At 41.2% G+C, this 57,671-nt stretch carries 55 protein-coding genes and 1 tRNA gene (1 of these 56 running past the window's edge); 32 read left to right on the top strand and 24 right to left on the bottom strand.

Translation table 11 applies throughout. The features are described from left to right. A protein-coding gene (locus G3T18_RS11715) for a cation:proton antiporter domain-containing protein (RefSeq protein WP_263480378.1) crosses the window boundary here: on the top strand, window positions 1-826 show its 3' end. 1,112 nt of this gene lie to the left of the window's left edge; 826 of the gene's 1,938 nt are visible here — the last part of the coding sequence; the start codon falls outside the window, past its left edge; it ends in the stop codon at window positions 824-826. A 21-nt stretch (window positions 827-847) separates the two neighbouring features. Here the strand turns inward: G3T18_RS11715 and G3T18_RS11710 are convergent, their stop codons facing one another. The 7 genes from G3T18_RS11710 to G3T18_RS11680 form a co-directional block, all read right to left on the bottom strand. Beyond that, window positions 848-1,621, bottom strand: a complete 774-nt coding sequence (locus G3T18_RS11710; protein WP_224410736.1) for a hypothetical protein — start codon at window positions 1,619-1,621, stop codon at window positions 848-850. A gap of 3 nt (window positions 1,622-1,624) precedes the next feature. Then, a complete protein-coding gene (locus G3T18_RS11705) occupies window positions 1,625-1,975 on the bottom strand; it encodes a hypothetical protein (protein ID WP_224410735.1) in 351 nt (116 codons plus the stop codon). Window positions 1,976-1,994: 19 nt separating this feature from the next. Beyond that, window positions 1,995-5,120 (bottom strand): ATP-binding protein, encoded by a 3,126-nt coding sequence (locus tag G3T18_RS11700; RefSeq protein WP_224410734.1) that lies wholly within the window; start codon window positions 5,118-5,120, stop codon window positions 1,995-1,997. A 31-nt stretch (window positions 5,121-5,151) separates the two neighbouring features. Beyond that, window positions 5,152-6,465: a type IV pilin-like G/H family protein gene (locus tag G3T18_RS11695; protein WP_224410733.1), complete on the bottom strand. Its 1,314-nt coding sequence runs from the start codon at window positions 6,463-6,465 to the stop codon at window positions 5,152-5,154. Window positions 6,466-6,470: 5 nt separating this feature from the next. Next, complete coding sequence (locus G3T18_RS11690; protein WP_224410732.1) at window positions 6,471-6,899, bottom strand: tetratricopeptide repeat protein; 429 nt, start codon at window positions 6,897-6,899, stop codon at window positions 6,471-6,473. Window positions 6,900-6,957: 58 nt separating this feature from the next. Continuing rightward, a complete protein-coding gene (locus tag G3T18_RS11685) occupies window positions 6,958-7,221 on the bottom strand; it encodes a hypothetical protein (RefSeq protein WP_224410731.1) in 264 nt (87 codons plus the stop codon). A gap of 138 nt (window positions 7,222-7,359) precedes the next feature. Next, window positions 7,360-8,622, bottom strand: a complete 1,263-nt coding sequence (locus G3T18_RS11680) for an FHA domain-containing protein (RefSeq protein WP_224410730.1) — start codon at window positions 8,620-8,622, stop codon at window positions 7,360-7,362. Between the two features lie 537 nt (window positions 8,623-9,159). Between G3T18_RS11680 and G3T18_RS11675 the strand changes: the two genes are divergently transcribed. From G3T18_RS11675 to G3T18_RS11665, 3 genes are all read left to right on the top strand, one after another. Beyond that, on the top strand, window positions 9,160-11,631 hold the full coding sequence (locus G3T18_RS11675; protein WP_224410729.1) for a PhoD-like phosphatase: 2,472 nt from the start codon (window positions 9,160-9,162) through the stop codon (window positions 11,629-11,631). 6 nt (window positions 11,632-11,637) lie between these two features. Then, complete coding sequence (locus G3T18_RS11670; RefSeq protein ID WP_224410728.1) at window positions 11,638-12,336, top strand: response regulator transcription factor; 699 nt, start codon at window positions 11,638-11,640, stop codon at window positions 12,334-12,336. Window positions 12,337-12,519: 183 nt separating this feature from the next. Continuing rightward, window positions 12,520-13,152 (top strand): fasciclin domain-containing protein, encoded by a 633-nt coding sequence (locus G3T18_RS11665; protein WP_224410727.1) that lies wholly within the window; start codon window positions 12,520-12,522, stop codon window positions 13,150-13,152. Window positions 13,153-13,185: 33 nt separating this feature from the next. On the opposite strand, the gene rnc is transcribed toward G3T18_RS11665, so the two are convergent. Further along, the gene (rnc, locus tag G3T18_RS11660) at window positions 13,186-13,875 is read right to left on the bottom strand and encodes a ribonuclease III (RefSeq protein WP_224410726.1); all 690 of its coding nucleotides are present in this window, start codon (window positions 13,873-13,875) and stop codon (window positions 13,186-13,188) included. 342 nt (window positions 13,876-14,217) lie between these two features. Between rnc and G3T18_RS11655 the strand changes: the two genes are divergently transcribed. Then, entirely contained in the window at window positions 14,218-14,616 is a 399-nt protein-coding gene (locus G3T18_RS11655; RefSeq protein WP_224410725.1) for a KGK domain-containing protein, read from the top strand. Window positions 14,617-14,657: 41 nt separating this feature from the next. Here the strand turns inward: G3T18_RS11655 and G3T18_RS11650 are convergent. After that, window positions 14,658-14,728: transfer RNA gene (locus G3T18_RS11650), tRNA-Gly, on the bottom strand. Window positions 14,729-14,830: 102 nt separating this feature from the next. Continuing rightward, on the bottom strand, window positions 14,831-15,334 hold the full coding sequence (locus G3T18_RS11645; protein WP_224410724.1) for a hypothetical protein: 504 nt from the start codon (window positions 15,332-15,334) through the stop codon (window positions 14,831-14,833). Between the two features lie 330 nt (window positions 15,335-15,664). Here G3T18_RS11645 and G3T18_RS11640 point away from each other — a divergent pair, with 330 nt between their 5' ends. The 8 genes from G3T18_RS11640 (at window position 15,665) to G3T18_RS11605 (ending at window position 22,846) form a co-directional block, all read left to right on the top strand. Beyond that, entirely contained in the window at window positions 15,665-15,823 is a 159-nt protein-coding gene (locus G3T18_RS11640; protein ID WP_224410723.1) for a YqaE/Pmp3 family membrane protein, read from the top strand. A gap of 194 nt (window positions 15,824-16,017) precedes the next feature. Next, the gene (ftsZ, locus tag G3T18_RS11635) at window positions 16,018-17,673 is read left to right on the top strand and encodes a cell division protein FtsZ (protein WP_224410722.1); all 1,656 of its coding nucleotides are present in this window, start codon (window positions 16,018-16,020) and stop codon (window positions 17,671-17,673) included. A gap of 47 nt (window positions 17,674-17,720) precedes the next feature. Further along, window positions 17,721-19,046 (top strand): cytochrome P450, encoded by a 1,326-nt coding sequence (locus G3T18_RS11630; RefSeq protein WP_224410721.1) that lies wholly within the window; start codon window positions 17,721-17,723, stop codon window positions 19,044-19,046. A gap of 161 nt (window positions 19,047-19,207) precedes the next feature. Beyond that, the gene (locus G3T18_RS11625) at window positions 19,208-20,083 is read left to right on the top strand and encodes an Npun_R2479 family HD domain-containing metalloprotein (RefSeq protein WP_224410720.1); all 876 of its coding nucleotides are present in this window, start codon (window positions 19,208-19,210) and stop codon (window positions 20,081-20,083) included. A 202-nt stretch (window positions 20,084-20,285) separates the two neighbouring features. After that, window positions 20,286-21,401, top strand: coding sequence for an ABC transporter permease (locus G3T18_RS11620; RefSeq protein WP_224410719.1), 1,116 nt, complete (start codon window positions 20,286-20,288; stop codon window positions 21,399-21,401). A gap of 37 nt (window positions 21,402-21,438) precedes the next feature. Next, complete coding sequence (locus G3T18_RS11615; protein ID WP_224410718.1) at window positions 21,439-21,747, top strand: BMC domain-containing protein; 309 nt, start codon at window positions 21,439-21,441, stop codon at window positions 21,745-21,747. A gap of 112 nt (window positions 21,748-21,859) precedes the next feature. Then, window positions 21,860-22,213 carry a carbon dioxide-concentrating mechanism protein CcmK gene (locus G3T18_RS11610; RefSeq protein ID WP_224410717.1) on the top strand — a complete coding sequence of 118 codons (354 nt, stop codon included), beginning with the start codon at window positions 21,860-21,862 and terminating at the stop codon, window positions 22,211-22,213. Between the two features lie 363 nt (window positions 22,214-22,576). Next, window positions 22,577-22,846, top strand: coding sequence for a hypothetical protein (locus tag G3T18_RS11605; RefSeq protein ID WP_224410716.1), 270 nt, complete (start codon window positions 22,577-22,579; stop codon window positions 22,844-22,846). 13 nt (window positions 22,847-22,859) lie between these two features. On the opposite strand, the gene G3T18_RS11600 is transcribed toward G3T18_RS11605, so the two are convergent. After that, a complete protein-coding gene (locus G3T18_RS11600) occupies window positions 22,860-23,675 on the bottom strand; it encodes a BMC domain-containing protein (protein WP_224410715.1) in 816 nt (271 codons plus the stop codon). Window positions 23,676-23,917: 242 nt separating this feature from the next. Here G3T18_RS11600 and G3T18_RS11595 point away from each other — a divergent pair, with 242 nt between their 5' ends. From G3T18_RS11595 to G3T18_RS11575, 4 genes are all read left to right on the top strand, one after another. Then, window positions 23,918-24,091, top strand: a complete 174-nt coding sequence (locus G3T18_RS11595; RefSeq protein WP_224410714.1) for a hypothetical protein — start codon at window positions 23,918-23,920, stop codon at window positions 24,089-24,091. Window positions 24,092-24,163: 72 nt separating this feature from the next. Next, window positions 24,164-25,246 (top strand): RuBisCO accumulation factor 1, encoded by a 1,083-nt coding sequence (locus G3T18_RS11590; protein ID WP_224410713.1) that lies wholly within the window; start codon window positions 24,164-24,166, stop codon window positions 25,244-25,246. 404 nt (window positions 25,247-25,650) lie between these two features. Then, the gene (locus G3T18_RS11585; RefSeq protein ID WP_318013957.1) at window positions 25,651-26,736 is read left to right on the top strand and encodes a YqaE/Pmp3 family membrane protein; all 1,086 of its coding nucleotides are present in this window, start codon (window positions 25,651-25,653) and stop codon (window positions 26,734-26,736) included. Between the two features lie 110 nt (window positions 26,737-26,846). Next, complete coding sequence (locus G3T18_RS11575; RefSeq protein ID WP_224410712.1) at window positions 26,847-28,025, top strand: substrate-binding domain-containing protein; 1,179 nt, start codon at window positions 26,847-26,849, stop codon at window positions 28,023-28,025. Window positions 28,026-28,112: 87 nt separating this feature from the next. On the opposite strand, the gene G3T18_RS11570 is transcribed toward G3T18_RS11575, so the two are convergent. After that, window positions 28,113-30,242 (bottom strand): cache domain-containing protein, encoded by a 2,130-nt coding sequence (locus tag G3T18_RS11570; RefSeq protein ID WP_224410711.1) that lies wholly within the window; start codon window positions 30,240-30,242, stop codon window positions 28,113-28,115. 674 nt (window positions 30,243-30,916) lie between these two features. Between G3T18_RS11570 and G3T18_RS11565 the strand changes: the two genes are divergently transcribed. Next, a complete protein-coding gene (locus G3T18_RS11565) occupies window positions 30,917-32,275 on the top strand; it encodes a serine/threonine protein kinase (RefSeq protein WP_224410710.1) in 1,359 nt (452 codons plus the stop codon). A 69-nt stretch (window positions 32,276-32,344) separates the two neighbouring features. Continuing rightward, complete coding sequence (gene ccmS / locus G3T18_RS11560; RefSeq protein WP_224410709.1) at window positions 32,345-32,776, top strand: beta-carboxysome assembly chaperone CcmS; 432 nt, start codon at window positions 32,345-32,347, stop codon at window positions 32,774-32,776. 76 nt (window positions 32,777-32,852) lie between these two features. Here the strand turns inward: ccmS and G3T18_RS11555 are convergent, their stop codons facing one another. From G3T18_RS11555 to G3T18_RS11520, 8 genes are all read right to left on the bottom strand, one after another. Beyond that, window positions 32,853-33,188 carry a ribulose bisphosphate carboxylase small subunit gene (locus tag G3T18_RS11555; RefSeq protein ID WP_224410708.1) on the bottom strand — a complete coding sequence of 112 codons (336 nt, stop codon included), beginning with the start codon at window positions 33,186-33,188 and terminating at the stop codon, window positions 32,853-32,855. Window positions 33,189-33,225: 37 nt separating this feature from the next. Beyond that, window positions 33,226-33,612: a RuBisCO chaperone RbcX gene (rcbX, locus tag G3T18_RS11550; RefSeq protein ID WP_224410707.1), complete on the bottom strand. Its 387-nt coding sequence runs from the start codon at window positions 33,610-33,612 to the stop codon at window positions 33,226-33,228. A gap of 69 nt (window positions 33,613-33,681) precedes the next feature. After that, window positions 33,682-35,100, bottom strand: a complete 1,419-nt coding sequence (locus tag G3T18_RS11545; RefSeq protein ID WP_224410706.1) for a form I ribulose bisphosphate carboxylase large subunit — start codon at window positions 35,098-35,100, stop codon at window positions 33,682-33,684. Window positions 35,101-35,690: 590 nt separating this feature from the next. Continuing rightward, window positions 35,691-36,302: an LbetaH domain-containing protein gene (locus tag G3T18_RS11540; protein WP_224410705.1), complete on the bottom strand. Its 612-nt coding sequence runs from the start codon at window positions 36,300-36,302 to the stop codon at window positions 35,691-35,693. 120 nt (window positions 36,303-36,422) lie between these two features. Continuing rightward, a complete protein-coding gene (locus G3T18_RS11535; protein ID WP_224410704.1) occupies window positions 36,423-38,444 on the bottom strand; it encodes a ribulose bisphosphate carboxylase small subunit in 2,022 nt (673 codons plus the stop codon). A gap of 74 nt (window positions 38,445-38,518) precedes the next feature. After that, entirely contained in the window at window positions 38,519-38,821 is a 303-nt protein-coding gene (locus G3T18_RS11530; RefSeq protein ID WP_224410703.1) for a EutN/CcmL family microcompartment protein, read from the bottom strand. Between the two features lie 5 nt (window positions 38,822-38,826). Further along, window positions 38,827-39,165 (bottom strand): carbon dioxide-concentrating mechanism protein CcmK, encoded by a 339-nt coding sequence (locus tag G3T18_RS11525; RefSeq protein WP_224410702.1) that lies wholly within the window; start codon window positions 39,163-39,165, stop codon window positions 38,827-38,829. A gap of 78 nt (window positions 39,166-39,243) precedes the next feature. After that, entirely contained in the window at window positions 39,244-39,552 is a 309-nt protein-coding gene (locus tag G3T18_RS11520) for a carbon dioxide-concentrating mechanism protein CcmK (protein WP_224410701.1), read from the bottom strand. A 1,116-nt stretch (window positions 39,553-40,668) separates the two neighbouring features. Here G3T18_RS11520 and G3T18_RS11515 point away from each other — a divergent pair. From G3T18_RS11515 to G3T18_RS11505, 3 genes are all read left to right on the top strand, one after another. Beyond that, the gene (locus G3T18_RS11515; RefSeq protein ID WP_224410700.1) at window positions 40,669-42,537 is read left to right on the top strand and encodes an NAD(P)H-quinone oxidoreductase subunit F; all 1,869 of its coding nucleotides are present in this window, start codon (window positions 40,669-40,671) and stop codon (window positions 42,535-42,537) included. A gap of 104 nt (window positions 42,538-42,641) precedes the next feature. Then, the gene (locus tag G3T18_RS11510; protein ID WP_224410699.1) at window positions 42,642-44,159 is read left to right on the top strand and encodes an NADH-quinone oxidoreductase subunit M; all 1,518 of its coding nucleotides are present in this window, start codon (window positions 42,642-42,644) and stop codon (window positions 44,157-44,159) included. 176 nt (window positions 44,160-44,335) lie between these two features. Continuing rightward, complete coding sequence (locus G3T18_RS11505) at window positions 44,336-45,469, top strand: CO2 hydration protein (RefSeq protein WP_224410698.1); 1,134 nt, start codon at window positions 44,336-44,338, stop codon at window positions 45,467-45,469. 69 nt (window positions 45,470-45,538) lie between these two features. Here G3T18_RS11505 and G3T18_RS25935 read toward each other — a convergent pair whose 3' ends face one another. From G3T18_RS25935 to ctpA, 3 genes are all read right to left on the bottom strand, one after another. Further along, the gene (locus tag G3T18_RS25935; RefSeq protein ID WP_263480367.1) at window positions 45,539-45,718 is read right to left on the bottom strand and encodes a hypothetical protein; all 180 of its coding nucleotides are present in this window, start codon (window positions 45,716-45,718) and stop codon (window positions 45,539-45,541) included. A 265-nt stretch (window positions 45,719-45,983) separates the two neighbouring features. After that, complete coding sequence (locus G3T18_RS25535; RefSeq protein ID WP_263480366.1) at window positions 45,984-46,112, bottom strand: hypothetical protein; 129 nt, start codon at window positions 46,110-46,112, stop codon at window positions 45,984-45,986. A gap of 299 nt (window positions 46,113-46,411) precedes the next feature. Beyond that, window positions 46,412-47,650: a carboxyl-terminal processing protease CtpA gene (gene ctpA / locus G3T18_RS11495; protein ID WP_224410697.1), complete on the bottom strand. Its 1,239-nt coding sequence runs from the start codon at window positions 47,648-47,650 to the stop codon at window positions 46,412-46,414. Window positions 47,651-47,745: 95 nt separating this feature from the next. Between ctpA and G3T18_RS11490 the strand changes: the two genes are divergently transcribed. From G3T18_RS11490 to G3T18_RS11460, 7 genes are all read left to right on the top strand, one after another. Next, window positions 47,746-47,982, top strand: a complete 237-nt coding sequence (locus G3T18_RS11490) for a hypothetical protein (protein ID WP_224410696.1) — start codon at window positions 47,746-47,748, stop codon at window positions 47,980-47,982. A gap of 332 nt (window positions 47,983-48,314) precedes the next feature. Then, a complete protein-coding gene (locus G3T18_RS11485) occupies window positions 48,315-48,812 on the top strand; it encodes a site-specific integrase (RefSeq protein WP_224410695.1) in 498 nt (165 codons plus the stop codon). Window positions 48,813-49,144: 332 nt separating this feature from the next. Next, on the top strand, window positions 49,145-49,813 hold the full coding sequence (petB, locus tag G3T18_RS11480; protein ID WP_224410694.1) for a cytochrome b6: 669 nt from the start codon (window positions 49,145-49,147) through the stop codon (window positions 49,811-49,813). Window positions 49,814-49,862: 49 nt separating this feature from the next. After that, a complete protein-coding gene (gene petD / locus G3T18_RS11475) occupies window positions 49,863-50,345 on the top strand; it encodes a cytochrome b6-f complex subunit IV (protein WP_224410693.1) in 483 nt (160 codons plus the stop codon). A gap of 154 nt (window positions 50,346-50,499) precedes the next feature. Then, window positions 50,500-51,471 carry a GDP-mannose 4,6-dehydratase gene (locus G3T18_RS11470; protein WP_224410692.1) on the top strand — a complete coding sequence of 324 codons (972 nt, stop codon included), beginning with the start codon at window positions 50,500-50,502 and terminating at the stop codon, window positions 51,469-51,471. A 33-nt stretch (window positions 51,472-51,504) separates the two neighbouring features. Continuing rightward, window positions 51,505-52,659 carry a glycosyltransferase family 4 protein gene (locus tag G3T18_RS11465; RefSeq protein WP_224410691.1) on the top strand — a complete coding sequence of 385 codons (1,155 nt, stop codon included), beginning with the start codon at window positions 51,505-51,507 and terminating at the stop codon, window positions 52,657-52,659. A 96-nt stretch (window positions 52,660-52,755) separates the two neighbouring features. Continuing rightward, window positions 52,756-53,136, top strand: a complete 381-nt coding sequence (locus G3T18_RS11460; protein WP_224410690.1) for a hypothetical protein — start codon at window positions 52,756-52,758, stop codon at window positions 53,134-53,136. Window positions 53,137-53,147: 11 nt separating this feature from the next. Here the strand turns inward: G3T18_RS11460 and G3T18_RS11455 are convergent, their stop codons facing one another. Next, on the bottom strand, window positions 53,148-53,603 hold the full coding sequence (locus G3T18_RS11455; protein ID WP_224410689.1) for a hypothetical protein: 456 nt from the start codon (window positions 53,601-53,603) through the stop codon (window positions 53,148-53,150). A gap of 208 nt (window positions 53,604-53,811) precedes the next feature. On the opposite strand from G3T18_RS11455, the gene G3T18_RS11450 reads away from it, so the two are divergent. The 3 genes from G3T18_RS11450 (at window position 53,812) to G3T18_RS11440 (ending at window position 57,393) form a co-directional block, all read left to right on the top strand. Continuing rightward, window positions 53,812-54,162 (top strand): hypothetical protein, encoded by a 351-nt coding sequence (locus tag G3T18_RS11450; protein ID WP_224410688.1) that lies wholly within the window; start codon window positions 53,812-53,814, stop codon window positions 54,160-54,162. 34 nt (window positions 54,163-54,196) lie between these two features. Next, complete coding sequence (locus G3T18_RS11445; protein ID WP_224410687.1) at window positions 54,197-56,443, top strand: pentapeptide repeat-containing protein; 2,247 nt, start codon at window positions 54,197-54,199, stop codon at window positions 56,441-56,443. Window positions 56,444-56,526: 83 nt separating this feature from the next. Beyond that, a complete protein-coding gene (locus G3T18_RS11440; protein ID WP_224410686.1) occupies window positions 56,527-57,393 on the top strand; it encodes a DUF6671 family protein in 867 nt (288 codons plus the stop codon). Window positions 57,394-57,671: the final 278 nt, after the last annotated feature.

Genomic DNA, 57,671 nt, shown 5'->3' with positions numbered 1-57,671 from the left:
AGCAACAACTATGGAAGAACAAGATCCAATTCAACCATTAACCAAGAGAGTTTTAGTACCTGTTGCTAACCCAAATACCGAAGATAATTTGCTGCAATTAGCTTTAATTTTGGCAAAAACCAGTAAAGGAACATTGTTACCTTTGCACGTAATTTCTGATAAACTGGGAACAGTAACCGCAGAAGCGAAACTACTGCAACAACAATTACTAGCAGCCGCCGAAGCGATCGCTCATGCCGCAGTTACACAAGTCGAACCCATTGGGAGAGTTGACGACGCGATCGACAAAGGCATTCTGCGTAGCGCTACTGAACGTAATGCTAGCTTAATTATCTGTGGTTGGAAAGGATATTCTACAACTCGCGAAAACTTTTTTGGCAGCGTCCTGGATAATGTGATTAGAGGTGCTAGCGTACCAATATTAATCAGTCGTTTTCCTCAGCCAATCAAGAACACCAAACGAGTTTTGTTAGCCGCAGTCGATACCGAAATTGCCTCACCTATTTTCCAGCAAACAGTCACCTTAGCCAAAAATACCGCAACTGCACTCAAAGCCAATCTTCAGCTAGTCGTCGTTGTTACCGATGCACCCAACTTCAAATTTAAGCCTGAAGCCGTCGGATTAAGCCCAGAAACGACGATTATGCGCGTCCGAGGCAAATTTGTCAAAAAAGTCTCTCGAATGCTGCAAATCGACGATTTACTGATTTTAACCGCAATTACCTATCCTCATTATCTCCCGATGCCCGCCATTGGGATTGAGCCAGAAGCGATCGCGCGGACTAACCCCAGAAATTCCATGATTGTCGTTCACTTTCCCAGTTAATGGTAAATAAAATTATCCCATTTAACTTTGATTGCGAATTTCGCTGCTATCTCTACTTCTCACTGGTTCAGATTTAGGAGATTGTTTCCCGTAATTCTCAGCTAGTTTTTGTCGATTTCCCTGAGAATTTTCTTTGGGTTGTGCTGGTTTGTGAGCTTGTGAATCAAAATTATTAGCAGAATTACCTTGGTTTTTCAAGGCTTCTAATTTCTGGCGACCCTCAGATTTTTGAGGATAATTTTCTTTGGGTTGTGCTGATTTGTGAGCTTGTGCTTCTCTTAAATATGGCGTAAAATTTCCTGGTTTTTCAGTTTTTCTAATTCTAGGAGAATCAGCATTATTGTAATTATTGCTTGGATTTCTTGATTCGTTTAGTTGTGGATTGCCATCGCTTTTTGTACCAGGTTGTTCTGGTGTTCTTTTACCATTCTGTCCGTAATCTCCTTTAAGTTGAGGATGAGTTTTAACTTCCTGTTTGTCGGAATTTGGTGATGGCTTTCTTTTCTTAGTCAGTGCATTGTCTAAGACATTATAGCGATCGTCCACTGAATCTAATTTTTGTTTTCTCTCTGCTTGTTGTTGGTCATAGTCGTCATACATTTTCTTCAAAGCAGGTCGAACAGATTTTAGCTTTGGTAGTTGCGCTTCACCTACTCGACTAGGACTACTGCTATTAGTTTTTTCATTGCTATTTGAGTTATTTTCATTTAGATTTGGTCGCCCTCCAAACATTCTTAGTTTTGAGCGAGCAATGTCTGCTTGCAAATTTTTCCAATAATCTGAGTTATTTGTCATTTTTTAAATTTTTCTTTGCTCTCCACGTTCTTGTTCTTTAGACTGAGATTGTTCTGATGGCTTTTTAGGACCATACTTTTCGCGCAAATTTTTGAAGGGATCTGAACCTGGTGCTGGTCCACCACTTAGTTCTGATGCTTGTTGTTTTTTGCCTCCTGTGGGAGATGCTCCCTTTTCTTTACCTACTTCATTAGTATCCCTATTTGTTTTATCTATGCTTGGTTCTTTAGCTGGACCAAAATTATCCCCAGGCGCAGTTTGTGCTGTAGATTTTTCAGGTTGCTTTTCGGGAGGAGTTTGTGTTTTGTTGGTTTTTTCAGGTGAATTTTTAGTTTGAGGTGACTTTTCAATCATTTTTTTAACTATTTATGATCTAGGAATTGGTTGGCAAAAAATAAGGTAAATCTTCTGGTTCATCTTCGGTTAACTGAATCGCTAAACAAGTAATTAAGGAATTTTGTAAACTATCGTCCAAGTGAGGGTAAACAACAGAAGTAGCTGCCCAATTTTGCAAAGCTTGGGCGGGAGTTAAGTTTTCATCTTGGATATCCTCGAAAAAAGAACTGCGATCGCCAGCCAGCAACATTTTATTTTCATATCTAAATACTCCTGGTGCTTCACATTTAGTATACTCTGAATGGGGTAATCCCAACTCCAATAAATGTTGGGGAATCCGACAAATTCCCATCCAACTTTTACAATCTTGAGAATTGGGACTTAGTATAGCTTTAACTAAAAGTTTATGAGCATGATTTTTTTGACGACCAAGCCATCCGTGTATTTTACCTTTTTCTTGGATTGCTTGCCAAGCTAAAAAGGAAACTGCACTACTAAGAATAGCTTTAATTTCTTGAGAATTTAGATGATTAGCGCCTCTAGATACCAAAATTCTTCCTAAAATCGGACGCACAAGTTCGGCTGTCGGTGCGCCGAAAGGTGCGGCTAAAAGTTGTAAAGTCAGCTTATTTTTTAGGTGTTTATATTCGGGATTTTCTGAGATAATTTCGACTAAAGTTGCTCCTTTTTCAATACAACTAACTAAACTATAATCAGTAGGACAACCGAACAAAGGTGCGTAAACTGAATCATAATTAGCTTGAAATTGTTGGAAACAAGAATTAATTTCTAAATCGGTAAGACGAGGATTAAATCCATTTGTAATGTCGTCTTTAAAATTAGGTGCAATAGTTACACTTGGTTCAGCTTGACCGCCGATATAATAAAGAAATTGTCCTACTCCTAGAGAAGCAAGAGATTTTTCTTGTTGGGGAGTTAGTAACATAGAACGTGCTAGGGCTTCGCGATTTTTGGCTTCGACGATGCGATGAGCAATTTTAATGTTAGTGTTGACCATAACATCAGGAACAAGTCCTTCTGGGTTTTGTTCGGCGATCGCGATTCCTTGTCCGAAGCCGCGCACTTCTGCTAACATATTGGCAAAGTTGCGTACCGCTTTCCCTTTGGGATTAGCTTGCTCTTGATTGGTAGATTCGGAAGCGTTGGCTAAGAGGTTATGTGCTTCTTCTACTAAGAGCAAATGTTTCAATTCTCCAGTTGCTTCGTGTCGTCTCGCTGTCCAATACTGATAGCAGCGATTGAGAATTAAACCCATAATAAAGGCGCGATCGTCGCTGTTAGTAATCTGGCTCATTTCTAAGATTACTGGATGCCGCATTAGTTCGTCGAAATTCAATGATTCGGTGGTATTCAACATTTGTCCTAAACCACCACGACAAAACTTATTCAAGCGTACTGAAATAGCAGCAGTTATTTCATCAGTAGTTTCTGGTTTGTAACCTAATTTAGGGACAATTTCTGGAATCAAATTAACTAAGTCAGAAAAGCAAGGTGGAGTGAGTTTACTATTGTCGCCTAAAATGGTAAACCCTTGGCGCTTATAAGCTTCTTGAATCAGTTGTTCGACAACATTTGGTAAAGGTCCCCACATACTCATCGAGACAGAAAATAAATCTAATAATGCACCTAAATGACTGTCTAAATTAATTCCTTCTGGTAATTCAAAGGGATTGAAACGAAAAGGAGCAACTCTTTCGTCTCCTAAAGAAAAAATGAGCAAATCATCTTGTAAAGAAGTAACCGCTTTTAGTCCGCGATATTCAGTTTTAGCAGGTTCTAAAACCATCCAAGGAACTTGATGTTGCCGCCATAAGGTCTCTAATAAATAAAGAGAAGTGTTAGTTTTACCGCTACCAGGAACGCCGCAAATTAATAAATGTTGAGTTAATTGTTTTTTACTTAGTTGTAATCCACCAAGGTTAAGATCGGCAGGAATATCTCTGATTTTATTCGGACGACGAGCATTTTGAGCGCCAGGGGCGGAAGGTAAGCCCCAAACACCTGCGCGATCGGCGATCGCTAAACGGAAAATGCTGTGAACTTCTTCGGGGCTAAATAACCACGGCAAACGATCTAAGTTATAGGTATTTGCCCAGTGATGTAGAGTAAGATCGACCCAGTTCTGCCTCAGTGCCATTTTTTGGGCTTCGCGTTGGGCGATAATAATTTCTCCTACGGCTTTAGTTGCGCTTGGAGATGGGGAAGTTCCGGCGATCGCACTTTGCAAGGCAGCAACCACTGATTGAGGTAAACTAGACTGGGAAATAATGCTGACGGTCATTTCAAACGGATTACGCCAAGCGGTTTGTAACTTCGTCCAGGCTTGGGATGCTGCTTCAGCTTCGATTAGCTTTTCTTGATATTGAAAACTACTAGAAAGAACGCGATTTTGGCTACTTTCGGTGCGACTCACGCTAGCAATATTAGCATAAAGTCGGGCTTGGTTAGCTATATAAGCTGATTCTTCGCGAGTTAGTTGAGTCGGACGCAAATTAATTGCTACTGCCGCAGGTGTAGGATGGCAAACGAGGGCGCGAAATAATTCTTGAAAATTCCCAACTTGAGGTATCCAAGGATCGATTTGTACCCCTACTTGACCCGGAATTTCAGTCGCAGTTATAGTTTGCAATTGAGTAATTTGGCGACGAAATTCGGCAATTACTCCTGCGGTTAATCCATCGTGAATATCTCCTGTTTCTCCAGTTAAAAAAGGCAAACGTAGCAAGGCTAGTTGATTGGCATTTTGACAAGCTTCCAGAGGATAACCGTTAGGAAATGTATCGCGAACTTTGTTGAAAAAGTTCCGTGCGGCGATAATCGTTTCTGTCTCACTTTTCCCTTCAGTTTTCCCAACTATGCCGCAAATCAAATCTTGCTCTGAGTCACCAGTTGTAATAATTCGTAAGGAAAGGGTAAAGCGACTTTCTCCGTGTAGTTGTTGTATCCAAAGTTTTTGGGTTTGTAGCAGTTGATTTAGTGCCGTTTCGTAACTCATTCCTGTGCGAGCTCGTTCCAGGGAAATCAAATCTGGAATAGCCGGAATTATCACTCCCCAAAAAACGACAATATTTTGTGTCTCTGTAGTTTCAACTGCTACTGCTGGGGCAGTGGTTGTTTCCCATTTACTCAGGCTATTAATCATTGTTAAATCAAGATGTTTTATTAGCAAAAAATTAGTTGGGTTCTAGTTTGTTTTTGAATTGCCAGTGGCGATTATTTTGATTCCACTGCAAGTAAATTTGTGTTTTGGTATCTCGATAAACTGTGCCATTTTTCAAGTAATATTTCAGTTGAGCATTTACTATAGCTTGCTCGTCACTCCTAGAAACAGTATAAACGTTTGTATATTCTATTTTGTTGACTTTGTTCCACCAATTGGCATATTCTGAAAACCCCCCGGCTTTAACTTGAAATTCTGGCGTTAGGTTATTCCAAGTAGTTTCATATTCTCGTTGCATAAGTAAGTCATAATGTTCGATCACAAATCGATCTGGATCTGGTTTGATAATGGGAACTTGACTACTAGAATTACCTGAAAGGGGAGAAGATCCGGGTGGACATTGTATGATGTTGCCACTAAGATCTGGTATTCTAGGAGGTGCAAGGGAAGGTTCGTTGGTAATACAAATTTCGCTCCTAACTACACTGCCATCACTAAAGGTTATTGCTGTTAAGCTACGAATCTTTTTTCTCTTTGCAGTAGCGGTAGCGATCGCCCGATCCGGATCTATGAGGTAGACTTCAAATTCATAGTTATCTGTGTTTATTTCTCCTATAGGTACTTCTGCTAAGAAAGGATAAAAACTATATTCGTTTCTATATTTGTCAATTTGAGTATGATTAATTATCGCTATAGTTTTTTTAGCTATTGATTCTTTTACTTTAGTTGAGGAAGTGAAAAAAGGTGCTATAGAAATTGCTACCCATACTGGGATACTAAAACCTAGGACTAAATAAAAGCAAAATTTAAGTGAGAACTTAGCTTTTTGGGGAGGAGAAACAACGGTAGATTCAATCGGTGTAGAAACTGTTGTTGACGGTAGGATAATTTCGCGAGAATTAAGAGAATTTAGTGTTGATAAAAATGCTGCGGCTGAGGCGAAACGATTTTCCGGTAGAGAGGCAACAGCCCAATTAATAACTTGCACAAATCGATCGCTAACAACGCAATAGTCGTCCCAATTCAAGTTATTGTCAGGAAAAGATTTACCTGTTAGTAACGCGATCGCCACTGCACCCAAGTCATAAATATCTTGGGAAATGCTACCATTACTAACAGTTGAGGAAGCCAATAAGATTACTTGATTACCCTTTTTTGCCAGTGTATCCAAAGAAATTTTTCCATGTACTCTCCCTTGATTGTGTAATTGACTGAGTTGAGGTAGCACTTGCTGCAAAATTTCTGTTACCTGAAACTCAGAAAATCCTTTACCTTGCTTTTGAGCAAGTAAAGTGCGGTAGGTTGTAGCTTCAGATGCTTCTTGCATAGTTGTCACCGTTGGAGAAGTTGCTGAATTTCGAGTAAATGCGATCGCGCGTTACTATTTCCTGGTTGTAACTGCAAACACTGATTTAAAGCTCTTTCTGCTCCTTGATAATCTCGCAAATTTGCTTTAGCAATACCTAAACCATACCAAGCATTACTATCATTCGGTTGGTGTTGCGTCATTTGCTCCCAATAATAGGCTGCTCTCGGATAATCACCGATTTCTTCCGCAAATTCTGCTCCTAATTCGATCGCTTCTAGATAATGTTTTTGGTAGTTTTCTTGTTGAGTTGAATCTTCCTGCACAATCTTGTAAGCAAGAGTCAGTGATTGATTTAATTTGCCTATTTTGAGACATATTTTTGCGGCTTCCCACAACTCAGTTGGGGATATTTCCTCGTTTATTTCTTGTAATAAAATTATTGGAGAATTCATTAATTTCCCCCTTTAGCTAAATTACTGTTTCTCTCTTCGTTAGAAATAAAAGAAAAAATTAGCGTCGAAAAGTTCTTCCCCCTAAAGAAGTTCTCGTTAAAATTTCCTTAATTTGCTCCTCTGTATAACCTTCTGTTTGTAACATCGGTCTGAGAACTTCTTCTACTTGTTTGGATACCATATCATCCAACTTTTTCGCATCAACTAAATCTAGTGGCGGTATATCGTATTCTTGTGCTTTACGTTGTCTCAAAAAAAAGAAAAGTCCAACAATTCCTATTATTGGTAATAGTCCGCCGATAGTAGCTAACAACCATTGCATAACTTTAGCACCTTGTTTGAATTAATTTCACTTGTTCTTTATTTACACGCTCTTAATTTGTAAATCACACCTAGGAATAAACTTTAACTAAACTGATTGGCAAATAAATTTGCTTTCCTTGCAGGAGTTATCTTAGTATTAGTAGTAATTAAACCAACTTCCTAGGGCAGAAACTCCAGCCATTATTGAGATTAAGAAAAAACTAGGTACAACTAACAAGCCAATAATCAAACGGGCATTTGCTTTTTTAGGCAGAATTCCCATTGATTCCATAATTATTGGTGTAAGAATATAAATCTCCCACCAAATTAAAGGAAACAGTAAAAATAAGAAAAAGTTTTGGCTAGTGGAACCAAGGACGATCGCCAACAAACTTGCTACTAACGCCCACACAATCATGATTACTGGAGTTGGCTGGGGTTCAAATCTGGTAATCCAACTTACAAACAAATCGGAACCATATTTTTCTACGAGTAAATAAGTTCTTACTCGATGATAAGCAACTACGCAAAATCTTCGATAGTCACCTCTTTGTACTATTCCCCGGCGGATAGGAAATAATTCTACACCTAAGAATTTTTGTGTAGCCGAGTCAGCAATGTGAGCATCTGTCAGTTTAGCAATAAAACAATCAGTATCTTCATCTTGTCTGAGTTGACCTAAATTATCTTCGATCTCTGCAATTACTCGATCTACTGAACCTTGGAAATTAGGAATTATATAACCATCAAAAGCTCTAAAACCAGTTTGTCCATACTCTCTAATCCAAGGTGTATTACGAAAACCAGTAATTAAGCAAAACTTAGTAGCTGTTGAGGAGGACACATCAAGCTGTTTTTTAACTTGTTTGTCAACATATTCTTTCCAAGTTAATACTGGTAGGGGAGACAGCTTAGGTTTAGGAGTTGGTTGCGAACTTGAGCTTTTCCTGGTTAAATTTTGATTTTGATTATCTTTATTAATGGCTGAATTTCTGTTGGTAGTTACAGGTATTCCTGGTGTCGAGTTAGGAACTACTGGCGGTGGTGGCAGGCGAGAATCTAGAGTAGGTGGGGTATAAATAGGTGGTGGCGCTGGTGGTGCAGATGTTGGCGAAGCTGTATCAGGAATTGGGGTAGCAACGAGAAAGATTCCACTAGCAATTCTAATGTTCGTCGGGGCAGCGATCGCGTAATCTGTTACTGGTATATTCTCAACAAATGTGCCGCTACTACTACCCAAATCGTATAAATGCCAAGTATTTTTTAATTGATTGAAGCTAAACTTTAAATGGCGTTCTGAAACTACGGAGACATTGGGTAGAAAAATATCGCAGTCTTCACCGCTACCAACAACATACTCCCGGTTAGGCTTGAGTGTCCAACTTTGACCTGTTTGTTCGTAGGAAACTTTGAGTTTCATCGCTTTTCAACAGAATTTTTTTCGGCAGGCGATCGAAGCTAGCTAGATTTTTAGCTAAGTCCGTGTCAGAAAAAGAGTTATTTTGATTAAATAATTATACTGTTCAAGTTATGCCAAATTAAAGGAAGAAAATATAAAGAATAGTTGCTTTGAGACTCAGATAATATTTGAGTATATCCTCTTTAGTCTCTGCTTTTCCCTTTACAATAGGGACTTGAGGTGTATAGGTGACTTTATGCTTGAAGCATGAGGCTAAAAAATTAAGTCTGCTGAGGTAGACTAGATAATTGAGGTTTAAGAAATATGAGCGAAAAGATAAGAAGTGTGAAGCTAGATCCCGCTAACTGGATAGAAGCATCTTATCTTTTGTATGGCGCGCCCTCTAACTTCGTAGCATAATAGAGGAAATCGCTAGTTTCTTAACTCGAAATTCGCGGAAACTGGTGCAAAACTGCTGAAAAACTATCATAGCTGAAGCGCGATTGGCTAACGCCAGCGCCGTAAACGGCGATCGCCAAATTTGCAAAATTTATTTCTATGTCTACCTCATCCCAAAAAGATTCATTTAGGATTGATTTAGCTAATTTACCACTAATTTTAGCGGGTCCAATTTTACGGCGCACTGAACCAGATTCTGTTACGGTTTGGCTAGCTTTAAAAGAGTCTCGTTCAGTTAGTTTAAAAGTATATAAAACTGCCAATGGACGTGGTTCGATTATTGAGGATTTAATCTTAGCTGGTTCGCGCACAACTGTTGCTGTTGGTAATCATTTACATATCGTTGCTGTTACCGCAATAACTGTTAATAACGAACTACTCGAACCCAGTCAAATTTATGCTTATGACCTCGATTTTGGCGGTACAGAAAGAACTCTTCCCCAAGCTTTAAATTTATCAGGCATTTTTCCCTATACTACTGTTAGCTATTTTGAGCATAATTTGCCGACTTTTGCCATGCCGCCAGACGATTTGAATCATTTGAAAATCGTGCATGGTTCTTGTCGTAAACCTCACGGAGGTGGCAAGGATGCACTGCCACTTTTAGATTATTTTATCGAACATTTTGCCAGCGAACCTCATTCGCGACCGCAGCAATTGTTCTTGACAGGCGATCAAATTTATGGTGATGATGTAGCCGATCCAATGTTGTGGAAAGCATCACAAGTTGGCGATGTTTTATTGGGTTGGGAAGAAAAGCTTCCTCTAGCAAATGAAGACTATAAAACACCAAGTCAGTTAAAACCAGGAGAACGCACTGAAATTGCTGAAAAATTTGCTGGTTTAACGGCAATGTTGTATGACAAACCTGATAAAGCAAAAAGTCATTTGTTTAGTTTGGGTGAATATTATGCTGCTTATTTGTTAGCGTGGTCGCCTGTATTTTGGGGTAATACTTTTCCTGATGGGCAAGCAATACACCAAGACCCTAAAAAAGTCAAGTATTGGGAGAAAGAAGCTAAAGAAATTGCCGAGTTTGCTAGCGAGTTATGGAAAGTAAGACGCGCGATCGCTAATGTCTCAACTTACACAATTTGCGACGATCATGATGTTACTGATGATTGGTATCTGAATCGCGAATGGTGTCATCGAGTGCTAAGTAAACCTTTGGGAAGGCGAGTAGTACAAAATGCGATGTTAGCTTATGCAATTTTTCAAGCTTGGGGCAATACTCCCGAACAATTTACTAATGAAGAAACAGGAGAAAAACTCTTACAAGCTGCTGAAAAATGGTCAATTTCCAGAGGTACAGATAAAGTAATTGAAGCACAAATAACTAAGTATTTAGGTATACCACCAATCGATCTACAAACAGGTTTACCAAAACAAAAACTTGATGAGAATGTCTGGATTTTAGATCGCGATGATGCCGATCGCACTAAACTTATTCAATGGCATTATACGATTAGAAGTTTCCGTCATGAAGTAATTATGTTGGATACAAGAAATTGGCGCGGTTATCCTCAAGGAAAAACGACCGATCCGCCGATGTTACTTTGTCCAACAGCTTTTCACGAACAATTAGAAAAACCTTTTGCGGAAACGGATTTTTTAAAGCAAAAACAAGGAAGAAAAATTGAGGCTAGTTTCGTAGTTGTCCCAACTAATTTAGTTAGTTTGTCGGTAATAGATAAGTTTCAAAGCTTAGATTTAGAACGCGATCGCGTTTTTAATTCTGATGTCGGCGACTCTTGGAATTTTAATAATGTTGCGTTTAGTAAACTATTGGCGACTTTGTTCGCAAGACGATCGCGTGTCATCATTCTTTCTGGCGATATTCATTTTGGTTGTGCAGTTCGTCTGAACTACTGGGCGAGTTCTCAAGCTAATTCTAAAGTGTTAGATCGTCCTGGGATATTAGTACAATTAACTTCTAGCGCCTTTAAAAATGGGGAATTAACGACCTATTTCGCCCATACAAAAGTAAAATCAATTTTACCAGAGCAATCTACGACTTGGGCAGGATGGCATGAGCCACCTGAATTGGTAGAGATGATTACTACCCCGGAACGAGTGCGAATGCAGAAGGTAGAAGTTCCTAGTCAAGGTCCGATTTTGCGTCAAATTGTTTCTCCCCAAGGAAACTGGGAAATGTCTTGGAAAGTTGAAGTAAGCGACTGGCGATCGCTCCCAGATTGGGAATATCAAATACAATGGATTAAAAGGCAACCAGCACAAGTTGTACCGTGGGGAAAACGACACCCATCGTCTCCAAACCAACAGCAACCAATCTCGCTGCAAATCTTGAAAAATTCTGTTTCTTGGTTATGGCGAAATCGCTGGTTGCAAGAAGGAGAAGAAATTGTCGGACACAACAATTTCAGTGTTGTCTCTTTTCAATGGTCAGAAAATGACGATACTAAAGCTGTGATTCAAGATATTTATTGGCATCCAATTTGGCAACCAAGCAGTACAGTTTATAGCAGATATTTTGTGCCTTTAAATATGCCTACCTCATCACCGCAGCTACAGATCGTTAACCGAGATCGAGTCACACAATCTAGGGACTAATTTTCGATGAAATTACTACTCATTGAAGATGACGAAAGAGTAACTGAAGCCTTGCAAGAATATCTCACGGATCATAATTATTTGGTTGATGTTGCTAATAATGGACAAGTTGGCTGGGAGTTAACTCAGTTATACACTTATGACTTAATTTTGCTCGATCTAATGTTACCTGAAATTGATGGAATTACTATTTGTAAAAGGTTGCGTCAACAAGGTTCTACTACACCTATTTTACTGCTAACCGCACGAGATACGAGCAATGATAAAATAATTGGACTTGATGCAGGTGCAGATGATTATGTTGTCAAACCTTTTGATTTAGAAGTTCTTTCCGCCCGAATTCGCGCATTATTACGTCGTGCCGATTCTTGTTTACCGCCAATTCTGGAATGGGAAAATTTACGCCTGGATTCTAATATTTGTGAGGTTACATATCAAGGCAAAATTTTGTCTTTGACTCCTAAAGAATATCGCCTCCTCGAATTCTTTTTACGCAACCGCGATCGCGTTTTTAGTCGCAGTACAATTCTCGAACATCTTTGGTCTTATGAAGAAACTCCTACTGAAGATACTGTCAAAACTCATATCAAAAGTTTGCGCCAGAAATTGAAAGCTGTCGGCGCTCCTTCCGATCTAATTAAAACAGTTTATGGTCTGGGTTATCGTCTCAAAGAACTTCCTTCTGTTTCTAGCACAAAAAGTTAATCTTTTTTTCAAGAAAATTCCGAATTACTAATAATTGCAATTGCCTCTTGACAAAATAAGCAAATTATGTGTAACTTACCTAAATTAACTCAAAAAGTTAAGCTTGTGGAAATTTATCTCCCTAGTTCCTAAGCTGAGATAATCTAAAGATAGTCAAAAAACTTAAAACAATTTTCTAGGGCGATGAAAACTACCTTAAAACTACGTCAAACTGGCAAATTAGCCATCCTGACAAGCATTATCAGTTTAACTGCTTTCGTGAGTTATCCAGCTAATACCCAAGAAGTATTTCCACCGTCTCAATTTCGTAGTCCCACTTATTTACCTCCAAACCAAGGCAATTTATTAGAAACTGTAGTCAATAACGAAGAATTTACTATCCTAGAAAGAGCTATCAAAGCCGCAGGTTTAGGAGATGAATTATCTCAAAACAATCAGTATACTTTTTTTGCACCAACTGATGAAGCTTTTGAACAACTTCCCGATGATATTGTCGAAATGTTGCTGAGACGAGAAAATCGGGCGTTACTTCAAGAAATCCTTAATTATCACTTAGTAAAAGGTAAGCTAAGTTCGAGACAATTGCCATCAGGAGGTTTAGAAACTCTTAGCGGCGGAGGTGTAGCTATTTTTAAAAGTGGTGATGAGGTTATTGTCAATAATACCAGTGTCGTTCAAGCTAATATTCAGGCTAGTAATGGGGTTGTTCATGCTGTAAATGAGGTACTTTTACCAAGCAGAATTCGTGCTAGTTTATTTCCCGTACCTCAACCTTCTCAAGCGTCAGGAAATCAGCCTGTGCGGGCGCTGTGGTAAAATTTTTCTGGTGCGTCCACTGGCGCACCTTTTTTATTCTAAACCTAAGTTTTTCAAAGCATCTTTCGCTGCCTGTTTTTGCGCTTCTTGTTTGCGTTTTCCTTTGCCAGTGCCGTAAATTTGATTGTTAACTCGCACTTCAGCAGTAAACTCTTTGGCATGGGCTTCTCCTGATTCTTTAATAATCAAATATTGAGGGTTTTCTTTGAAATTTTCTAGCGCCCATTGCTGAAAACGATTTTTGCAGTCTACTAAACTTTTTGGGGGGTTATTCTCAATGGGAGAAGCAACGATATTATCGGCTAAAATGGTAAACATTGGTTCGATATAATTTCGCACTTCTTCAATTCCTACTTCCAAAAAATAAGCGCCAATTACTGCTTCAAAAACATCGCAAAGTAGGGCAGGATTTTGTCTGCCGCCGTCTTTTTCTGCACCTTTTCCTAAGCGTAATAACTTACCTAAGTTTAGTAATGCGGCTAATTTTGCTAATTGGGGTTCATCTACTAGTTTAGAACGTAAGCGAGTCATTTCTGCTTCGCTTTTGTCGGGATAGCGTTTGAAGAGTAATTCTCCTACTAAAAAACCTAATACTGCATCGCCTAAAAATTCTAATCGTTCGTTATCTTTGCCTGCGTTGGGGTTTTCGTTGAGAAATGAGCGATGAGTTAATGCTTGGAGAAATAACTGGCGAGATTGTATGGGAGGAAGTTTATATTCCATTTTTTGATGTTGGCATTGTTGCCAGAAATGTTTGCTTGGTTGAGGTGAGTTAATGTCTTAAGGACAGTATTTTTTAAGTTGGTTTAATGCTGTGCTTAAGGCAGTAGCTTACTTGTTGAAATGGTAGCATTTGTTGGGACTGTTGTCAATTTAATTGGTTGAATAATCATCACGCAAAGGCGCATTCGGCGTTCGCGTAGGCGCAAAGAAAAACGCTAAGGAGTTTTTTCTGTTGTGATTGGTGGGGTAAATTTACTGGATTTTAATTTTATTTACAGCTTTAAAGAGTTGAGTAAGGTCTATACTAATTTGTGAGATATTCTTGAAATTTAAGAGGGAAGGATGAACGATATTTTTGAGTCTTTAAATTGTGATGAAGATGTTTTGAAGTTTGGAGAGGATACTTTTACTGTTGGTAAGTTTAAAACGTTAGTTGCTCAAGATTTACATTCTAGATTTAATGAGTCAACGAATAACAACAGAGTGGATATGAAAAGTTTTTTTGCATATATTCGGCTTAAAACAAGTCAAGTTTCTATACCGATGGATCAAACAGAGTTTCACTTTATTAATAAGTGTCAAATAATTAGAATAAATTCTAGCTTACCGGGTTGGCAAAAAGGAAGACTTAAAACGAGGATAGTGATAGATTTTACTAAAAGTAGTCAGACTAATACTTATCTGGAATTTTGTCCGGATAAACCTGATGAAACGGGTTTACTTTTGGATGAAATTCGGTAAATACAGTCTTTACAAAGTTATGCTATTTAGTGATTTCTGGAAGCGGGTAGCGGGAATCGAACCCGCATATTCAGCTTGGGAAGCTGACATTTTACCACTAAATTATACCCGCGTTGTGTCCTTGGTAAAGTTTGAGCTTTTTTCAGGACTATTGTTTAGTTTAGCTTAATTGGAAGCGAGTTGCGATCGCCTATCGCTACTCACTCGTTTCTGGTTAGAGACTCTTTCTCCACAAACGACCCCATAAGTGCCGCCCGATCGCCTTAAAATAGATTGAGACTGGGAATTGGTAATATTCAATCATTAACCAAACTACGCAACTCAAATGGACGAGAAAGGTTAAGAATGTCCAAAAGAGAGGAAACCAATACAAAGGATCTCCTGGTAGGGGCGGAAAAAGATAAGCAGAAATACCGATGGTTGCAGTTGGTAAAAGCACAAATGCGATCGCCGCTACTGCATAGTCCCAACCTAAGTTTACACCGGGACGATGCGCTCCGCTCCAATTTTTGCCATTCCAATGCCACATCAAAGGCGGTTGACTGTCTGCTTTTTTGAGTATTTGTTGTTCGAGATTAGCGGTAAAAATGTTGTTACAAAAGTTACAAGCAAAAGCATCCATCATTGCCATACCTGAGATTTTACCGTGGCGACAAACTGGACAGCTATAAATACCTTGATAATGAAAGTTATTGCTTAAATAGGGAGATGTAGTCATATAGCATTGAGATGATTAAATTGGTTTTGCTTCTCTCTTTAGCTAGAGGTACTAAAATTGAAATTTGCCTTAACTTTACTTTTTTTACGCATCTGTCTTAGGTAAGAAAAGGTAAAGTTTGGCTCTTACTAAAGGGTTTTCCTTTATTAGGATAGCGAAGATAACTGCTAACTTATTGTAAATTTTGGTCGCCGGAGCGCCTGAATGTATAGATTTATTACCAAATTCAACTTTTTGTCAGTGAAACGATTCGCGAGAAGGGTAAAAAACTAATAATTAGGGAATAAAATTGAGATATCCACAGCATTTTAATTGTAATCGGAGGTATCTATGGATTTAGTTCGCATTTTAATCGCGATCGTCCTACCGCCACTAGGCGTATTTTTGCAGGTTGGTTTAGGTAAAGATTTTTGGATTAATATCTTGTTAACAATTCTCGGTTATATTCCTGGAATTGTTCATGCAGTTTGGATTATTGCTAAAAAGTAAGCAAGCCAAGCAAGATAGCAGCAAGATTTTAAGTAATTGTAATTTCGCTTACTAGCTAGGAGCGGCAAATGTGGTATTTGTTCTAGAAAAGAAAAAGTAGGGGATTGCTGCTGAGATTGGCTCTTAAGGTTGTAGAGTAATAACAATTAATCGCACCCCTATCTATTTTTCTAGAATCAACAGCCAATGAAGCTATGCCGAAAAAATCCTGGCTAGAAATTGCCGAAATAGCTGCCTTAGCTACTTCTGTTGTGGGAACAGTTGCCGCAGCTATCTCCAGTCAAGTAGCTTATGCAGCAGCTCCTCTTACTGTAACAATTTCGCTGAATTTGCTCAATCGATATCGATTTGAGCAACGAAAAGAGGATTATACTACCAGTGCGATTTATGACGTGCATCGAGTGGTGGAGTCGTTACACCAGCAAATGCACAAGCGACAGTATTCTGGGGGCGATAATAGTTCCCTGGAAGCAGAAATTGCTAGTATCTACTCGCAGTTACAGGCTTTGGAGTATAAAATTCACCCTTTGGTAGGAGAATTAGTACAGCGCACGCAAATGCCAGATTTTCAGGCTATTGAAGCTGAACTGAGGGATCTTAAAGAAAAGTTGCAAACCCTTGACATTATTAATCCTTTAGTAAGTGAAGTTAAGCAAGTACAATCAGAAAAAGCAATGACGACGAGAGCGATCGCGCAACTGAGAAATCAACTGGATCTTTTGGCAAAACGGCTCGATAATTTACCTACAGACAATTGTTTAACGACACCAGCAAAAGAAGTAGCTTTTGCTGGAACAAATGGACATCATGAAGAGTTAGAAACTCCAGCAAATGTAGATTTAGTTTCCGAAAGCGTTTCTGGTTCCGATTTCAGCGCCGAATCAAGTAGCAATGACGATTATTTGTTCGAGAAGGCGACAAAAATCAAAGTCATTGGCGTCGGGGGCTGTGGTTGTAAGGCGATCGCGCGAATTAAAGCTAATGGTTTGACAGAATTGGAGTTTTGGGCAATTAGTAGCGATGTGGAGGAATTAAATAATTCTACTGCTTCTCACGTTCTGCAAATTGGCGAAAATAACGCAGGAGATCCCGAAACCAGTAAACAAGCAGCGCGCTCCTCTCGCGAAGAAATTGCCCAAATTCTCGCCGAGACAGATTTAGTTTTCATTATCGCTGGTATGGGCAAAGGAACTGGTACTGGTGCAACACCAGTAATTGGCGAAATTGCGCGAAAAATAGGTTGTCTGACTGTCGCAATCGTCACTCGTCCTCTGACTATTGATGGTAGTCGAGCGACAAGACTAGCCGACGAAGCGATCGCCACTTTAGCAACCAACGTTGATAGTTTAATTGCCATTCCCAACAACAAACTTTTAGCAGCAATTTCCGAACAAAGCCCAGTGGAACAAGCCTATCAACTCGCTAACGACATTATCGCCCAAGGAGTGCAAAGCTTGAGCGAAATGCTCGCCGTCCCCAGTTTAGTCAACGTAGACTTTGCAGATTTGCGCTTGGCAATGGCAAGATCGGGTACAGCTTTAATGGGTATCGGTTCGGGTATGGGACAAAATCGCGCCAGAGAAGCAGCGATCGCGGCTATTTTCTCGCCTTTACTCGATGCTTCCCTGGAAAAAGCTACCACAGTGATTTTAACGATCTCCGGTGGCAGCGATCTCAGCCTCCATGAAGTCAACACCGCCGCCGAAGTCGTGCGCGAAGCGATCGCCCCCAATGCGAGATTAATTGTCGGGGCAACAATGGATCTAAAAATGCAATCAGAAGTAAGAGTAACCGCGATCGCTACTGGTTTGAAGAATAGCGGTTTGCACTCATTGCACAATCATTCTTAAATTAGTTACGCTGTCAGCAGAGAAATAATGAACTGTCAACATCTGTAATGACTACCAATAAACCAGAAAAACTGCCTTTACCTCCAGGTAAGTTTGGTTTGCCATTTCTAGGCGAAACTTTAAGCTTTTTACGCGATCGCTCTTTCGCCGAAAAGCGACATCAGCAGTATGGAGAAATCTTTAAAAGCTCGATCCTCGGCAAACCAACCATCTTTTTGCAAGGTAGCGAAGCCAATCAATTTATCTTCAGTAACGAAAACAAAAACTTCGTCGTTAGTTGGCCCCCCAGCACCCAAGCGCTGTTGGGATCTTTATCTCTCGCCTTGCAATCCGGAGAAACCCATAAAAAAAGTCGGAAAATCCTTTACCAAGCATTTCAACCTCGGGCTTTGACAGGATATGTCAGTGCAATGGAACAAATCACCCAAAACTACCTAGAAAAATGGGCGCAACAGCAAACCTTAACTTGGTATCCCGAACTCAGAAATTACACCTTAGATATCGCGTGTAAACTTTTGGTGGGAATCGATCGCGGTTCTCAAACCAAACTCGCTCGCCTGTTTGAAACGTGGTGTCAAGGTATATTTACGGTCGCTCTCCCCTTACCCTGGACAAAATTTGGTCGTGCCAAACAAGCTCGGAAACTACTTTTAGCCGAAATAGAAACAATTATTCGCCAGCGTCAACAACAAAGCGATCGCGGCAACGACACCTTGGGATTACTGATCGAAGCTCGAGACGAAGACGGCAATAGTTTAAGTATCGCCGAACTCAAAGACCAAGTGTTATTATTACTCTTTACAGGTCACGAAACCTTAACCAGCGCGATCGCGTCTTTTTGCTTTCTCGTCGCCCAACATCCCGAAGTGCGTGCCAAAATTCGTAGCGAGCAACAAAAATTTTCCTCAGCAGCACCCTTAACCTTTGACCAACTTAAACAAATGACCTACCTAGAGCAAGTATTGCAAGAAGTTCTGCGCTTAATTCCCCCCGCTAGTGGCGGTTTCCGGAAAGTAATCAATCCTTGCCAATTTCAAGGTTATCAAATTCCTCAAGGTTGGAAAATACTTTACCAAACCTATCAAACCCATCTAGATGCTAGCGTTTATACCCAACCAAAACAATTCGATCCCGATCGCTTCAATCCAGAGCATTCTCAGTCGAAAACCAAAACCTTTAGCTACATTCCCTTTGGTGGTGGAATTAGAGAATGTATAGGTAAAGAATTTGCTCGTTTAGAAATAAAAATTTTTGCTGCCCTTTTAGCACGGGATTATGAGTGGGAGTTGTTACCAAATCAAAACTTAAGAATTGTGAGCGGAACCACCACTCACCCTCATGATGGCTTGCAATTTCACCTGAAAGTTCTCTAATTAACTAATCTTGTTGTCCAAATTTGCAAAATCTTTATGAGGATTTTCCCAAAATAGCTGCCAGTCTGATTAAGCTTAGATTAAAATCAACACAGCGCCCTAAATTAAATTTGACTCCCTTGTAAATCCTGCGTAATTTAATATTCCTCAAAGTAAGAAAGATGTTTAACGCCACAGAAATACTTATTGATGCGTTTGTCGAAAAGCTTCGCCAAGGCTACCGTCGTACCTACGGCGGACTCAAAAGTAACTACGAAGAGATTATCGCCTGGGCAGGCAGTATGGCAATGGAAAATATTGCCAACAGTGATGCACTCTATCACAACGTCGAACACTCAATTCTCGTTACCTTAGTCGGACAAGAACTTTTACGCGGTAAACACATACGTGAAGGAGGAGTTTCCTGCGAAGATTGGTTACACTTTATCATTTCCGTAGCCTGTCACGACATAGGTTACGTCAAAGGAGTATGTCGCAGCGATCGCGACAGCGAAAGACTCTATGCTACTGGGAAAGGCGAAATGGTTCATCTACCACCAGGTTGTTCCGATGCTTCCCTCACTCCTTATCACGTAGACCGAGGTAAATTGTTCATCGAAGAACGTTTTGGCGGTCATAAACTCATCGATGCCGAACTAATCAAACGCAACATCGAACTAACTCGCTTTCCTGTACCTAACCAAGACGACCATCAAGATACAGTGAACTACCCCGGTTTAATTCGCGCTTCTGACTTGATCGGTCAACTGAGCGATCCCCGCTATTTAAAGAAAATTAGCGCACTTTTTTACGAATTTGAAGAAACAGGCGCCAACAAAGTGATGGGCTTTGCTAATCCGGGCGATTTACGGCGCAACTACGCCAAATTTTATTGGAATGCCGTCTATCCTTACATTAAAGATGCCTTGCGCTATCTTTCCCTAACTCAACAAGGTCAGCAAATTATTGCTAACCTCTACTCAAATGTATTTGTTGTTGAACACGAAAAACAAGAAGAAGAATATCTCCAAGGTTTAGCGGAAAAAGTTCACGCCTAAACTTGACAAATCCCTTGCCTAAAGGCGAGTGGATTCTCGCTTCGTTGGGAGAGTCTAGCCGATACACATAGTATCAACCCCGATCTCTTTACCCTCGACGAGCATTTTTCCCGTCTGCCCGACATTACTCACTCACTCAGTTTAGCATAAAGCCGTCCGATCGGGACGGGGCTAATAACCCAAATTTTTCGGTAAGGTATCTATGAAGTGGTGGCAAAAACTAAAAAAGAATCCTTTAGCTCGTTTTGGGGCAACGGTACTATTGATTTTATACCTAGCCGTCATCGCAGCAGATTTTGTTGCCCCTTACGATCCTTATGCTTCCCAAGTAAACAGTTCTCTACTGCCACCGACAACAATTTATTGGCGTAACCAAGCAGGAGAATTCATCGGACCTCACGTTTATCCCACTACCCAAGGTCCAACCGACCCCGAAACCGGATCTCGCGAACTAAGGGTAGATTTCGCTCGACCTTCTCCCATACGTTTGTTTGTTCGCGGTTCAGAATATAAATTCCTCCAAATTCGCCTACCTCTACCACCAAAGTTTGCCGAAGTAACTCTTTTTCCTGGCATCCCACTCGATCTTCACTTATTTGGTACAGTCGGTTCAGGTAATATTAATCTTCTTGGTACTGACGAACAAGGTCGCGACCAATTTAGTCGCTTGCTCTTTGGCGGTAGAATTAGCCTGAGTATTGGTTTAATCGGGATCGCGATTTCTTTTCCTCTGGGAATGCTCGTTGGGGGTATTTCTGGCTATTTTGGCGGCTGGACTGATACCTTTTTCATGCGTTTTGTTGAAGTGCTGATGACAATTCCAAGTATCTATTTGTTAGTCGCGCTGGCGGCAATTTTACCTCCAGGTTTAACAAGCGCCCAACGATTTTTGCTGATTGTGGTAATTACTTCTTTTATTAGTTGGGCGGGACTAGCGCGGGTAATTCGCGGACAGGTACTTTCGCTCAAACAACGAGAGTTTGTTGATGCGGCTAGGGCGATGGGAGCAAATCCTTTTTACATTATTATCCGTCATGTTTTGCCCCAAACTGCCAGTTATATTATTATTTCTGCAACCTTAGCGGTGCCAGCGTTTATCGTTGCGGAATCAGTTCTCAGTTTGATTGGTTTAGGTATTCAGCAACCCGATCCTAGTTGGGGTAATTTGCTTTCTTTAGCTACTAATGCTTCGATTTTAGTTCTCCAACCTTGGTTAATTTGGCCTCCCGCTATTCTGATTGTCTTGACTGTGTTATCTTTTAATTTGCTTGGGGATGGTTTACGAGATGCCCTCGATCCCCGTAGTTTGGAACGATAATTTAGATTTACCCTCATTTGAGGTCTGGAGCAAGACGATGCCAGAAGCGGTCGGAGTGATTGAAACATTAGGTTTTCCAGCAATTTTAGCCGCAGCCGATGCCTCGGTAAAAGCGGCGCGAGTGACGCTGGTTTATTTTGATAAAGCAGAAAGCGGTCGCTTTTATATTGCTATTCGGGGGGGGATTTCCGAAGTTAAACCCGCGATCGCGGCAGGAATTGAAGCCGCCGAAGCAGCTTATGGCGGTCAAGTTATTACTCATTATATTGTCCCCAACCCACCCGAAAATGTGGAATCGGTTCTGCCTTTAGAATATACCGAAGAGGTGGAACAGTTCCGCATTTGAAGCTGAAGTTAACTAAGTTAACTATTGATAGTTTTAACCAAATTTGTTAGTTGGGGCTAGTACAATAATTCTTGAATTATCAAATAGCCCATCAAAAGCGAGGAAAAAGGCGATGTCATTACAGGCGGTTGGTTCGATCGAAACTAAAGGTTTTCCAGGTATTTTAGCAGCAGCAGACGCAATGGTGAAATCAGGTCGCGTCACGCTGGTGGGTTATATTCGAGTCGGTAGCGCTCGTTTTACTGTGAATATCCGGGGAGATGTCTCGGAAGTTAAAAGAGCTATGGAAGCGGGAATAGAGGCAGTAGAACGCGCTTACGGCGCCACTCTAGAATCTTGGGTAATTATTCCTCGTCCTCACGAAAATGTGGAGTGTGTTTTACCAATTGAGTATAACGATAAAGTAGAACGCTTCCGCGAGGCGGTGGAAATACCTAGAATTCCGGGAAATGGCGTGAGAAGGTAGGCAATCTAGACCCGATCTAAATTATAGAGACGTAGCAGTGCTACGTCTCTATCGGTTTTTTGTATATTTTTTTACCGCTAAATGTTGCGATATATCAATCAAACGGAGGAGATACTTGTATGTTTGTAACCTTCTGCTGCTGAAAATTGTCCAGTCTTTACATATTTAACATTCTCTTAAAAGAAAGCGATCTGGGCTTTTGAATTGGGTTTAATTCATGGGAAGGTCAAAGAGAGATTGTTTCAGCAAGCAAGCTGCGATCGCTCCTTGGTCTGTAAACCTCGGTAATAAATATTACCTTGATTGGCTAAAGTCGGGAACTACTCCAACTACATTTTGCCCTTTATTGTGAGTTGTAAAAAAATGTCCGATCGCCCTGAACAACAACTAGCCCACGAATTTCGTCACGAACGTACTATTCGCCGCACTGCTGTACTCTTAGATAGAAAGCGCAAGCGCATCCGTGAAGATATCCAGCAACTAATCGCGCACATGGCTTTTTTAGTACCAACAATCGAAATTTCCCAATCTGGAAGCGAAACCCAAGCCGACTTACTGCAAGAAGCCCTCTTACGTTTGGGAGATGATGCTTTCGCCCAAATGGTCGTGCAAATCATGCAAGAATTAAAGTAGTTAAGCAAGAGGATTATTGCTGTTTTCGTTCAATTTCTAAAGGTATTTTGTCTAATTCTGGCAATTCAAGCGGCTGCGGTTGTTCTTCTTGCACAGTAATAGGTAAAGCAGGTTGCTTTTCTGTTTCCTTGACCTTTTTCGGTAACATAACAGGTAAAGGTTCCGGTTTATCTAACCAGTAACTAGCCACAGGTAGCGTATGTTCCAAATCCTCCATCAATCTCGGAATGACCATCACTGAATGCAATTCCCCGATTCTCTCAGCTTCGTACATTCCCGCTTCGATCGCCACTGCCACATTCGCCACCGAACCCCGAATAATCGCCGTACACAAACCATCGCCAATCGTTTCATAAGAAGCCAACTGAACATCAGCCGCTTTTAGCATCGCATCAGCCGCACCCACCATCGCCGGAAACCCTCTCGTTTCCAACAAACCAATCGAATTGTTACTGAGGCGACTATAACCCTGCTCTTGTTGAGCTAATTCTACCAAACGAGTCCCAATCGGGAATACTGCTTCTAAATTAGCCATCGGTCGAGGAATAACCGTTTTTCCCACTAACTGTCCAAACTGGGCGGCAGTTTTTGCTCCCTCTTCCACAGCGAGGCGAACATCGGCAGTTTTCCCACGCACGATCGCCGTACAATAACCACTACCAATTTTTTCGTAACCCACCAGCGTTACTTCTGCCGATTTCAGCATCATATCAGCAGTCCCGACGATCGCCGGAAAACTTGTCGTCGATATTAAACCCAGAGCGCTTTCCGCACTTCTTTGCTGTTGCCTCGTCTGTCGAGGGGGGAGTCGTTTTGTTTGGACATCCATGATTTAAAACCCGATCGTTTACTCTACCATTGACACTCCTCTGCTTAAAGGCGAGAGGATTCTCGCTTCAACGGGAGAACCTAGATGATGATTAGCAAGCTAATTATAATCCCCGGATTCTTTACCCTCGGCGAGCATTTTTCGGGTCTGCCCGACCCTACTAACCTACTCTAAAAATATATCTTTGAGCTTTCCTACCCTGCTTCCATCATAAGTTAGTTTAAGGAAAAACTTAATTAATTGTGAAGCTTTGGCAACTGAAGCGCAATTTAATGGTAAGAGCAACGATGGCTTCGCCGACGCGCTTTGCGCCTCAACATATTTACTTCTATTATCCCTTAACGCGATCGCTCTTGGCTAGACTAAAAATATATAAAATTGTTATCACCAGAATATGTTCAGAAAATCAACCCTAAGTTAGTCAAATATTCCTAGCCACCTCTTGTGCGAAACTGGTAATTATCTAGACAATTTTACTTAGTACCGTAATGACTCAAAATCCACAGAATACCCAATCTCAACTATCAGAATCAGAAGCACTACAATTATTAACCTCCCTGCGTCACAAAGAAGGCACTTGGGTAGAGTGGGGACAAAACTGCCAAAAATTGCAAAAAGCAGGCTACAACTCACAAACTCTTTTTGAAGAAACCGGAATTGAACCAGTACAGCAAAACCAAATTATTGTTGCTGCTCAAGTTTATGAAAGTATCATTCAAGCAGGTGCTTCCGAAGAGATAAAAACTTATTTCCAAGGACCCAAAAGTGACATTCTTTATGAATTTCGGATTCTTTATGGCAAACAACGTCTTGCTGCTGCTGAATTAGCCAAAGAAAAGCAAATAGATGTAGATGGAGCGCACGAAGTTGCCAGAGCAATTAAAGACTTTTCTCGTTATAGTAAAAACTTGCCCGAAGGATTTACTAATCATCCCGGCGATGCCGTTGCTTATCAATGTTGGAAAGTTGCCAGGGCAAAAAAAGACATTCAAGATCGTTCCCGTTTAATTGCGAAAGGATTGCAATTTGCTCACTCGGCTTCAGCTAGAGAACAAATCGAAAAATTGCTCACAGATTTTTCCGTTGTTCCCACACGCAAAGCACCTTTGTTACCAGTTTATCGCCAAGAAACCGAAGCAGAATTAGCGAGAATTGTACCCGTAGCTGGAACCTTACCTTTAACTGTCAAAGAAATCGAAACAGTTGCGCCTTTAGAGGAAATTGAACCCTTCCGCATCGTTAAATATTCCGGCAAGGGTGCTGTTATCGCCCTTCCCGGTTGGCAAGCAATTTTAAAAGCAACAGACCCAGTAGCAATTTTATGTCAAAGCGAACAACTTCCCAATACTTCTAGTAACAAATCCGAAGAAGTTGTCGCTGTGGTAGACAGAGAAGTAACCGAATGGAATGTTAACAGTTACTTTCTCGTTGCTAACGAAGAAAATGTTGAAATTCACTGGTTTGAAGAGTTACCAGAAATGCCAATTTTAGGGCAACTTTTGCTCATCTTGCGTGCGAAAAAAATCATCGACGAAAACAATATTACCGAACCCTGGCAAATGGACGATTAAATAAGTTAGTAGTCAGGGCTTTAGCCCTGATGAAAAAAACTCTAGCCTGAAAAAACAGTTACTAGTTGTTAGTTATTATTCCAATTAGTTTTAGCCCCTAATCCCCAGTTCGCAATGACAACAAGAACAGTTAAAACCGTGTAAACTTAACGAGAATTGCATCTATGACTAACCAAGATACCAGTATAATCGAAAAAGAACATTAAAGAATTACTAAACGAGTTAATTGCAAATGGGAATGATTTACTTGATGAGTTGCGTATTCGCCATCGATAGCCTGAATCTAAAGAAGACTAAATTAATAAACTTTGAGTTTAGTTAGTCAACTTTCCTTGTCTAAAAATTTCTTGGTGAGTAGATTAGTAGAATTGAATTAAAAGAAGGCTTTTTCAGCGAGAAAATCTATGGAAACACGACACCAGCCAGGTAACATAATTAGCAGCCGCTATCGTATTGTTGCACCTCTGGGTGAGGGGGGCTTTAGTACGACTTACGAAGCGGAAGATTTGACGAATTACCAGCGTGTGGCACTGAAGGCGCTATCATTGCGTTATGTGCAGGATTGGAAGGTTTTAGAGTTATTTGAGCGAGAAGCAAGAATTCTAGCGAATTTGCAACATCCAGGAATTCCGGCGTATAAAGACTATTTTCACGAAGATACAGAGAGCGATCGCCATTTCTATCTCGTACAGGAAATGGTTTCTGGTACTTCCTTAGCGGATCTTGTGGCTAGTGGTTGGCACGCTACGGAAGCAGAAGTGAAACAGATCGCCACTCAAATATTATCTATTTTAGATTATTTGCATCAACTGATGCCGCCTGTGATTCATCGGGATATCAAACCGAAAAATATTATTCGCCAAAGTGACGGCAAAATATTTTTAGTGGATTTTGGTGCAGTCCAAGATGTTTATCGCAATACCATGACGGCTGGGGGTACATTTGTTGGTACTTTTGGTTATATGCCACCGGAACAATATCGCGGACAAGCGTTTTTTTCCTCAGATTTGTATAGTTTAGGCGCAACCTTAATCTTTTTATTAACACATCGATCGCCCACAGAATTACCGCAAAAACGCCTCAAAATTAATTTCCGCGATCGCGTCCAAATCTCCTCTGACTTGGCTAATTGGTTGGATAAAATCCTCGAACCCGCCGCCGAAGACCGCTTCCAGACTGCCAAACAAGCCCAACAAGCCTTGGAAAAACCGGAAATTCCCACAATTCCCACTTATCCGATGCGTCCCAGGCGATCGCCACAGCCCGCAAATAACAATCTGAAACCCATCCAAATTGGCTTTTTTGATAAAAACAACACACCCTACATTGTCCGGCTACTGATTGCAGTTTGGTTGCCTCCTCTAGGTACATATTTACAAGTAGGCTTAACTCAAAACTTCTGGATTAATATATTTTTGAGCATTATCGCCGTTCCTTTGGGAATTATCCATGCAATTTGGTTAATTACCCGAAATAAACCTCTTCAGTAAAATTACTCACAGTCTCCAACTGAAAAATTGTAAATTAGTGTATTCACCAAACTAAAAAGCGGATTTTTTGGATATATAATTAAAGTGAATTTTAGCTGCGGAATTTGACAATGAAAATTAAACGTCAGATGAGCTTTGTGTTGGCGGGGATTCTTTTGCTAGGAGCAAATGGTTGCGCTGGTAGCAAAGAAGATGCCGAAGTACCAACCCCTAGTACATCAGGTTCAGCTAGCCCTACAGACGTCGAAATACAAGAAGATGTTATAGTTGATGGATCGACCGTAGTTTTTCCCGCTTCGGACGCGATTTCCAAAAAATTTATGACCGATAATCCCGAACTTCGGGTAACTGTTGGTTTATCTAATTCTGAGGTTAGTTTTAAACGATTTTGCCTCGGAGATACGGACATGGCAGGCGCTTCTCGCCCCATTAGTAAAGCAGAAATGGATATTTGTGAAGCCAACAATGTCCAATTTGTCGAAGTACCTTATTTGTTCGAGGTAGTTACTCTCGTAGTTCACCCTAACAACGACTGGGCAAGCTGCCTTACTTTAGAACAAGTTAAAGAAATTTGGCAACCTGTACCTGAAGAAGGAGAAGCTGCAACCTTAGTAGCAACTCCGCCAAGCCCAGAAGGAGAAACTGAAACTCCCGAAAAAATAGAAAAGATCGAAAATTGGAATCAAATTAATCAAGAATATCCCGCCCGCGAAATCGTTCTTTACGGACCGGATAATGATTCCGATACCTATGAATACTTTGCTGATACAGTTATTGAACAAAACGCAGATACCCGCGTCGATTATAATCTCTCCGAACAGCAAACAGAAGTTATTGAGAATGTAAAAGCTAATCCTAACAGTCTTGGCTTTGTTAACTTAGGTAATTATCAAGCTTATTACCAAGAAGAAGAAACTACCGACCAAGAAAAACTGGAACAAAAGGAAAATCCGATTAAGCTAGTACCTATTGATAATGGTAGCGAACAATGTGTAGAACCAACTCCAGAAATGGTTTATAACGGTAATTACAAACCTTTAAGTCGTCCTTTGTTTTTATACATTAATAAAGGTTCCTTAGAAACCCGTGATGGTGTCCAAGAATTGACCGAGTATCTGTTTGATTCTGATAATGAGACTGTTTACTTAGAAGCTGGTTACTTACCTTTGTCAGGAAGCATTCTTAACCTTGCTAAGAAACGATTAGACAATCTGACTACTGGTTCCATTTTTGAAGGCGAATCTGTCGCTGCGGACAAACTACTTGAGATGTTGAAAGAGGCTGAATAATTAAGCTTATAGTTGGTGCTTTAGCTAGAAATATTCAGTCGAACATTGAAAGTTAAAGCCCAACTACAAACTGTCTTTTTCCTTGGCTTAGGAAAATACCAAAATAGTGATAATTAACAGTAATTTCATAATGCAGGGGAAGAAAAGTAATTTAGGAATCAAGTTATTTTTATATTTTACAAATCCCAGTTTCTTTTCAGAAAGTAATAAAATAGCCAGCACAGCTACTAAAAAGATAAAGAAGTAGAGGACAAAATAGAAATATTCAAAATAAAGAATTCCTTTAGTGACTATTTCTTCCCTTACCGTGATTTGGTCGAGGATAACAATAAAAACAAAACCGCCACAAGCCCCTAAAACCTCCATTGCATTGTCATCATTAGAAACTAAAAGAAGCGCAAAGAGTAGCGAGACCACAATCATTATTGGTCCGACACGAGAAATAAATGGAGCAATAAAATCTCTTTGCAAGACAATGGTAAAATGAAGTTCCGGAACTCTAGTTTTGATAACGCTATTTAATACGCCAAATTTAGTGTTATAATTCTTGAATTCGTATTCAAAAAAGCTATCTGCTAGGTTCCATTTAGTTAAAACAATATCCTCAGCAATTCCCGGTCTAGCTTTCGGGTTAATTACTGGATAACTTACTAAATCTGGAACTAGAATAATTTGGCGGTTTAAATCTTGACGATTAAAATCTTGATGCCAAATCCTTATTTGTACATCTTTAGCGTCAAAAGGATAATAGGAAAAATCAAAATCTTGACGCAGAGTAGCCTCGAAATACCAACCAATAACTGTACTATTAGTTTCTTCGACGCGATAAACTTCTTTGATTTCCAAATCGTTGCCATCTAAAGCATCGGGAAGGAAAAACCCTTGAGATAAATCATCATGAATTCCTGGGCGATATCTTTGCCAAATATAGCCCGTAATAAAAACGTCATTGGAAGTAGCAAAGTCAAGAGATTGAATAAAAACACCTGTAGGAACATAGATTGGTGGTTGCTGATTTAATCTTTTGCTTAACTCTACTTGGGGAGCTAATAACTGTTGTACTCCTGTCTGACTTAATAACAAATCGCGAGTAGATGTATAGTTACGTCCTCTCAGTGCTAAATACCAAATAAAACCAATTTCTAAAGCAAATAATAAGGTAGCTATGGAAGAAACAATCCACAAACGTTTGGTATTGCCTAAATATGCCCGTAAGATGAGAATTGACAAGGAAATTAAACACCACAGGACAGCTAAACTAAGCCAGATAACTTGTCGTCTGGTAGTTAGGGTGTCGGGCAAAATTTCATCTTGAATAAAGACAATACCGACTGTCCAGCCATTGAGGTCGAGTTGTCGTAAAAATAACCAGGAACTTTGTCCAGTAACTTCATCACTCAAGGAAGTTTCTACTGGTTCGTTGTTAAGAGCTTTAATCAGGTTATCGCGTAAATCTTCACTTTCTTGTTCGTAGGTAATGTTAAAAATATTTTCTAAACTTTTAACGTATTCTTCGTTAGGATGATAGAGAAAAACGCCACTCTCGGAGAGAATAAACCCGTAACCAGTTCTACCTAGTTTGAGCGAGTTCATCAGTTCTTGGAATTTTCCCAAAGAATACTCAGTGTAAACTACTCCTCGAAATTCTTTGTTTTCACCAGTAGAATTGTAAAAGGGTGTATAAAATCCTACTACCGGATCGTCACTTTCGGGATTTTTTAGTTCTGCATAAGGTTCGCCCCAATTTGGACCTCTTTGTTTTGTATTTAAGTACCAGAGATACTTGGGTCGCGTGTAGTTATAAATTGCTTCTAATTGACTTTGTTGGAGTTCGTTGTTAATTCTTGTAACCGATGGTGCATACAGCCTGACATCTTCTGCATAAGCATAAGGTGCGTAAGCTACACCAATGTCGGAAAGATTGGGATCTTTTTCAATATCTAATTCTAATCTGGCGAAAACTTCTTCGTCGGATAATCTACCCGAACTCAAATCGTTAGCGATAGCAAGGGCAATGTCTTGGGCAAAACGCAGTTCTCGTTCTAATTGTAAACTTACTCGGACAGTTGCTCGTTTGGCATCGAGTCTCGCTGCGTCGAAGCGTCGCTTTTGACTCCAGGAATAAAACAATGCGCCAAATAATGCTAAAGATAAAGTAATCAAACAAAAATTGCGTGTGGTGTTAAAGGCGATTTTTTGCCAATTTTTTTCATTCATTTTTGCTGCCTCTCCTGATTTCTAGCTTGGCAAGTTCTCGGGCGGTTGATGATATTAGTTTTCGCGTCGATACATTCAAACAGCAAAATTACATTGTTGCACTTTGCTTTTAACGAGAAAAAGTTTTCGTAAGCTCGATCTATATATTTGACTCATATTTCCAATTATGTCAAGCGGTAGATGCGTGATTCTATATTTGTATTTCTTAAGAAAAGCCCGGAAACTGCTTGATAAGGCTGGAAAAAGTTTTTTGCTCTTCTGGAAACGTGCGATCGCTGATAATAAAATTTTTGCTGAGACTGTATTTAAGTCTTATCTTGAGTATTTTGAGCGAGAAAATTTAATTTTTTCTAAACTATTTCTACTCTTTACTTTTGCTCGTCAAGCGGGGATCTTTACAATCACAAAATATGTTTAAAAGCAAGCAAAATTAATATTTGTTTATAATTTGTCGGTCGTGTGACAACTGGGAGTTTTTAGCTAAGAAATCTCTCTTAATTAAGGTTAGTCAAGGCTCTCTAGCAATTGACCAAATCTTGAGCTAGTAGCTAAGATAGGGAAAACGTAAATCTCCAGGCTGGGCAAGCTAAACATTAAGTTAAATTAGCGAAGTGAGAAATGTTTGGCGAGGGCGCAAAGGTTAGTTGACTGGAGGCTTGGAATGGAGAAAGCCGATGGAAAATTTACACTCGCCAGGTAAAGTAGTTGGCGAACGTTATCGTATTGTTGCACCTTTGGGTGAAGGTGGTTTTAGCACGACTTACGAAGCTGAAGATTTGACGAACTACCAGCGAGTTGCGTTTAAAGCCTTATCGTTGCGTTATCTGGAAGATTGGAAAGTTTTAGAATTATTTGAGCGAGAAGCAAAGATTTTGGCAAATCTGAACCATCCAGGTATACCCAAATACATCGACTATTTTCATGAAGATACCGAGAGCGATCGCCACTTTTATTTAGTACAAGAAATTGTTTCCGGTACTTCCTTAGCCGATCTTATCGCTAGTGGATGGCACGCTACGGCTGCTGAAGTCAAAGACATCGCCACTCAAGTGTTAGAAATACTTGACTATCTCCACCGCCTCAATCCACCAGTAATTCATCGAGATATTAAACCGAAAAATATTATCCGCCAAAGCGACGGCAAAATATTTTTAGTTGATTTTGGTGCAGTCCAAGATGTTTATCGCAATACCATGACTGCCGGAGGTACATTTGTCGGTACTTTCGGTTATATGCCACCAGAACAATATCGCGGACAAGCATATTTTTCCTCAGATTTATATAGTTTAGGTGCAACTTTAATCTTTTTATTAACTCATCGCTCGCCAGCCGATTTGCCGCAAAAACGCTTAAAAATTAGTTTCCGCCAACGAGTACAAATCGCACCTTATTTCGCAGATTGGTTAGAGAAAATGCTTGAACCTACTGCTGAAGATCGCTTTCAAACAGCAAAAGAAGCCCTAAAAGCTTTGAACGAAAGACCAAACAATCTATCCTTTATTTCTTCACTCAGCTTAAGCAGGCAAAAACCTGCGGGTAGTAAAATTAAATTACGAAAGAATAGCCGATTTTTAGTTGCTGAAATTCCACCATCAGGATTTACCCTAGAAGTTATCGGACTTACTTTTTTCGCTGTATTCTGGAACGCAATTATCTTACCTTTCTTTTTGGGGGCAATCTTCCACGGGGGAAGCTTTTTCATTTTGTTTATCCTTCCTCACGTATGTATCGGCTTGTGGTTGATTGGGCGAATTTTGTTTGCGATCGCCGGAAAAATCCGTTTAGAGATCGATTCTCAGAAGTTTTCCCTACAGTGGAGTATCGGCTCTCGTCCTATTTACTCATTTAAAGGAAGCACCGCCGCCATTAGCAAGGTAGAAGTAGACACTCAAGTTAGTTCCAAAGGACGAAAAACGATTACCTGCGCTATTTGGGAAGGAATTCGCCAACACAAATTTGGTTCGATGATGAAGTTGGTAGAAAAAGAATGGTTAGTCGAAGAAATTTCCTCTTTCTTGAAATCTCTTCGCTAGTTGCGTTGAGATAATAATTAATTGTAGGCTAGGCATAACCCAGCAACATCTTGACAAAAATAAGTAACAATGTTTGGAATTAATAAATCTTCTCCCCCTCGCAATCAAAACGACTGGCAATATCAATTAGATAAATTTGTCAAGTCTCATCAGCAAGAATTAGCCGCCCTAGCTTGGGGACTGTCTCAGGAACAAGGAGAAACAACAGATACTCTCGGTATAGATATCAAACCCACACCTCATTTTGTTTGTTGTCCCAAAACAGCGATCGAAACTTTAAACCAAAATGCCAACAATCACTTACAAGAAATTCTGGGGCTTGTCGAAGGTTATCAACCAGAAGTAGAAGTTTTAATGATTGGTATCGGTGAAGGTGAAATCAAACTCATTTATTTCCAACCGGAAACTCCTCCACCCCAATGTTTTGAACAATTAGGACAAAATACCAATTCACTTTTAACTAATCTCGAAGAGCAAATGAAGCAAGAGTTAAAAATTTGAGAGACAATAATCATCGCAAATAGGGGCAATCCCCCTGTGGTTGCCCCTAGATTTTTTAGCCTAATTTTCTAACTAATTAGTATCTGCTAGTACCAGGCTTGTAAACGATAAAGCTAACAGTTTGACACTGCTTAATATTGTCAAAACCAACTACCCGAATATAAGAATCCGAGTATTCAGCACGACACTCGCGTACTTCATTCAATACATCTTGAGGGCTTTGAGCATCAAATAAAGGTAACTTCCACAAAGTCCAGTGGTGGTCTGCGGGTTGAGGATCTTTTTCAAACTCAACCGCAGGAATAAAGCCTTGATCCAACATATAGTCAATTTGTCGAGCAATTTGCTGGTCAGTCAAAGGCGGTAAGTAAGAAAGAGTTTCGTAACGTTTCTCTTTAGCTAATGTTTTCATTGTTTTTCCTTAGTTTGAAGTCGAAATTAACAGTTTTTTAGTCTGGAGAATCATTAATATCTAACTCTGGGTCAGATATTTCTGGTTCAGACTGGGTGAGGCGTTCTAACAGTTCGCGACGGTTTTTGACATTTGCCTCTTGAATGCCAGTCAGCACCATTTCTGGGAGAAAGTCTAGGACTTGTTCGGCGATATGTTCTCGCACTGTCAAAATTCGTAAGACTAAATCTTTACGGTCTTGCATTAGTCCTTGCAGGTAGGCTTCTCCATCCTGAATATTGGTTCGGGACGAATATTGCCTCAACCAAATTGCTTGAGAAGGATTCGTTTCCGATAATTGATCGATAATTGTCATCACAGCCTGATAAGTCAGGTAACTTTGGACAATTTTTGCCGTATCTCTGGCAATCTTTTTTGGATACATTTTTGCCTACCCTTCCCTCCCAGCCAGTAGGAACGCAGCTTGAGGCTACGTCCCCAGGAAACACAATTTTTACAGAGTGTCCACAGCGTCGAACTCGAACTTGATTTCTTTCCAGAGTTCGCAAGCTGCTTTCAGTTCCGGAGACCAACGGGCTGCTTCACGAATAACATCGTTACCTTCCCGTGCTAAGGAACGACCTTCGTTACGAGCTTGGATACAAGCTTCTAAAGCTACGCGGTTAGCGGTTGCACCAGGAGCGTTACCCCAAGGGTGTCCGAGAGTACCACCACCAAACTGTAAGCAAGAGTCATCGCCGAAGATTTCGACTAATGCGGGCATATGCCAAACGTGAATACCACCGGAAGCTACAGGCATTACACCGGGTATGGAAGCCCAATCTTGGGTGAAGAAAATACCGCGAGAACGGTCTTCTTCGATGTGGTCTTCGCGCATGAGGTCAACAAAGCCCATTGTGATCCCGCGTTCGCCTTCGAGTTTACCAACGACAGTACCGGAGTGGAGGTGGTCACCTCCAGAGAGGCGTAAGCACTTAGCTAAAACGCGGAAGTGAATCCCGTGGATTTTTTGACGGTCGATAACTGCGTGCATTGCGCGGTGGATGTGCAGCATCACGCCGTTGTCACGACACCAGCGAGCGAGGGTGGTGTTAGCGGTGAAACCACCTGTGAGGTAGTCGTGCATGATGATGGGCGTGTTAATTTCTTTGGCGAATTCAGCCCGTTGCATCATTTGCTCGCAAGTTGGAGCGGTCACGTTGAGGTAATGACCTTTCATTTCGTTGGTTTCAGCTTGGGCTTTTTCAATAGCTTCTTGAACGAACAGGAAGCGATCGCGCCAGCGCATAAAGGGCTGCGAGTTGATGTTTTCGTCGTCTTTGGTGAAGTCTAAACCACCACGCAGACATTCGTATACTGCACGACCGTAGTTTTTCGCCGATAAACCGAGTTTCGGCTTAATTGTACAGCCGAGTAATGGACGACCGTATTTGTTCAGTTTGTCGCGCTCAACCGTAATTCCGTGGGGTGGTCCTTGGAAAGTTTTCACCAACGCGATCGGGAAGCGAATATCTTCTAAACGCAATGCCCGCAGTGCTTTGAATCCAAAAACGTTTCCCACAATAGAGGTCAGGATGTTGGTGACTGACCCTTCTTCAAATAAATCTAACGGATAAGCAACAAAGCAGAAGAATTGATTATCTTCTCCGGGAACTGGCTCGATATCATAGCAACGACCTTTATAACGGTCTAAGTCGGTTAGTCCGTCTGTCCATACTGTTGTCCAGGTTCCTGTGGAAGATTCAGCAGCTACAGCCGCTCCTGCTTCTTCTGGAGGTACACCAGGTTGGGGAGTTACCCGAAAGGCTGCTAACAAGTCTGTATCTTTCGGGGTGTAGTCTGGGGTGTAATAAGTTAACCGATAGTCCTTTACCCCTGCCTTAAATCCTGATGATGATTTTGCTTGTACCACTTTGCTTTTCTCCTTAATCCGGAAGCGTATTTTTCTTAGATGAATTCTGCTGCTATAGCACTTGGCGTTTTCAACCAGAAACAAAAACGCTTATTAGCACAGCTAGCTCTTAGAAAATTTTTGAGTCAAATTTAACTTCGACTGTTTTTTGTTGAATTTCAGCTTAACACAAAACTTAGCTTTTTTTACACAACACTTCTTTACTTTTTGCCGATTTTCGATTGTTAGTTTCTCTCTTACATATTAACTAAACTAATGTTTAGTTACTAAAGCTCAAAAACCGTAACGAATCATTAACAACAAGCACAAAACGATCGACTTTACCCTAATGAAAGACGAGAATATTTCTAATTAGAGTCTTAGAATCGATTGCTAACTATGAGCAAGAAACAAAGCTTTAATTTTGTTTACATTACTAACTTGATAAAACTGATTTAACTAGCCATTCATTAATAAGATTTCTCTCCTTAGTTCGAGCAAAAACAGTAAATTACTGACAAAAATAATTCTCAGACACCAATTGATTACTCTCAGGCAAATTTTCGCGCTCTGACTCAATTTTTGAGCCAAAAATTACGAGCAACAACTAACTACTTAATGTCTTGGCGAGGATTATTTAAAGATTGACGATGGGGGAAAAGAGTTTGCAAAATTTGCTGAACGCGATCTTGACCATAAATAGAAGGATCTTGCTGTTGGGGTGAGGGAGGTTGAGAACCATTTTGAACAGCTTCTGGAGGTTTTTCGCTAGAAGTTTCTGTTGGTATTTCTGCTTCGGTGTTTGAAGCTAATGTCTCTGGTGGAGATTCTTCCTCAGTCACTTTTTCAGTTTCGGCATTAAGATCCACTTGACGAGAAGTATCGCCCAATACCGAACCTGCGGCGATAACTTCCCTAGCAGCAACAGAAGCATTAAAAATTGTCGTTGCTGCACCGACACAAGCATTTGCACCAATTTTGCCGTAGCCGACAATCAAAACTCCTGTCCCCAAAGTAGCTCCTGGTTCAATTTCGATGGTTCCTTGGTAAGCATTAATAATCGCCCCCATCCCAAGACAAACTCCAGCAGCGATAACAATTTTACTATCAGGAGCGGCTTGTAAAATCGCACCAGGAGCGATCGCCGCACTTGGATGAATTGTCACATCACCCCAGACATAAACATGAGAATTATTAGCTGGTTGCAGGGGTGGCAAATACATGAGCTTCGGTGTAGATAAAGACTCAGTTATCAGTACCGAGTTAACGGCGATCGCCGCTTGGGTTGCTGGCGCTACCGCGCCAATCGCTGCTAGCTGAGAACTGATAACTGGTAAATTATTTTAAGGTCGTTGAACGATCGTCTCTAATACTCGTCGTTTCGCCTCCGGGTCGATACCAATCAAGCGCACGTATTCGCCTTGATGATCTGCCAAACAAGCTTGTAACTCAGTCAGCACTTGAGCTTCGCTCTTCGCCTCGATTACTGGACAGCTACGCCAAGAACTCGTCCGAAAACGACGCTTATCAGCGTGTTCCGTACCGATGTTATAGCCTTGTTGGATCAGCGATCGCACTTGGGCGACGGTTTCCTCACTCAAGTCAGTATGCACTGTACCATTGCTGCTTGCTTTGGTAGCAGAGTTTGTTCTGGGAGCAAAACCTTGATTAGTTTTTGCAGTTTTTGCAGCAGTTTTCTTCACTGGCGTACTATCTTCTGGGCGTTGGATAATTGTTTCCACTACCCGACGTTTCGCATCTGCATCAACACCTACCAGACGAACATACTCCCCTGGATAGTCTGCCACCATTGCTTCTAACTCACTCAAAACTTGAGTTTCGTTGCTAGCATCGATACTACCAGCCGTCCGCCAAGAACTGGTCTTAAAGCGACGTTTTGAAGCGTGTTCGACGCTAATTTTATAACCTTGGCGTAGCAAAGAGCGCACTTGGGCAACAACGTCTGAACTTAATTCACCGCTACTGACTATTGTAGGACTATAACCATTATCAGTTGTCGCATTCGCTTGATAACTAGTAGTCTGGCGCTGCTGGGGTTGTCTGCTATCTTCCGGGCGTTGGATAATCGTTTCCAAAACCCGCCGCTTCGCATCTGGATCGATACCCAACAAACGCACGTATTCACCTTGGTGTTCGTTCAAACAAGCTTCTAACTCTTGGAAAACTTGAGCTTCATTCTGAGAGTGAATAATCGGACAACTACGCCAAGAACTGGTCTTAAATCTCCGCTTGTCAGCGTGTTCAGTTCCCACCACATAACCTTGTCTCAGTAGCGATCGCACTTGCTGAATCGTTTCCTCACTCAAGCCACTACTACTGGCTGAGGTTGTACTTTTGTTACTATAGCTCACCGATTTTCTCGACCGAGAGCTAACCTGAGAACCAACCAATGATTGAGCTTTATCTTCTGGTCGTTGAATAATCGTTTCTAAGACTCTTTTTTTCACATTCGGGTCGATCCCGATCAGGCGTACATATTCGCCCTCATATTCTGCCAGTGTTGCTGACAACTCACTTAGCACTTGGTCTTCCCGCGTACCTTGGAAAGAAGGACAACTGCGCCAAGAACTGGTTTTAAATCTCCGCTTGTCGGCGTGTTCGGCGCCAATACGATATCCTTGTCTTAATAAAGAGCGTACCTGCTCTACTATATCTGAACTCAAACTCATACTACCCATTGGTTTCGTATACCCGATTTCCGCAGCACCATTATTGTTAACTGTTTGCCCTTTAATTGGAGCGATACAACTTTCATCTTCTGCACAGCGATAGCCTGCACGCAAAGCTTCATTTACTTCCACCACATGACGAGCAAAATGGCGATCGCTCTCTTGCACGTCTGGCAAACGGTCTGCTTGCTGTTGATTGGTAATTAAAGCTCCTGAAGGAACGTACTTTCCTGGGGGAATTTCTACGTCTTGAATCAGCGCGTGCATCATCACAATACAATCGCGATTCACCCTAGCATTAAACACTGTGGAGCGAAAGCCAATAAAGCAGTTATCGCCCACGTATGCCGGACCGTGAATCAGCGCCATATGAGTGATACAGGCATTTTTTCCTACCCATACCGAATAATTTTTTCCGTCATCCCCAGCTACCCTACCTTGTTCTAATCCGTGAATAACTACCCCATCTTGGATATTTGTTCCTTCGCCAATGGCAAAAGGTCCCCCTTCATCTGCCCGAATTGAGCTTCCTGGAGCAATTAACACTTTTGGACCAACTTGAATATCACCAATAGTATTAGCAAATGAATGCACGTAAGCTGTTGGATCGATCTGCGGTTCGGCTAAACTTTTCGACCAGGGAGTCGGGGGAGCCGCTTGAGTGCGGACTACCATCTGTCAATCCCTCCTAATATTTTTTGTCCTGTCCTGTGCGTTCCCAGGGACTAATGACTTTCCACTCGCCCGCTTTAGAGATATTGCTCTTTTTTGCTGTACAGCAAGCGATTTTCAACCGTTACCGTATCAATAATCCCTACCACTGTGGCATCGAGCGGGCGAGATTCATCAGTTGCTAAAAAGCGGGCAGCGCTGCCACGGCTGACTAACACCCATTCACCTGTTCCTGCTCCGACGCGATCTGCTGCTACTTCGTATTTTGGTAGCGGCTGTCCTGACTCGTCAATAAATTGCAACAGCAGTAACTTTACTCCTGTCATTTCTGGCAGTTTGTGGGTACTAACTACCGTGCCACGCACTACAGCAATTTGCATTTTTCTTATCTCGGTAGCGATCGCGGTGCGTAAACGCTTTCTCGGAATTGTTCTACTGCTTCGCTATAACGAATTGGTAGTACATATTCTAAGTTTTCGTGGGGACGGGCAATAATATGGGTCGATAATACTTGACCTCCGTTTACCCGCTTGACTGATTCTACGCCTGCTGATACTGAAGCTTGTACTTCTGAGACGTCACCTCTGACAATTACTGTCACTCTTCCGGTACCGATTTTTTCATAGCCTACTAATGTGACGCGGGCAGCTTTTACCATTGCGTCTGCGGCTTCTACTACTGCCGGAAATCCTAGGGTTTCAATCATTCCTACCGCTATTGACATTTGTTTGTACTCCTAATTTCTTATTGGTTTTTGGTCTTTCTGTTGATTTTCTGGAGCGCTTAAGCCTGATTTGCTTGGTTACGTTCGGAATTGCTCTACTTCTTCGGTATAACGAATCGGCAGTACATATTCTAAGTTTTCGTGGGGACGAGCAATGATATGGGTGGATAATACTTCACCGCCATTGACACGATTTGCTGCATCTGTTCCTGCTGATACTGATGCTTGTACCTCCGAGACATCACCTCTAACGATTACAGTTACTCTTCCTGTACCAATTTTTTCATAACCTACTAGCGTTACCCGAGCCGCTTTTACCATCGCATCGGCTGCTTCTACTACTGCTGGAAATCCCAGGGTTTCAATCATTCCTACTGCAATTGGCATTTTTTTCTCTCCTAACACAACAAGCGAAGTTAAAGTCGCAGTCAGTCTTGGTGACAGCGCACCACTGCTGCTTTGGCAGTTTATTTTCTGAGCTGGAGCTTCAAGTTACAATACTTTTATGTACGAGCTACCTCTACGTTGTCGCTCTTCACTCCAATCACGATCGCAAATTGCCGCTAGCAAAATCTTGACTAAAAGCACTATATGTTCAATCTAAAAAAAAGCATAGGAAAGCTTTGTACCTTTGACAATATAAATCTTTATGATTTTTTCAAATTGCTTTGTTAACAAAATTTAATACCTCGTAGCGAGCAGGTGGCGATCGCTGCCTTGCTCGCTACGAGTTGGAACTCCAATGTGGTAGAGTCAAGAAGTGTTTTATAATTTTTTTATTATATTGCCGATAATCTCAGCTTTTTCACCCCTTAACGGGCAAAAAAAGCAAGTAGCTGCGATCGCTTTTGTCAAGAAGTGAGTGAGTAAATGCTACTATTTGCTTGGTTATAGTCGGCAAAAGCAAGCTAGAGAAAAGCAAGTTCTGGGAAACTGACCGAGTGGTAGCTGCGCTTTTAGTTCAGCATTTAAGACAATCATAGTCTCTCCTAGTTAATCTTGCTATCGCTCGGCAAAAAATCAACCTCAAAGCAAAGATGTTCCGATCGCCAACAGCAATTTTCTTCTTTGACATCTAACTTGGGGAAGAAAAGAAAAACTGTTTATTTAGTTCTCACTTGACCTTTATTTAGATTCCTAATTAAAGGTAAAGTAGACTTGTCTTTCCTCTCTCCTCAACTTGGTTGGGAGCGGTTAGCGAAGATCGTAATTCAGGAAATAATCGGTTTTTAAGCCGACAACTAAGGCTGTAGCTCGCAAAACCCGAGTCAGGAAAAATAAGAAACAATTAGGCAAAAAAATGAAAAAGTTGTCAAAAATATTTATTTGCCTATTTTTACCTAATAGCTCAAATTTAACTGAAAAAATCAAAATGAAAAATTAGATCGCGAGTCGATTGCAAGCGATTATCTTAGTTGGCAAAAAAGACTGGTTAAAACCAGCCAAACTTGTAAACCTAAGCAAAAAAGTGTAAATTTCGGATAAATTTCAAGGGCAATATTAATGAGTGATTTTCTGCTTCAAAGCAGTTGGTTTATCCCTTTATATGGGTTAATCGGAGCAATTTTTACCCTTCCCTGGTCTACGGGAATGATTCGGAAAACAGGACCTAGACCTGCGGCTTACTTTAATTTATTAATGACCTTAGTGGCATTTATCCACGGGTCAGTAGCCTTCTCCGTGGTGTGGACACAAAAACCACAACAGATAGTATTTCAATGGTTACAAGCCGCAGATTTAGACTTATCTCTAGCAATAGAAATATCGAGAGTCAGTGTAGGAGGAATGGAACTGGTAACAGGGATTAGTTTGCTAGCGCAAATCTATGCCCTAGGATACATGGAAAAAGACTGGTCGTTAGCCAGATTTTTCGGCTTAATGGGCTTTTTTGAAGCAGCACTATCTGGAATTGCTATTAGTGACTCATTATTTTTGAGTTACGCCTTGCTAGAAATGCTGACGCTTTCCACCTACTTATTAGTTGGTTTTTGGTACGCTCAACCTTTAGTTGTCACCGCCGCCAGAGATGCCTTTTTAACCAAAAGGGTAGGAGACATTGTCTTATTAATGGGGATGGTAGCCCTTTCCAGTTATGGCACAGGATTAACCTTTAGCGAATTAAAAAGTTGGGCAGCCAGCGATCCTTTACCGATCGCGATCGCTACTTTACTCGGTTTAGCCTTAATTGGCGGACCTGTGGGTAAATGCGCTCAATTTCCCCTCAATCTCTGGCTGGATGAAGCAATGGAAGGACCAAATCCCGCTTCGCTGATGCGAAACTCCGTCGTCGTTTCCGCCGGGGCTTTTGTGTTAATTAAATTGCAGCCAGTATTCACCCTTTCTCCCATCGCTGCCGATGCTTTAATTATTACCGGAACCGTAACGGCGATCGGTTCATCATTAGTAGCGATCGCGCAAATTGATATTAAACGCGCCCTTTCTCATTCTACTAGCGCCTACTTAGGCTTAGTCTTTATCGCCGTTGGTGTCGGACAAGTAGACATTGCCTTGCTGTTACTGTTAACTCACGCCTTCGCCAAAACTCTGTTATTTATGAGTGCAGGCTCAATTATTCTCACCACCAATAACCAAAACATTACCGAAATGGGCGGTTTGTGGACGAGAATGCCCGCAACCAGTTCTGCCTTTGTCGTCGGCACCGCCGGACTAATTGGTTTACTGCCATTAGGAACATTTTGGGTACTCCGACGCTGGGCGAATACTCCCGGAGAATTACCTTTATGGTTACTGGCAATTTTACTACTTGTTAACGCCTTAAGCGCCTTAAACTTAATTCGCGTCTTTCGCTTAATTTTCTTAGGCGAACCCAGTCCAAAAACCAGAAGAGCGCCAGAGGTTCCCTGGCAAATGGCATTCCCAATGGTAACTTTGACGATTGCTACTCTCATGCTACCTTTAACCATGCACCAAGGACAATTGCTATTAGGTTCTACTGACCCAGCTATGTCTAACCCAGCGCAACTATTTAGTCCCGTAGCCGTACCGTTATTAATGCTCAGTGGTTTAATTGGTTGTGCGCTAGGAACAGCAATTGATTTACCAAGAACTTGGGCAAGACCCGCTCAAATTTATTGGCGGTTTATTCAAGATTTACTCGCTTACGACTTTTACTTCGATCGCCTCTATCGTTTTACTGTCGTTTTCGCCGTAGACATCACCTCAAAAATTACTGCATGGGTCGATCGCTACGTGGTTGATGGTGTAGTTAACTTGTTCGGTTTAGCCGCAATTTTTAGCGGTCAAACTTTGCGATATAACGTCTCTGGTCAATCGCAGTTTTATCTCCTGACAATTTTGCTCGCCGTAGCTTTATTATTCGGAGTGATGATGCGCGTATTTATAACCATTTAAAGTTTGTGGTCGTGCTTGAGCGACCCAAAAAGTTAGGAAGTTATCGGTTGTTTGGGCAATTAACAAAGAATCAAGTAATTAAATTAAGGAGCAAGAAATAAATTATGCTCAGTGCCTTAATCTGGGTACCATTTCTCGGTGCAGCTTTAATTGGATTTTTCCCTGGAAATAAAGATGCGAGTTTTTCGCGATCGCTAGCTTTAATTATTGCTGGTACAGTCCTAGTCTGGACGATTTTTCTCGGAACTCAGTTTGACCCCAGTCACGCAGGAATGCAGTTTGATGAATATTTACCTTGGATTGAAGCGATTGGTTTTAACTATCATCTCGGTATCGATGGGCTATCATTACCTTTAGTGTTTCTCAACAGTTTGCTGACAGTTATTGCCATTTTAACTAGTTCTGATTCTTTGCCGCGCCATCGCTTTTACTTCGCTATGTTGCTGATTTTAAGTGGTGGTGCGTCGGGAGCTTTTTTGGCTCAAGATTTACTATTGTTTTTCCTTTTTTACGAGTTAGAATTAATTCCCCTTTACTTTTTAATTGCTATTTGGGGTGGCGAAAGGCGAGGCTATGCCGCTATGAAATTTTTGATTTATACTTTAATTTCCGGCGTTTTAGTCATCGCTTCGTTTTTAGGATTAATTTATCTCACTGGTGCGACAACTTTTGACTATCAACCTTTGTTAGGTGCAGCATTACCCATAAGTTTGCAATTAATTTTACTAGCCGGGTTGCTTTTAGGTTTTGCAATTAAAATTCCCATCTTTCCCTTTCATACTTGGTTGCCAGATGCCCACGTTGAAGCTTCTACACCAATTTCGGTATTATTAGCAGGGGTGTTGTTAAAGTTAGGAACTTATGGCTTAATTAGATTTGGTTTTGGTTTATTTTCCCTAGAAGCTTGGCGAATTTTAGCACCTTGGTTAGCTACTTTAGCCGCAATTAGTGCTTTGTATGGTGCATCTTGTGCGATCGCGCAACAAGACATGAAAAAAGTGGTAGCCTATTCTTCGATCGCGCACATGGCTTATATTCTGCTAGCGGCTGCGGCTGCAACTCGTCTTAGCTTACTTGCTGCCGTTTGTCAAATGATTAGTCATGGTTTAATTTCGGCTTTGCTATTTTTCCTCGTCGGTGTCGTAGCCAAGAAAACTGGAAGCCGCGATGTTAACTCTCTGCGTGGTTTACTCAATCCAGAACGAGGTTTACCCGTAATTGGTAGTTTAATGGTATTGGGTGTAATGGCAAGCTCGGGAATTCCGGGAATGATTGGCTTTATCGCTGAATTTTTAGTATTTCGCGGTAGTTTCCTGATTTTCCCCATTCAAACTCTGTTTTGTATCGTCGGGACAGGTTTAACGGCGGTTTACTTCTTATTGGTAATCAACCGCGTCTTTTTCGGTCGCTTACCAGAAACTTTAGCACAACTGCCGAAAGTTCAGTTAGGCGATCGCATTCCGGCTGTAGTTTTAGCTGTGTTAATCTTTATCCTCGGAGTACAGCCAAACTTAATGGTACGCTGGATCGAAGCTGAAACCGATTCACTAATTATTACTCAACAATCAGTGATTATTAGCAACTCAACTTTGATTACTGAGAAACAATCAACTGAGAGATAATTAGCTATAGTTAGTGAAATTCCCTCCTTCCTTAAATGTGTAGGCTGGGGGGACTCCAAATCATCTTAGCTTTAGCTGGTGAAATTCCTTTCTTTCTCAGGTGGGCTGTGGTTATCTCCCAATTTCTTTCTTTAATTAACGGATATAAAAACTAAATCAAATTTACTGAAACACTAATGATAATTACGAAAACAAATAACCAACATACTAATCCTATTGAAGCCTATATTCAGCGCTTAGAATCCGGACAAGCACTGTTAAACGATACCCCCCAAAACTTAATCGAAGTTGTCGGAATCCTCAAAAGTTACGGCATAATTTTAGATGCTTATTCCAACAACTTAATTTACATCGCCGAAAAACAATTTTTAGTCTTATTTAACTTCTTCAAATACTTTAATGGTGACTTCAGCTTTAAGAAATTACTAATTCATTGGTGGCACGATCGCATAAATTACGAATACGCCGAATATTGTATGAAAACCATGTTATGGCATGGTGGCGGCGGCTTAGATGAATACTTAGATACACCTGAATTTCAACAAAGAGCAGAAAAAGCCATTCGAGCTAAACTGAAAAATAATATTTTCATGCTCGCACTACACAAAATTTTCCCTGAATTTCTCCCCGAACAAATCAGGCAATTCGCTTATTATAGCGGATTAGGGCAATTTTGGCGAATCATGAGCGATATGTTTCTTGACTTATCAGATCGCTACGATCGCGGCGAAATTAAAGCCATTCCTGACGTGGTAGAACATATTAAAAATGGCTTAGTTGCCGCCGCAAATAAGCCGATTACTTATCAAGTAGAAATTCGCGGACAGCAATATGATATCATCCCTAAATCGGCTGGTTTAACCTTCTTAAACGACACCGCAGTCCCTTATGTAGAAGCCGTTTTCTTCCGAGGAACGCCTTTCCCTGGTACAGTTTCTTATAACGCCCAAGCATATCAAATTCCTGTCGATCAAGGTGACTTTGCCTATGGTGCATTATACGCCGATCCTTTACCAGTTGGTGGCGCAGGAATTCCTCCTACCTTATTGATGCACGATATGAGTCGTTATCTACCAGATTATTTACATAACTTATATCGCCAAACCACGCGCGGCGAAGATGACATCTTAGTGCAAATTTGTCAAAGCTTTCAAAAGTCAATGTTTTGCGTTACTACCGCAGCCGTAGAAGGATTAGCACCCTATCCTTTAGCTACTGAAAATCCCGAAGAAAAAGCAGCAAATCGGAAATATTTAAAAGCTTGGTTGAATCGTTTGAAATCTTCCGAAATGTTGAAAATAAATAGTTAAGAAATCGGCGATCGTCAAAGGTTTTTTTACTTTGGTAATCTCCAAATTTTCTGATGGCGATATGCTAATCTATGCGCCAATAAAGACCAATTTATTTCTCATTTCTTCCGCCGATTTAGGAGATATTAATTTTTGCATTCCTCGCAGTCGTTGACAGTTTCGATTAATGACCGTTTTCTTAACAGCAATTTTTCCCATAACCCTATCAGTCGATTTTTCTGCCTTTTTCTTAAAAGGAGTAATCAACACTTTTTTCTCTCCAAATCCAACTTTATGCAGACAGCATCAGCCTTTGACTAGATTTTGCGACTTGAAAGCAAAAAAATTTGAAATATCTGCCCAAACATGAGATAATCTATGAATCAAGGATAAATGGTGAAACTGCACGAGTTGAGAAGCGTATTTTCGCGATCGCTAGATTGGATTAGCTAGAAATAGTTCAAGTGACCGCGCCAAACTCCCTTAAATAACGCAGCCACTTGAATTAAGTTCTCGAACTACCTAGTTCTTCTTCCTATCCTTCGTCAGTTTCACCTCCTGAACGATTCAAAGGAAATGGTTCATTAGCAAAGTAAGCCCAGGTTCCTAGGGTAGCAGCTAGAAGCCAGCCTAATGCCAATACTGCAATTAAGGTAATAGTCATAGTTGTTCCTCCAAGGGATATTTCCCGAATGAGATTGCTTGACTATCACAATCTAGCAATGGCAACAAGTTAATTCAACATTTATTAACAAAATTGCTAAATTGTTACATAGAGAAATAAATCACTCAAATTTGGGTAAGAGGCTATAAGGCTTGCCGGCTGGTAGTCTGAGCTTTTTTTGCTTGTGTGGCGTCCTAGAGAAATATGAGAAAACGGATTTAGCCTCTAGGGAAAATAAAAAATTCCGGTAGGGGCAATCCCCCTGTGGTTGCCTCTACCGGAAAAAGGGAAGATAATTGTTATGCCGCATCAGCTACCACTGATTGAGGATTTAACAATTTAACTGCGGTTTGATACTGTAAATCTAGTTCTGTGGTTGCTTGTTTTAAGGTAATGGGATCTTGATGAATTTTGTAGTCGGGACTAATACCAAGTTTGTGAATATCTTTGTGTTTAGGAGTTTCGTATTTAGCAACTGTAACTGCTAAACCGGAACCATCGGGTAATTCAAATAAAGATTGAATCAAACCTTTACCAAAAGTTTTTTCGCCAACAAGTTGCGCTCTTTTGTTATCTTGTAAAGCACCAGCTAAAATTTCACTAGCGCTAGCTGTTCCTTGATTAACTAAAACGATCAAGGGGTCGTCAGTTATTGCGCCATCGTAAGCATCAAAACTGCCTAACATTCCTTGACGATTGACAGTATAAACAACTGTAGCATTATTCAACCAAAGGCGAGCAATTTCAATTCCGGCGGTTAATAAACCACCTGGGTTACTGCGTAAATCCAGAATATAAGCTTTGGCACCCTTGGCTTCTAAATCCGCGATCGCCTCTTTCATTTCTGCGGTCGAATTCGCGCTAAACTGAGACAGGCGTAAGTAACCGATGGGAACCGTACCACTTTCAGTGTCAAGTTTAGCGTAAACTGAATTGAGGGAGATGATCTCGCGGATAATTTCCACTTCATGTAAGTTATCTTTTCCCGGCGATTGTACGGTTAAAGTAACTTTTGTGCCACTTTCGCCGCGCATCCGCAACGCTGCTTCATCTAACGTTAGATTAGCAGTGTTCAGACCATCAATTGCCAGAATGCGATCTCGTGGTGCAATTCCCGCTTCCTCAGCCGGAGATCCTGCGATCGGTGCTACTACTTCTAATTCTCCTGTTTTTTGGTCGATATCGATCTGTAAACCTACACCAGACAATTCTCCCGAAGTAGATACTTGTAAACTACGATACTGTTCTGGTCTGAGTAATCTAGTAAAGGGATCGTTCAAACTTGCCAGCATTTCCTCAATCGCGCTATAAGTATCTTCACGTTTTTTAAGCGGTTTTTTCAGATAATTTTGGCGTACAAACCACCAATTTTGATGGTTAAATGTTTCATCTAAATATGCTTGATTGACAATTCGCCAAGATTGTAGTAAAATTCTTTGATTTTCGCTATAAGCAGCCGCACTAGGCGACCAAAGCAAAAAAGAGAAAATCAAAGAAATAGCGATCGCCACAGAGAGGAAAAAAGCTCGTTTTGCCATGAGACAATTATGGTCAAGATGTTTACTAAATTAAATGTTAAATAAATTTCAGGAAAAAATTCTCAGCCGAGTCATCCAGCAACAAATGCTGAGAGATGCACACAGAGGAGTATAAGTCAACTCACCCAAGCAGCAAGCCAACGAGAAAAAATGAACATCAAGCTGAGAAGCTATGTTACATTTCTTGTAGAGGGGAATACAAGCGTCAGCAGTCCGAGTTGCGAGTGAGCGGTAAAAAAATTGCTCACAGACAAGCAAAAACAGACCAAAGACAACCTCAACTAGCTATTATGCTAAAGGCGCGATCGCCCTCCAACCAAAAGCAAATCTGAGGAAAAGAGTAGCGAGTGGGCTTAAACCCAGCGCCGCAAGCGGCGATCGCCTCCAGTGAAAAAACAAAAATAATTTTTGGAACAGAAATTCTGGCTTCATGTTTTGGGACCAAATAACCTCTTAACAGTGCTATACTATCACTCACCAGAGTTACATAAAAAAGTACATTGAGTTTATTGTCATTAATGATGATGGAGAAGATAACCCCCAAAAGCGGATTAAATACCAAGGTAACGACAAGTTAATTCCTGCTATTAATGACCCAAATAACACTGAAAGAATTCTGATAATTGAAAAAAGTAAAACCGGCAAACGTTTAGCTCTCCCCTTCATGCCTAAAGGTAAGAATTGGTTTGAGACTTTCGACTTAATCAATCAACCCTTCAGCGAAGTGTTACCAGACTGTGAAAACCCATTTATGAGAAAGCGCAACGGGCTAGTATGTAGCAGTATGTTTATTCATTGGTTATGGCGAAAAAACATTCCTTTCACCGCCCACAAATTACGCCACGCCTGTAATATCAGAATGCACCAAGCAGGATTAAACCACCTCGCGATCGCTAATAGCCTCGGTCACACTGTGGCAATGAATCAAAGCACCTACCTACGTTACCAAGGTCAAGAAAGCAAGCTGGAAGGGCTACAAAGTGCATTAAATGACCTACGAGGTAAACAGAATGAAATAGACACCTTAAAGACTGAAAACGAGCGATTAAAAACAGAGAACGGGCGTTACAAAACAGAAGTCGAACGTTACAAATCAGAGAACGAACGCCTACAACTACAACTACAGCGCTACGAACTAGAAAAACAATACCGAGAGAAATAAAACTGTAATCCTGTAAAATATAAATAGAGCTAACTGTACTTTTGGATGAATAGCTGGTTATGAAGTTAGCTAGTTATGAAGTTAGCTAGCTCTGTCTTGAGGTTAAGATAATTACAGACTATAATTACAGTCTACAATTACAGTCTATAAATTTTCTAACCTACTAAGGGTCAAGGTAAAATGAGTGACATCACTCATCATGATTTTGTGTCACACTTGATATTACAAATGTAGTATAAGGAGCTAAGTGAGTGACAGTTGAGTAAAACAACGCTTAGTAGGAACACAGAATACTAAAACTATTGAGGATAAAGGAACACAGACCCCTGCTCATGTTTTCAAAGCAAGTAACCGAATCAAAACCTTATCAGTGGTTTCAGGAACGTCTAGAGATCGAGGCGATTTCTGAAGATATCACAAGCAAATACGTCCCGCCCCACGTTAACATTTTTTACTGCTTAGGAGGAATCACCTTAACTTGCTTCCTAATCCAGTTCGCTACTGGATTTGCAATGACCTTCTACTACAGACCAACCGTTACCGAAGCTTTCTCCTCGGTACAATACATCATGACCGAAGTTAACTTTGGCTGGTTAATTCGTTCAGTCCATCGCTGGTCTGCAAGCATGATGGTATTAATGATGATCCTGCACGTTTTCCGAGTCTATCTCACAGGCGGTTTCAAAAAGCCTCGCGAGTTAACTTGGGTAACAGGCGTAGTCTTAGCAGTAATCACCGTTTCCTTCGGTGTAACTGGTTACTCACTACCTTGGGATCAAGTTGGTTACTGGGCTGTGAAAATCGTTTCCGGTATTCCAGCAGCAATTCCCGTAGTCGGCGACCAATTAGTAGAACTTGTACGCGGTAGCGCCAGCGTCGGACAGCCGACACTGACTCGTTTCTACAGCTTACACACCTTTGTCTTGCCTTGGCTAATTGCAGTATTCATGTTGCTGCACTTCCTCATGATTCGCAAACAAGGTATTTCTGGTCCGTTGTAAATTCTGAAAAAGCCTGCTGATTCCGAGCAAAAAGGAGAAAAAACCAACAATGTCCACACTAAAAAAGCCAGATCTAACAGATCCTAAATTACGTGCCAAGCTGGCTAAAGGTATGGGTCATAACTATTATGGCGAACCTGCTTGGCCCAACGACCTACTTTATGTCTTCCCAGTAGTAATTATGGGAACCATCGCTTTATGCGTTGGTTTAGCCGTACTCGACCCAGCAATGATTGGCGAACCCGCAGATCCCTTTGCCACGCCATTAGAAATTTTACCCGAATGGTACTTGTATCCAGTATTCCAAATTCTGCGCGTAGTTCCCAATAAACTTTTAGGAATTGCTTCTCAAGCAGCTATTCCTTTAGGTTTAATGTTGGTTCCCTTTATCGAAAACGTCAACAAATTTCAAAACCCCTTCCGTCGTCCAGTAGCAACCACAGTCTTCATGTTTGGTACTCTGGTCACAATTTGGTTAGGAATTGGTGCTACTATGCCCATTGACAAATCCTTCACCCTTGGTTTGTTCTAAAAAAATCCGTACATAGTCGCAAAAACGCCTGCGAAGCTAGTTTTGAAGTAGTGCTGCGGTATTACCAAAACCAGCGATCGCAGGCGCTAATTTTTGTCTGATTAGGTTAGTTTAAGTTAAAACAGATGAGAACTAACTTCCCCCGCTTTTCAAGATGGCAAAAACAGCGCTAATTACAGGTATTACTGGTCAAGATGGTTATTATCTCAGCAAATTGCTCCGAGAAAAAGGTTATCAAGTTGCTGGGCTAATTCCGCCACAACGTCAAGCTAGTGTCGCTAAACTTGGCGAACTTGCTAACCAAATTAAAGTTTGTCCGGTGGAACTCACCGACAGCAAAGCTTTATTGCAAGTCGTCGCGCAACTGCATCCTGATGAAATTTATAACCTAGCCGCACCCAGTTTTGTCCCGGATTCTTGGAAAGATCCCCTCGGAACCTTAGATTTAGTCACAGGTACAGCCACACGCTTACTAGACGCAGTACGAGAAGTAGGTATTCCGACCAGATTTTATCAAGCTAGTAGTTCAGAAATGTTCGGCAATGTCGATCGAGATCCCCAAGACGAAAATACACCTTTTCGCCCCAAAAATCCCTACGCCGCCGCCAAACTACACGCTCATTGGACAATGGTACATCACCGATCTCGCTACAATTTATTTGCCTGTAGCGGGATTTTATACAATCACGAATCACCTCGTCGTCCGCCTTCGTTTGTTACCCGCAAAGTTACCTTAACCGCCGCCAAAATTAAATTGGGTTTAAGCGATCGCCTAGAAATGGGCAATCTGGATGCAAAAAGAGATTGGGGCTACGCGGGCGATCATGTCGAAGCCATGTGGCGAATGTTGCAAGCAGACGAACCAGAAGATTATGTCATCGGTACGGGGAAATTACACGCAGTCCGAGAATTAGTTGCCACGGCTTTTGAATGTGTAGACCTAAATTGGGAACAATATGTACAGGTGAATCCTAAGTTTTTTCGACCAGACGAACATTTTCAACTGGTAGCAGATCCCACGAAAGCAAAAACTAATCTTGGTTGGGAACCGCAAGTCAGCTTTGAAGCTTTAATCGAAAAAATGGTTAAAAAAGACTTAGAGTATTTGCAAGCAAAAAACTTTTAAACTCCGTAAATCCGAAAGAGGAGCGTGTATATTTTGGATAAGGTAACTAAGCGCGTCTTTGTCTTTCTCGAAATTTTTTCTCAGGAAGGTGGGATTCAGTCTTATATTAAAGACATCTTTGAGGCATATAGAGTCTTGATATCTAAAGCAGAAGTTAATAACCCAGAAGATAACTATACTGCTGAGGTATTTTTATTACGAGACGAACATGGAGCTGAAAATTACTTCGAGAGCGAAAATTTTAAATTTCATTATTTGAAAACTTTACCACCTTGGTTAGGTCGCTTGCGCCTCGCGATCGCACTGCTAAATTGTTTGCTTACTCAGCGTCCAGCTCATGTTTACTGCGGTCATATTAATTTAGCGTCTTTAGTACAAAAACTTTGTCAACCGTTAGGTATTCCTTACACAGTATTAACTTACGGAAAAGAAGTTTGGGAACCTTTATCGCCAAAAAAGCAACAAGCATTAGCACAAGCAGCAGCAATTTGGACTATTAGCCGCTATAGTCAAGATCGTCTTTGTGCGGCTAATAAAATTAATCCCCAAAAAGTACGGATGCTACCTTGTGTGGTTGATGGAAATAAATTTACTCCCGGAGAAAAACCGTATAACTTAATTGCTAAATATAACTTGGCTGATGCCAAAGTTTTAATGACCGTAGCGAGATTATGGTCGGGAGATATTTATAAAGGAGTAGATGTCACGATTCGTGCTTTACCAAAGATTTTAGCAGTCTTTCCCGAAGTAAAATATTTAGCGATCGGACGCGGTGACGATCGACCTCGTTTAGCCCAGTTAGCTCGAGACTTAGATGTAGCCGAAAAAGTTGTCTTTGCTGGTTTTGTCCCTAAAGAAGAGTTAGTCGCCCATTATCGAGTTGCTGATGCTTATATTATGCCTTCCCAAGAAGGATTTGGGATTGTTTATCTCGAAGCAATGGCTTGTGGTAAACCAGTACTGTCTGGCGATGCTGACGGTTCGGCAGATCCTTTGCAAAATGGATGTTTAGGTTGGCGGGTTCCTCACCGAGACGCTGAAGCGGTAGCTGCGGCGACAATTGAAATCTTAAAAGGTAAAGATCGACGTTGTGACGGTGAGTGGTTGCGAGAACAAACTTTAGCCAAGTTTGGTAAAGAAGCTTTACAAAAACGGCTACAAGATTTGCTGGAGAAGGAACAAAGTTGAAAATAGTCCCCACAAGTGTAGCGATCGCGCCGGAAAGGCTTTTCCTCAAATCTGAATTACGATGGAAATAAGCGCGATTTATTGAGGAGGCTGTGGGTGAATCAAGATTTGACAAAGTTATTTCAGATTAATGTACCAGGTTTAGGTTGTTGGCTGACTATCTTGCTGATCGGTTTACTGTTGGGTTCAGTAGGTTTAGGCTGGGTAGTCAATGGTTTTCTAATTGTAGTGGCATTGCTCTTAATTACACCGGCGATCGCTTGGTACGGTTTTAGCTTTTGGGTCAAGCGTAATTTGGTAGAAGACCAATGTCCGGTTTGTAACTACGAATTTACTGGTTTTAATCGTACTCAGTGCCGTTGCCCAAACTGCGGCGAGGCGCTAAAAGTAGAACAAGGTCAATTTCTGCGTCTAACTCCACCAGGGACAATTGATGTCGAAGCGGTAGAAGTAGCACCGAGACAATTAGAAGATTAATTTTGCTGTGCTTAGTCGTTACTTTGTTGCGAGACGTAGAGAGTATAATCATATCGAGAACCAGAGCGATCGCCAACGTAAACCGAGTATCTCCCTGGAAGCCAAACTCCCGAAATCTCTGGAGAATCTCCAGAAATTTCATCTGCTAAAACGCAAAAGCGACCGTCAGGACCATCTACTAATAACGTAGGTTCCCCCCCGGTGGCTTCTACTCTTACACGCAAGTAGTCAATGCGTTCGGTGACGTTCAAAACTTGATTTGGCGATCGGGCAACAAAACCGCAGTTTTTGCTGTCTACCGATCCTCCCGATTGACCGGGGCTACTAATTGGTGTAAAGTTCGACTGGTTTCTGAGTTGAATTGTTGGTTGAGCTTTTCCTGAAGTTGTACCCGCAACCAGTAATACAGTTACGACAGCTACCGGAACCAATATTTGCTGAAGCGAGTGTCTAGCTAGTTTTTCCATCTTTTTACCTCGCACTCAGGTATCCTATCTACAAGTCTAGTTTCTCAAATTGTCACCCGAATTAAGATCGAGTATGTTACTCTTATGCAACTGTCCTCGTCAGTTGATGAATTATACTTAACTTATTTTTTCCGCTATCCTTGACGCAATTAACCAACTGAACTCGCTAAGATCGCACTAAAGTTGTTTTTAATATTTTACGCAGAATATGAATAGTCAAGACAATCAAGATTGGCAACGCAAACTCCAAGAACTAGAAAAAGAAGTTAATCGAGATTACTCTTCTCGACAAAGTTACAATCCCGAACCAGGAAAACCTTTACAGCATCATAGCGAAACGTCTCCTGACTTGAGTGGATTTATCGCTGAATTGCGAAACTGGTTTAACAGTCTGCCTACTGCTGGTAAAGTAGCTGTAGTCGCAGTTGCTGCTATCGTTGGTTTTTCTCTGCTGAGAACTGTTTTGCAACTTGTGGCTTCTTTAATCAGTCTTGCTATTTTAGGAGTCGTGCTCTACCTTCTCTACAAGTTCTTTATCGCTCCTCAATCTCCAGAATAAAGTCAAAACCCGATCGCGGCGTATCTGAGTCAGTATGGCTAGCAATACCATAAAACCCGAAAAAAGTCAAAATTATCGTTCGTCGCCGCGTTTGCAAATTGCTTCGCTACTGCTGCGTCGCTGTGTAGCAGGAGTAGTAGAAGTATCGTTAGCGATCGCTAGTGGCTTAGTGCCTTATGGAGTGGGTTTATACGTTCAGTCAGGATCGCCATCAGAGTTAGTTCCCCTGAATCCAGTATTAGCCACCGTCGAAGAAGCGATCGCCAAAACTCTCGCTTTACCCCGTCGCCCGGAAAATCAGCAACAAGTGCCTCCTTTAACGAATTTGTTTTGGTGGGGAGCGCTAATTTCCCCGGCGGCGATCGTTACCTGGCAACTTTACCTATTAGGAAAAACAGGTCAAACTACACCAAAAAATTGGTTAAACATCCGTGTAGTCACAATTCAAGGTACTTCTCCTGGATTACTTAGGGCAGGATTTCGCGAAATTGTCGGGCGTTGGGGATTACCGGTAGGAATAGCCTATCTAATTTGGCGATATGCAGGAGTATTTCCCAACCTGGGAATTTTACTCGGATTAAGCGGAATTTTCGTCGTCACTGAAACAGCAACACTCTTATTTAGCTCTCAACTGCGTAGTTTGCACGATCGCCTCGCGGGAACTTTAGTTATCGATGCTTTTGGGAAAGTACCTGGTTTTGCCAAACAGCGAAAGTCCAAATTTCCTCATAACAGCCGCCCCATTACCGTCGTCGAAGTCCAAACCAATCAAACTAATTCCGATACCGATACCGAGGAAGAAAACTTTGACGAAGAAGCAGAAACCGCTTCACCTCCTCAAGAAAAAGTCACCACAATTGTTTTAACTACCACCGAAGGCGAAACACCGAAACTGCACTTGTGGCGGTGGATGCGCCAACACCCAGGAACTACCTTATTAATCGTCGCCCTGAGTGCAATGGCTTCCGTCTTAGGAACCTTTGTCGGGACACAAATTTACATTCAAACTCAAGCCAATCAACGCGAGTTTAACGAACAAAAAGACAAATTATTTCTCGCCTTAGTCAGACAATTAAGTTCTACCCCTAGCTACGAAACCGACAAACGCCAGGGAGCAATTTTAGCACTCGCCAGACTAGAAGACTCCCGTGCAGCTCCTTTATTAGTAGACTTACTTGCCCAAGAAGACAACCCCTTTTTGATTGAAACTATTCAGCAGGCTTTAGTCAGTATCGGGAAATCTGCCTTACCTTCCTTGCAACGTTTAAATCAATCCTTAGACAAAGACTTAGAAGTATTGCAACAGCAGGGTACAGAAACCGAACAAGAAACCACAGCTTTAAGACTGGTAGCCACCCAAAGAGCGATCGCCAAAATTTTAGCCCTCGATAATCAAGTAAGTACAGAAGCAAATTTGAGCAATACTCATTTGGGTGCGCTTACCCTCGGCGAAGCCAAATTCAGTTTAATTTTAGACAAAACCGACCTTTCCGGCATTAACTTCCGAGGCGCAAATTTAACTTATGCTAGTTTTCAAGAAAGCCGCTTCTATGGCACAGGAGAAGACAAACGCTGGGGAACCTTTGACGACGAATTAACTGACTTTAGCGGTGCAGACTTAACCAGAGCAAATCTTGCTGGTGCAGACTTAAGAAACGTTTTGCTCAATCGTAGCAGCTTACTCAGAGCCAATTTAAGACGAGCAAATTTAAGCAGCGCGCGCGCGATCGCCACTAACTTTAGCAGCGCCTCTCTCCTGGGTGCCAATTTCCGCCAAGCTATCTTAGAAAATGCTAGTTTCACAGGCGCAGATTTAGAAGAAACTAATTTTTCTTACGCCGATCTCCAACAAGCACGTTTCGGACAAGTCAGCGCCGTTGACAGCCAATTTGATTATGCTAATTTAACTGCAACTAACTGGCAAGGAGCAAACCTAACTGCTGCCAATTTTAATCATGCTCATCTTAAACAAGCAGATTTTAGTTTCGCGACGCTCAAAGGTGCCAATCTCAGTAACGCTCAGTTAGAAAATACCAGCCTACGTTATGCCAATCTTAGCGCCACCGATTTGCGTGGAGCTAACTTAGCAGGAGCTAATTTCCAAGGAGTCCGCTTTTTCGCACGTAGAGAAACTAACTCCGAGCAATTTTTACAAGCAGCACCAATAGCTGACTCCGTCGCTAAAATTGAAGGTGTCAATTTTGCTCAAGTGAAAAACTTAGATGCTCAACAAATTGACTTTATTTGTCGCCAAGGCGGAATTCATCCTCAATGTTTTTGAGCTTCTCTAGAGAAAGCAACTATAGCAGAGAACGAGTTCGCTCAAGACATCTTTATTTTCGGAAAACCTTAATTGGGGAGATTATGAATCAAGCAAAACCGTGGTTTTCTAATCGAGTTTGTCTTTTAGCAACTATGCACAAAAAGGAACAGGCGATCGCTGCGCTACTGGAAAAGCAGTTGGAGATGCAAGTCGTTGTTCCTCAAGGATTTAATACCGATCGCTTTGGTACTTTTACGCGCGAGATTAAACGCTTAGGGACGCAATTAGAGGCAGCCCGATTAAAGGCACAAAAAGTGCTAGAAGTGACGGGAGAATCCTTAGCAGTTGCCAGTGAGGGGAGTTTTTTCCCCGATCCCAATCTGCCTTATGTGTCGCGCGATCGCGAACTGGTTTTATTACTCGATCGAGCCCATCAACTCGAAATTGTCGGCGTTGAAGTTTCTCTGGAAACGAATTACAATCACACCTGGGTTTACAGCGTCGCCGATGCCTTCGATTTTGCCGCCCAAGTTGGCTTTCCCGATCATGGTTTAGTCTTAATGTCAAGCCCTGAACCAAAAAAGAATGAGCAAATTTTTAAAGGAATTGTCACTGAAGCCGACTTAATTCATGCCGTAACTACTATCCTAAAATCCTCACCGGAAAAACGCGCCCATCTCGAAACCGATATGCGCGCAATGTATAACCCTACCCGGATGCAAGTCATAGCTAAAGCTACGGAAAATCTCATTGATAAAATCCAGCAAACTTGCCCTAATTGTTATTGTCCTGGATTTGATGTCATCGAGCGCAAACCCGGATTGCGCTGTGCTATGTGCAATTTACCAACGTCTTTAATTAAATCCGATCTCTATCAATGTCAAAAATGTAACTTTCAAGAAACCCGCTCCTTTCCCAATCAAGTTGAATTTGCCGATCCCACTTACTGTAACTATTGCAATCCCTAATTAGCCTTTTGATGATGTTTATCTCTTCAGGTGAAATAGCTAGGTTTTTTATTTGCTATTACTACACCATAACAAGAGATTAAAGCCATGCAGAAATTTCAAGAAGATTTGGCTGAAGGATAGTCAATTCAAGTTTATAGTAGCAGTCGTCGTTTAATTTGTTCTCTCTACCCTTCTCATGGCTGGACATTTTTTATCGGTTTCTTGTGAGGATTTATTCTTGCTGCTATCTATTTTCAGAGTCAACCTTCGCTGAAGATAAAACCTAGAAATCTAGT

Origin of the sequence: Oscillatoria salina IIICB1 (genome assembly GCF_020144665.1) — a bacterium.
Taxonomy (GTDB): Bacteria; Cyanobacteriota; Cyanobacteriia; order Cyanobacteriales; family SIO1D9; genus IIICB1.
The sequence above is the reverse complement of the archived record's forward strand: the minus strand, read 5'-3'. Positions and strand labels throughout refer to the sequence as shown.

Bases quoted from the DNA above. Each gene is read 5' to 3' on its own strand.
- G3T18_RS11610 (WP_224410717.1), top strand. From the start codon at position 21,860: ATGTCATTACAGGCGGTTGGTTCGATCGAAACTAAAGGTTTTCCAGGT.
- G3T18_RS11505 (WP_224410698.1), top strand. From the start codon at position 44,336: ATGATAATTACGAAAACAAATAACCAACATACTAATCCTATTGAAGCC.
- G3T18_RS11675 (WP_224410729.1), top strand. From the start codon at position 9,160: ATGTCTACCTCATCCCAAAAAGATTCATTTAGGATTGATTTAGCTAAT.
- petD (WP_224410693.1), top strand. From the start codon at position 49,863: ATGTCCACACTAAAAAAGCCAGATCTAACAGATCCTAAATTACGTGCC.
- G3T18_RS11485 (WP_224410695.1), top strand. From the start codon at position 48,315: ATGCCTAAAGGTAAGAATTGGTTTGAGACTTTCGACTTAATCAATCAA.
- G3T18_RS11540 (WP_224410705.1), bottom strand. From the start codon at position 36,302: ATGTATTTGCCACCCCTGCAACCAGCTAATAATTCTCATGTTTATGTC.
- G3T18_RS11575 (WP_224410712.1), top strand. From the start codon at position 26,847: ATGAAAATTAAACGTCAGATGAGCTTTGTGTTGGCGGGGATTCTTTTG.
- ftsZ (WP_224410722.1), top strand. From the start codon at position 16,018: ATGCCGAAAAAATCCTGGCTAGAAATTGCCGAAATAGCTGCCTTAGCT.
- G3T18_RS11445 (WP_224410687.1), top strand. From the start codon at position 54,197: ATGGCTAGCAATACCATAAAACCCGAAAAAAGTCAAAATTATCGTTCG.
- G3T18_RS11535 (WP_224410704.1), bottom strand. From the start codon at position 38,444: ATGGTAGTCCGCACTCAAGCGGCTCCCCCGACTCCCTGGTCGAAAAGT.
- G3T18_RS11600 (WP_224410715.1), bottom strand. From the start codon at position 23,675: ATGGATGTCCAAACAAAACGACTCCCCCCTCGACAGACGAGGCAACAG.
- G3T18_RS11695 (WP_224410733.1), bottom strand. From the start codon at position 6,465: ATGCAAGAAGCATCTGAAGCTACAACCTACCGCACTTTACTTGCTCAA.
- G3T18_RS11440 (WP_224410686.1), top strand. From the start codon at position 56,527: ATGAATCAAGCAAAACCGTGGTTTTCTAATCGAGTTTGTCTTTTAGCA.
- G3T18_RS11570 (WP_224410711.1), bottom strand. From the start codon at position 30,242: ATGAATGAAAAAAATTGGCAAAAAATCGCCTTTAACACCACACGCAAT.
- G3T18_RS11565 (WP_224410710.1), top strand. From the start codon at position 30,917: ATGGAAAATTTACACTCGCCAGGTAAAGTAGTTGGCGAACGTTATCGT.
- G3T18_RS11640 (WP_224410723.1), top strand. From the start codon at position 15,665: ATGGATTTAGTTCGCATTTTAATCGCGATCGTCCTACCGCCACTAGGC.
- G3T18_RS11630 (WP_224410721.1), top strand. From the start codon at position 17,721: ATGACTACCAATAAACCAGAAAAACTGCCTTTACCTCCAGGTAAGTTT.
- G3T18_RS11685 (WP_224410731.1), bottom strand. From the start codon at position 7,221: ATGCAATGGTTGTTAGCTACTATCGGCGGACTATTACCAATAATAGGA.
- G3T18_RS11455 (WP_224410689.1), bottom strand. From the start codon at position 53,603: ATGGAAAAACTAGCTAGACACTCGCTTCAGCAAATATTGGTTCCGGTA.
- G3T18_RS11705 (WP_224410735.1), bottom strand. From the start codon at position 1,975: ATGATTGAAAAGTCACCTCAAACTAAAAATTCACCTGAAAAAACCAAC.
- G3T18_RS11615 (WP_224410718.1), top strand. From the start codon at position 21,439: ATGCCAGAAGCGGTCGGAGTGATTGAAACATTAGGTTTTCCAGCAATT.
- G3T18_RS11585 (WP_318013957.1), top strand. From the start codon at position 25,651: ATGGAAACACGACACCAGCCAGGTAACATAATTAGCAGCCGCTATCGT.
- G3T18_RS11515 (WP_224410700.1), top strand. From the start codon at position 40,669: ATGAGTGATTTTCTGCTTCAAAGCAGTTGGTTTATCCCTTTATATGGG.
- G3T18_RS11510 (WP_224410699.1), top strand. From the start codon at position 42,642: ATGCTCAGTGCCTTAATCTGGGTACCATTTCTCGGTGCAGCTTTAATT.
- G3T18_RS11700 (WP_224410734.1), bottom strand. From the start codon at position 5,120: ATGATTAATAGCCTGAGTAAATGGGAAACAACCACTGCCCCAGCAGTA.
- G3T18_RS11625 (WP_224410720.1), top strand. From the start codon at position 19,208: ATGTTTAACGCCACAGAAATACTTATTGATGCGTTTGTCGAAAAGCTT.
- ccmS (WP_224410709.1), top strand. From the start codon at position 32,345: ATGTTTGGAATTAATAAATCTTCTCCCCCTCGCAATCAAAACGACTGG.
- rcbX (WP_224410707.1), bottom strand. From the start codon at position 33,612: ATGTATCCAAAAAAGATTGCCAGAGATACGGCAAAAATTGTCCAAAGT.
- petB (WP_224410694.1), top strand. From the start codon at position 49,145: ATGTTTTCAAAGCAAGTAACCGAATCAAAACCTTATCAGTGGTTTCAG.
- G3T18_RS11530 (WP_224410703.1), bottom strand. From the start codon at position 38,821: ATGCAAATTGCTGTAGTGCGTGGCACGGTAGTTAGTACCCACAAACTG.
- G3T18_RS11670 (WP_224410728.1), top strand. From the start codon at position 11,638: ATGAAATTACTACTCATTGAAGATGACGAAAGAGTAACTGAAGCCTTG.
- G3T18_RS11520 (WP_224410701.1), bottom strand. From the start codon at position 39,552: ATGCCAATTGCAGTAGGAATGATTGAAACCCTGGGATTTCCAGCAGTA.
- G3T18_RS11620 (WP_224410719.1), top strand. From the start codon at position 20,286: ATGAAGTGGTGGCAAAAACTAAAAAAGAATCCTTTAGCTCGTTTTGGG.
- G3T18_RS11490 (WP_224410696.1), top strand. From the start codon at position 47,746: ATGCACACAGAGGAGTATAAGTCAACTCACCCAAGCAGCAAGCCAACG.
- G3T18_RS11525 (WP_224410702.1), bottom strand. From the start codon at position 39,165: ATGTCAATAGCGGTAGGAATGATTGAAACCCTAGGATTTCCGGCAGTA.
- G3T18_RS11710 (WP_224410736.1), bottom strand. From the start codon at position 1,621: ATGACAAATAACTCAGATTATTGGAAAAATTTGCAAGCAGACATTGCT.
- G3T18_RS11690 (WP_224410732.1), bottom strand. From the start codon at position 6,899: ATGAATTCTCCAATAATTTTATTACAAGAAATAAACGAGGAAATATCC.
- G3T18_RS11590 (WP_224410713.1), top strand. From the start codon at position 24,164: ATGACTCAAAATCCACAGAATACCCAATCTCAACTATCAGAATCAGAA.
- G3T18_RS11555 (WP_224410708.1), bottom strand. From the start codon at position 33,188: ATGAAAACATTAGCTAAAGAGAAACGTTACGAAACTCTTTCTTACTTA.
- G3T18_RS11645 (WP_224410724.1), bottom strand. From the start codon at position 15,334: ATGACTACATCTCCCTATTTAAGCAATAACTTTCATTATCAAGGTATT.
- G3T18_RS11450 (WP_224410688.1), top strand. From the start codon at position 53,812: ATGAATAGTCAAGACAATCAAGATTGGCAACGCAAACTCCAAGAACTA.
- ctpA (WP_224410697.1), bottom strand. From the start codon at position 47,650: ATGGCAAAACGAGCTTTTTTCCTCTCTGTGGCGATCGCTATTTCTTTG.
- G3T18_RS11655 (WP_224410725.1), top strand. From the start codon at position 14,218: ATGAACGATATTTTTGAGTCTTTAAATTGTGATGAAGATGTTTTGAAG.
- G3T18_RS11665 (WP_224410727.1), top strand. From the start codon at position 12,520: ATGAAAACTACCTTAAAACTACGTCAAACTGGCAAATTAGCCATCCTG.
- G3T18_RS11470 (WP_224410692.1), top strand. From the start codon at position 50,500: ATGGCAAAAACAGCGCTAATTACAGGTATTACTGGTCAAGATGGTTAT.
- rnc (WP_224410726.1), bottom strand. From the start codon at position 13,875: ATGGAATATAAACTTCCTCCCATACAATCTCGCCAGTTATTTCTCCAA.
- G3T18_RS11605 (WP_224410716.1), top strand. From the start codon at position 22,577: ATGTCCGATCGCCCTGAACAACAACTAGCCCACGAATTTCGTCACGAA.
- G3T18_RS25535 (WP_263480366.1), bottom strand. From the start codon at position 46,112: ATGACTATTACCTTAATTGCAGTATTGGCATTAGGCTGGCTTCTAGCT.
- G3T18_RS11680 (WP_224410730.1), bottom strand. From the start codon at position 8,622: ATGAAACTCAAAGTTTCCTACGAACAAACAGGTCAAAGTTGGACACTC.